Genomic DNA, 57671 nt, shown 5'->3' on the forward strand with positions numbered 1-57671 from the left:
CTTCCATGAAGGCTTCGAACAACGGCCCTACGACCGCTCCCGTTTTAATCGCACCCAACAATGCAAAATAAAGCTCCGGGGAGCGAGGCATGAAGATGAAAACACGATCTCCTTTTTCCACATTGGCAATGTTCTTGAACACATTGGCCGCTTGATTCGTATAATCTTTCATTTCCTTGAATGTATACTTTTCATTTCTTTTATCGTCTTTGTAATAAAGGGCCACTTTATTCTTTTTGTATGTTTCGACATGGCGGTCAATGGCTTCATACGCAAGATTCACTTTACCGGTTTCAGACCAGGAGAATTCCTTTTCGGTCTCAGACCAGTCAAACTTATTGTATTTTTCATCATAATTCTTTAAATTAAAATTACCTTCCACTACTGGCAACGCTTTCACATTCATACGACAAACTCCCCCTTCATTCGGCTCTATATTTTTATTATAGTATAAGAATCGAATTATCTCAATTTTTAAAATATTGAACACTTCCATATTAGGGAAATCCCTTCTTGGTGAATTTTGAAAGTTACTGGTATATGTTATGGTTAAAGTGAATCCATATGATGGCCGTGAAAGAAGAGGCACTGTAACAAAAGCGCCTTGAACTTTCTGAATTATGCCCCCCGTTTTCATGTATAATTTATGTAAGCTTTCCATTCGGTCAGTTTTTAAAAGCAATGCTTCTTATACTCCGGAATGCGAGAGTGTAAGATTACTATATAACAAAGGTGGTGAAAGAATGGAATATAGTAAGACCTTTTACACTAAGGAACTGCAGACATTAAGCGGAACGCTCATGATCGAGGGGCCGTTAAGCGGCGAAAAAATGTCCGCTTATGAGTTTCACGAAGACTTGGTCGCCTTTCGCCCGCCTGCTTTGCAGCATAAAGCGTTAATAGAGATTGCAGACTTGCCTGAGGGCAGGATCTTTATCGCCCGCGAAAATGAAACAATCGTGGGTTATGTAACTTACTTATACCCCGATCCCTTGGAGCGCTGGTCTGAAATCAAGATGGAGGACCTGATTGAGCTTGGTGCAATAGAGGTCATCCCTAAATACCGGGGTGCCTCCGTCGGGAAAAACCTAATCCGCCTTTCCATGGAAGACGATTCGGTTGAAGACTTCATCATCATCACCACTGAATACTATTGGCATTGGGATTTGAAAGGGACAGGTCTGAATATTTGGGACTATCGCAAGGTCATGGAAAAAATGATGAGTGCCGGTGGTTTGGTCTACTTTGCTACAGATGATCCTGAAATCAGTTCCCATCCGGCCAACTGCCTGATGGCACGTATTGGCAAAAGGGTCCCGCCGGAATCCATCCAGAAATTCGACCAATTGCGTTTTATGAATCGGTTTATGTATTAAAGAGGCGAGTAAGAGGAGGAAGGAAAATGATTGTTGAAACAATAATGAATGAGGATATTATCACCCTCACTCCAACGGATACAATCCATAGCGCTGTCTTGATCATCAAGGAGAAGCGAATTCGCCATATCCCCATTGTCGATGACAGCTTTCAACTTGTGGGATTAGTCAGCGACCGTGATATTCGGGATGCTGCCACTTCTATATTCCGTACCGAAGAATACAAAAATGATTTACAAAAACCACTATCAAGCATCATGAAAACGGAAATAATCACAGGGCACCCACTGGATTTCGTGGAAGAAATCGGGGCTGTTTTCTGTGATAACAATATCAGCTGCCTTCCAATCGTAAAGGGAAGGAAGTTAGTGGGCATCATAACCGGTTCTGATTTACTTCATTCATACGTTGAGTTGACTGGAGTCAATCAGCCCGGTTCCCAAATCGAAATCAGAATCCCCGATAAGGCAGGTTCCCTTCATGATATTGCCCATATTTTCAAAAGGCGCAATACGAATATCCTGAGCACCCTTGTTTATCCTGAAAAAAATGGAACCGACTATAAAATTCTTGTAATTCGTGTACAGACGATGAATCCATTTATGGTGGTGGAGGACTTGAAGAAAGAAGGCTATACCGTTTTATGGCCTAGTCTACCGGGGATTTCACATGAATGATACATCCCTTTTCGTTTATTCGGATGAACTCCTTACCTACAAATTCAACGATGAGCATCCATTCAATCAAAAACGGCTTAAACTCACACTTGATTTATTAAAAAAACACCATGCCATCAATGATGATCAAATTATCAAGCCCAGAATGGCAACCGATGCAGAATTGGAACTGATTCATGATCACCATTATGTAAACGCTGTCAGATTGGCAGGCCAGGGAAAGCTCCCCCCTGAAAAGGCTGTAAATTATGGGCTAGGAACGGAGGATACCCCTATCTTCCCCAAAATGCACGAAGCAAGTGCATTGCTTGTAGGCGGTACCTTGACGGCTGTGGATGCAGTCATGACCGGTCAGTCCCTGCACGCACTTAATCTTGGCGGTGGACTGCATCACGGTTTCCGCGGGAAAGCCTCGGGCTTTTGCATTTACAACGATAGTTCGGTCGCGATTAAATACCTGCAAAAAAAATATGGGGCGCGTGTCTTGTATGTCGATACCGATGCACATCATGGTGATGGAGTCCAATGGTCATTTTATGATGATCCGGATGTATGTACACTATCCATCCATGAAACGGGTCGCTACTTATTTCCCGGCACCGGCAATATTAACGAGCGGGGCCAAGGAAAAGGCTACGGCTATTCATTCAACATCCCGGTCGATGCGTTCACAGAAGATGAATCCTGGCTCGAATGCTACAGGGCTTCCTTTAAAGAGGTCATTGAATTCTTCAAACCGGATGTCATATTAACGCAAAACGGAGCAGACTCCCATTATTATGATCCGCTCACCCATTTATCAGCCACCATGAAGATTTATAGAGAAATACCAAAGCTGGCCCACGAAATGGCCCATAAGTATTGCGAAGGACGGTGGATTGCAGTGGGCGGCGGCGGATATGACATATGGCGCGTCGTCCCGAGGGCTTGGGCGAGGGTCTGGCTTGAAATGACGAATAATGATATATCAGGTCCCCTATCAAAGGAATGGCTCGATTGCTGGCAGCCTGAGTCCCCTGTTCCCCTGCCGAATGAATGGGATGACATGGAGGATATATACGAACCCATTCCGAGGAAGCCTGAAATTACCGAGAAGAATGCCCTGACGCTTGAAAAGGTCCTTTATCCCATCAGGTTTAATAGGCAAACAACGAAAAGCAATGAACAAAGTTAACAAAAAGATCGTTGAAAAACGATCTTTTTTGTTCGGGCAAACATTAGAGAAACAAAAAGAGAGTGCCCTCAGGACACTCTCCAAACCAGTTTATTTCGTTGATTGACGGTTTTCAATCCGATGCGGCAGGATCACTTTTTCAAGACCTTCCTCCACTTGTTCTTTATTCATCAACTTTGTAAGAAGCCTCATCGCAACCGCACCAATATCATATAAAGGTTGAACGATCGTCGTGATTTGCGGACGCACCATCAATGTCAATCTCGTGTTATCGAAGCTGATCACTTCAAAGTCTTCCGGTACATTATATCCTTTGTCCTGAGCGGCATGGACAATTCCAAGCGCCATTTCATCAGCACCGGCGATGAATGCTGTCGGTCTGTCTTCAGCTTCCAGGTACTTTTCAAAAGATTCAATTCCTGAATCATATGTATAATCACCTTCAACGACATAACTTTCATCAAATGAAAGCCCAGCTTCTTTCAATCCTCGTTTATAACCAGTCAATTTCATTTCATTAATCAGCGCGGAAGGGTTTCCGCTTACAAAAGCGATATGCTTGTGGCCTTTTTTAGCGAAGAAGGTCACTGCGTCGAATGCCGCCGCCTCATAATCAATATTGACCGATGGAACTTGTCCGCTTTCATCCACCGAACCTGCCAGAACGATTGGAACAGGTGAATTCTTAAACTCTTTGACATGCTCATCAGAAATGTTGCCGCCCATGAATACGATACCATCCACTTGTTTTCCAAGCATCGTATTCAGCAAATGGAATTCCTTATCTATATTCTCATCAGAACTGCTTAGAATGATATTGTATTTATACATGGTGGCTATATCTTCTATGCCCCGTGCCAATTCTGCAAAAAAGATGCTTGAGATATCCGGGATGATGACCCCGACTGTAGTCGTTTTCTTTGAGGCAAGTCCCCTTGCCACTGCATTGGGACGGTACCCTAACTTCTCAATTACATCTGAAACTTTCTTCCTTGTTGCAGGCTTTACATTTGGATTCCCGTTAACTACGCGGGAAACGGTGGCCATGGAAACATTCGCCTCACGCGCCACATCATAAATGGTTATATTATTCATTCATCCATTCCTCCATTTCTTTCATTTTCCCCATAAAAGACCCGAATTATTTCGGAAAATAATCTTTTATGCGTTTTTCTCTATAAGGAAGATTATTTTAGGAACGATCTGCCTAACAAAAAATGCAGTCCTACTCTCTTCTCAGTCAAATATTCAATACCCTATTCAAGTATAAAATTCACATAGATATCACTTTATGTATGACTCAATCTTCCGAACAGTTCTCATTCTTGTTATTTATCATACGATAGTCGAATCTTTCCTGCAATCCAATAGTGCTCATTTCGAAGCTTTTTCTGCAAAAACTAGTATTTTACCATTAAAAAAAGCCCTTGCCAAGTTGGTAAGGGCCGTAAATAGATCATTTAAAGAATTTCTTAGCTTATACAGTTACCCAGTTCAAACGTTTAATCTCTTCGTAGAATTCATCAAATTGTTTGAAGTCCATTTGCTGTGCAGAATCCGATAAAGCAACGGAAGGATCTGGATGCACTTCAGCCATAACACCGTCAGCACCGATTGCAAGAGCCGCCTTAGCCGTAGGAAGCAGAAGATCGCGACGTCCAGTTGAATGCGTTACATCAACCATGACCGGTAAATGAGTTTCTTGTTTTAAAATCGGTACAGCAGAGATATCAAGTGTATTTCTTGTTGCTTTTTCGTAAGTACGGATACCGCGCTCACAAAGGATGATGTTGCCATTGCCCTGCGACATGATGTATTCCGCTGCATGAATGAACTCTTCAATCGTTGCCGCCAGTCCACGTTTTAAAAGAACTGGTTTATTTACAGCACCTGCCGCTTTTAGCAAGTCGAAGTTTTGCATGTTGCGCGCCCCGATTTGGATGACATCGATATGATCGATTGCCGCTTCGATATCGTTGGCACTCACGATTTCACTGATTACAGCCAAGCCGTATTCATCAGCAACACGTTTAAGTATTTGTAATCCTTCCAAACCAAGCCCTTGGAAGTCATATGGAGATGTACGTGGCTTAAATGCACCGCCGCGCATCAATTTCAAACCTTTAGCTTTAATGACTTCCGCCACCGCAGCTGTCTGTTCATAAGATTCAACGGCACATGGTCCGAAAACGAAGCTAGGGATCCCGTTACCGACCAATTCACCCTTAATGTCGATGATCGTGTCTTCAGCCTTTTGTTTTCTCGATACAAGAAGCGTTTTCTTCTGATCATCTTTTTGCAGCTCCAAGCCCAATTTAAAGATTTCCTTGAAAATATGTTTAATCGAACCAAGATCAAGCGGTCCTTGATTATTGGCTTCGATAAGATCCAGCATTGTTCTTTCACGGACCGGATCGTAACGGTTTACACCTTGTTTTTCTTTAACGCGACCAATTTCCTGTACAAGTTCAGCACGTTGATTAATAAGATGTAATAACTGAAGGTTCACATCATCCAGTTGATTACGAAGTCCATCAAGCTCTTTGTTGCTCATTACAAATCCATCCCTTCGTTTTTTAAAATAGAAATCGGTTCAGCAGACTCAAACTTAAAATCCCATATGGATCCACCCCGATTGTTTTATCAATGAAAAATTTAGAATATTTCATGTATGATTAAATCAATTATAAATGAAGTGCCCATAAATGTCACTATATTTTTCTTTAATAATTAAACGCTTTTAAGCATTAAAGTTATAAATGCATAAAATCAGGTGTTACACATGCAGGAAAAACGATTTAGACTGAATATTGGAACAATCCGTTGTAGGAATTATATTGGAAATAGAACAAGAAAGCTATAATTTAATTGATATTTTATCTCAAAGAGCATTGGACCATGATCAAATCGTCTGCCACTTGAACAGGAAGGGCCTTTAAAGAAAAGGTTTCCCCTGGAGATCGTTTAAAATTCCAATTACCACCAAATCCAATAATAAAAGGCCGGACCCCTTGCCAAAGGGATCCGGCCTTCATGAATCATTCAGAGATGGCCTTGCTCAATGAATCATATGTAATACGCCAATGAGACTCATTCCAGGTCGGTTTTCCACTTTTAAAAAGGATGGCCTGAGGTGATTGATGTTTGACATCAAATGTTTCTGCCACATAATTGGATAGTGGACGAGCTTCCTGAACGGCTAAATAGGCCGTTTTAATTTGTGCGTTCTCTAAGATGTACCTCTCATATTGTTCAAATGCTTCAGCGCTGACCGGGCACGTTACGCTATGCTTGAAAAGCAGGAATGTATCCTCTTTTAGAAGCTGATTGAATTGTTCTTCTGTTTCGATTTTGCTCATGACCATAATACAGTCTCCTTTCCTTGTACATATAAATTTTACCATCAAAAAGGCGATGAAGCCATTGAAGCACTTCACCGCCTTATTCTTCGTCCCTTTATGCCTCTTCATCCCCATTAAAGGAATTCAAGGAATATTATTTCTTTAGATTATTCTCTGTTTCATCAAATGCCTTTTTCGCTTCATCTAGTTTTAATTTTGCCGCATTCTTGTTTCCGCTTGTAGGATCGGCAGGATTATTTGCCGAATCATTGCCGTTAGCAAAGTTCGTTTCGACGGATACGATAGGAGAATCGGAAGTTCCGGTTACATCTATATCCTTATTGCTCGAATTCGTCGTATCATCAGCTGCGTCGCCGTTTTCTTTACCCGTTTTTAGGCTTTTCACTTTATTGACGATATTTGAAGATTTATTGGAAACGATTTCCGTGACAGAGCTCGTTTTCTCTTTTGCTGTATCAGCAAGTACTGTACCTTTTTCCATCGCCGTTTGTCTTAATCTTTCCGTTTTCTCTGAAATGTTTCTAGCCTGTTCATTGAAGTCATTCCTTAATTCCTTGCCTGTTTTCGGAGCCATGAACAAAGCTGTAGCCGCTCCGATCATCCCGCCGATCAAGGCGCCAATCATAAAGTCCTTCGAATTGATCGAGTCGCGTTCGTCCTCATAAGATTTCTGATAGTCCTTTGCCGCAAATTCTTTTTGAGTCATAATACATTCCCCTTTCAATTTTAAGTTCATTTTTTTACCTTGATTTTAAGATCTAGATCGTAAAAACCTTTTTTTAGGCAGGTTATCTGTTTCCAGTGCTTCCCTTTCTAACTCCGCCCTTTCGGTTGGAGTCGGGGCAGCCTGTTTGCTTCTCGCCTTCCACTTGTCTCTGATCTCCATGGCAACATTGCTCCATTGTACAATTTGTGAGATTCGGTCTTGATTATTATCAATCTCAGCCTGCACTTTATGGGAAACCTTTTGGATGGAAGAATTGAAGCTAGAGATGGATGTTCCTACATCCTTCACCGCATCCACCACCGTGTTCAGGTTTTCTGACTTGTGCTGCAAATCTTCAGCCAACGTATTCGTTTTATGTAATAACTGAGTAGTTTCGAGCGTTATGCCCTGCATTTGGCTCTCTAGTCCTGTCAGCGTCCGGGCCACACTGTCCAGGGTAGTTTGAAGTGATGTCAGTACCTTTGTTAGGAAAATAACAAGTACCAAAAAAGCTATCGCTGCAACAGCAGCACTTACGTATAAAATAATCTCCATTGGAACACCTCCGAAAAAAATCGACTTATTTAATAGCTGTTAGATATTAATTACCCCTTCCCTAATATTATAAACGTATTTATTTTTTCAATATACCCTATCAAACCCTAATCTGGAAATATTGTTGTCTGCATCCAGTTCCTCCGTAAATTCATGGGTCACACTTATGGCAGGAAATCGGGTATGATAGAAAAGATAAGTCGAATTTAAACAATGGAGGTATTTTTTATGAAAGATCCCAGAATTGGTACATTGGCCAAAAACTTAATCAATTATTCCGTGAAGCTTCAAAAAGGTGAAAAAATCTTGATCGAAAACTTTGGATTGCAGCGTGAACTTGTTAACGCACTTGTGAATGAAGCCTATGCAGCAGGTGGTTACCCATTCGTCCTTTTAAAGGATCACCAAGTGGATCGTGCCTTGCTGATGGGTGCCAAAGAAGAACAGTACAAGCTGATGGGTGAGTTTGAAGCAAACGTAATGAACCAGATGGATGCTTATATCGGGCTTCGTGCCGGGGATAATATCAATGAACAATCCGATGTCCCTTCAGAGAAGATGGAGATTCATGGACAGACAGTCGGTAAAGTACATAGAAATATCCGCGTGCCAAAAACAAAATGGGTCGTACTTCGCTACCCGACAAATTCCATGGCCCAATTAGCCAAAATGAGCACAGAAGCGTTCGAAGACTTTTATTTCGAAGTCTGCAACCTCGACTATGGCAAAATGAGCGCAGCAATGGACAACCTTGTTGAATTGATGGATAAAACGGATAAGGTCCGCTTAACTGGGCCCGGTACGGACCTAACCTTCTCCATCAAAGACATTAAAGCCATCAAATGTGCGGGTGAGCTGAACATTCCTGACGGTGAAGTATATACGGCTCCGGTTAAGGATTCCATCAATGGAGTGATTTCGTATAATACTCCGTCCCCTTATCAGGGTTTTACTTTTGAAAACGTGAAGTTAACATTCAAGGATGGAAAAATCGTTGAAGCGGTTGCGAATGATACGGAACGCATCAACAAAATTTTTGATACTGATGAAGGCGCACGATATGTCGGTGAATTTGCAATTGGTGTAAATCCTTATATTCTACACCCGATGCAAGATATCCTCTTTGATGAAAAAATTGATGGAAGTTTTCATTTCACTCCCGGACAATGCTACGATGATGCCTTTAACGGAAACCATTCAGACATTCACTGGGACCTGGTCAATATTCAGCGACCTGAATATGGCGGCGGGGAAATCCATTTTGATGACGTCTTGATACGTAAGGACGGACGCTTCGTTTTACCGGAACTGGAAAATTTAAATCCAGAAAATTTAAAATAACGTAAAAACCAATAAAAAAACGACCGACCCTCTACAGCGGGTCGGTCGTTTTTTTATTTTACCTGCAGTGAATGCTCATAGGCTGCTTGGAACTTTTGAATGTCCCCTGCACCCATGAATAACACGACACTGTTTTCATGATTTTGCAATATTGATGTTGTATTCTCCGTAATCAGCTCGGCACCGGGAATCTTATCTTGAAGATCTTCAATCGATAACTTCCCTTGATGTTCACGAGCAGATCCAAAAATTTCACATAAGTATACTTTGTCGGCCAAATTCAAGCTGTCGGCGAATTCATCAAGGAATGCCTGAGTTCTCGAGAAAGTATGCGGCTGGAATACCGCAACAACTTCACGCTCTGGATATTTCTGACGAGCCGAGTCGACAGTTGCAAAGATCTCGGTCGGATGATGTGCATAATCATCAATGATGATCTGACTTCCGATTTCCTTTTCGGAGAACCGGCGTTTAACTCCGCCAAAAGTCCGCAATTGGGCTTTCACAGCTTCCGTATCCAAGTTTTCATATTTACAAAGTGCAATGACACCGAGTGCATTCAACACATTATGCTTTCCAAAAGTAGGAATAATGAATGTATCATAGTAATTGTTCCTTACATGCACATCAAAAGTCGTGCCATCCGGAGTGACGGAAACATTTTTCGCTTGAAAATCATTTCCTTCTGCAAATCCGTAAAAAATAACCGGTACTTTCGCCTGAATATGTGGTAAATGTTCATCATCCCCGCACGCAATGATGCCTTTGTTGACTTGAAGGGCCATCGTTTGGAAAGCCTCGAACACATCTTCGACATTGGCGAAATAATCAGGATGATCGAAATCGATATTCGTCATGATTGCATAATCCGGATAGTAGGAAAGGAAATGACGGCGATATTCACATGCTTCGAATACGAAGTAATCAGAATTCGCGATTCCTTTACCCGTTCCATCCCCAATCAAGAAGGATGTCGGTTTAGCGCCCCCCATCACATGGGCAAGTAAGCCGGTCGTCGATGTTTTACCATGCGCTCCCGTAACCGCCACGCTGATGAAGTTTTTCATGAAATCACCTAGGAAACGGTGATAACGGATGATCGGCAAATCAAGTTCTTTTGCCTTCACGATTTCCGGATGACTATCCGGAAACGCATTTCCTGCAATGATGGTCATTCCAGGTTGAATATTTTCCTCGTTGAAAGGAAGGATTTTAATCCCGGCTTTTTCTAATGCCAATTGTGTAAAAAATTCTTTTTCGTAATCGGAACCCTGCACTTCAATATTCATATCATGCAGTATTTGTGCAAGAGCACTCATACCCGATCCTTTAATTCCCACAAAATGGTAAGCAGTCATAAAGCGAACCTCCACCAATCGTCTACCTGTATGACAGTATATGACGTCATCTTTTATTTGTTTTTTCATTACGAGACTTGTTAGTAACGCAATTTCTTCATAGGTTTTTCAAGCTTATATTTTCAATCATTCATCAACAAAAAACTATTATATCACTTTTTTATTCATTCATCCATGTCAGGCAGATGCCAATTTATCAAATCATTGGCTTTTACCTTAATTAAGGTGATAAAAAAGGGTTTTCACCCTTTCACATTATATACAATTTCCTTTTATTAGGTTCTCTTAATTAACATGTAAAAATTCCAGTTCTTCTTCCGTAATCAATACATCCCTGGGCCTTGAGCCCCTGGATTCGGAAACTACTCCATGTTGCTCCATCATTTCGATTAGGCGCGCTGCACGGTTGTAACCGACACGGAAGCGCCTTTGGACACTAGATGCAGATGCAGCCTGCTGGCTCACGACAAATTCACATGCCTCGAAAAACAGTTCATCCGCTTCTTCCGTGACCTGGGCCCTGTTCAGCAAGTCTTCCTGCTCGAACAGGTATTTTGGCTGCTGCTCCAGTTTAACATGGTTGACGACTTGGTCGATTTCTTCATCACTCACAAAAGTCCCTTGCAGGCGCACCGTTTTTGAAGAGCCGTTTTCAGCGAATAACATATCTCCTCTTCCCAATAATTTTTCTGCACCGCCGCTATCGATGATCGTACGGGAGTCGACTTGTGAAGAAACCGAAAAAGCGATCCTTGTCGGGATATTTGCCTTGATCAATCCAGTTATGACATCGACTGAAGGTCTTTGAGTGGCTACAATCAAATGGATGCCGCAGGCACGGGCCTTTTGGGCAATCCGGCAAATCGCTTCCTCTACATCAGCCGGGGACATCATCATTAGATCCGCAAGCTCATCGATGATCACCAGGATATAAGGCAGCTTGCTTGAATATTGACCGGCTTTTTCCGCTTGGTCATTAAAGCGGGTGATATCACGGACACCGGCATGTACAAACAATTCATAACGCCGTTCCATCTCCTCTACAGCCCACTTCAACGCAGCCGTAGCGGCTTTTACATCGGTTATGACTGGACTGACCAAATGCGGGATCCGGTTATATGGGGCGAGCTCAACCATTTTCGGATCGATCAATAGCAATTTCAACTCCTGCGGCGTCGCTTTATAAAGCAAGCTTACCAGCATGGTGTTGATACAGACACTTTTCCCCGATCCCGTTTGCCCGGCTATCAAGCCATGCGGCATCTTTCTCAAATCCGTGATGATCGGCTGACCGGATATATCGAGTCCTAAAGCCACAGCAAGCGGTGATTCATGCTCTTGAAACTCAGTACTTTCCAAAACCTCCCGCAAAAATACCGGTTTGCTTTTCCTATTCGGAATCTCGATGCCAATTGTATGTTTACCCGGAATAGGCGCTTCCATCCGCATATCCTGAGCAGCTAGGCTTAATTTGATGTCATCCATCAGGTTCGTCACTTTATTCACCTTCACTCCCGGTTCCGGATGCACCTCGAAACGAGTTACTGCCGGTCCTTGAGTGACATTGACGACCTTTGCACGGACATTGAAATTTTTCAATGTCTCATCAAGTAATAAAGTCTGTTCCTCGAGCCACACATCATCATGCACAGCATAAGTGGGAGGTGTCAGCAATTCGATATTAGGAAACACATAGTATGGATTTTCATTTTCATCCGCTTCGACGGAGCCAAAAATTGCCGGGATTTCGCCCTTACTGCCTTCTGCCGCTGCCTCTGTATATACTGCTTCTTGATACCCGTGTCCAGAAATCGGGGATTCCTGTTCCAAGAGCGGCTTAGGGTTGGAACCGATGTTGGATTCGACTGTATTTTCAGGCACAGCAGCGACGGTTTCGGAACCAACCTTAGCGTCCGAAAAGGTAAGTGATATGGCCGGAGTCTGCTCTTTCGGAATAACTCTGCCTTCCTCCTGTTTCCGTTCAGGAATGGCGGTTGGTTTCGCTTGTCCTGCCTCTGTTTGGGCAGAATCATCCATTGGCCGCTTATCAGGTGATACTACTGCCCTTTCCGAATTAAGGCTTTTTTTTTCCGGCATCATTTTATTCATGAAGTCATTTTTTTTCCGATCTTGCTTAAGCATCATCACATTAAATGGGATATGTTTTTTCGGACGTTTGTGCTGCACTTCAGGTATTGCCTCAGATGGGTCTTCAGGCATTGTCCCTTGACTAACGGATGGTTGATTTGATTGTACAGCAATCTCCCCAGGAACCGATATCGCTTCAGGCGGTGTGTCGTCCGTCTGTTCCATGATGGATACAGCGACTTCGCGTCCAAATTCTACTTCGTCCTGTTCAATAGCCTCTTTTTCCACCGCAGGCTCAATTATGTTGGGCTCGATTACTGCTTGTTCTGGCAGTGTCTCAATGGAATTCCTGCGAAAGAAAGCGGGTATCTCTGAATCTTCCAGTTTTTCTTCCGCTTGTTCCGGTATAAGAACGGATGGTTCTGTCGTCAATTCCTCATGTGACACTTCTTTTGGAATTTCAGGAATCGATGCTGGAATCCCGATATCGGGTTCTTCCTTTTTTAGGACGGGCATTTTGCTTTCTAATTCATATTCGACAATTTCTTCAGAAACGACTGTTTTTTTTTCCGGACGACGGAACCCATAAATGGGTGAAGGGATTTCCGTCGGCCGGAATGGAGTATTTGAAGGGACTATTTTTGAGACTTCCTCCCGTTCGAAGTTTCTCCGTTTTGGTTCAGGATCCCTCACAGGCCTTCTTGTTTCTTTGGCCGCGCTCCCCTTTTTGGGTTCATGATCTTCCCTGTTTCTTTCCCTAGGCTTTCTTTTGCTCTGTTCACGATCTGGAATGAGCGGAAACTTGAACTGCCCTTTTGGATATTGAAACAGGATTTTCGTATCCGGGTCTGGCGTCTGCGACATTTTTTCCACTTTTTGATTGTAAACCTTTATTTCTTCTTCCTTTGACTTCGCAAGCTTTGAAAAATCCATTTTCCTTAATGTCTCTTCATCAAGCGGTTCATCTATAATAATCTCTTCAATTTCAATAATTTCCTCTGCTTGGAACCATTTTTTCATCTTATTTAGCCATTTCAAAACTATCACTCTTTCTACATCTGTAGTTATGTAACTAATTCTACCAGTTATTTTAAAAATATCGAGAAAATTTAAGCTAAATTGGGATTAGTATCTATTTTTTTATCGCACTCTTACTAACTTAACGTATTTCGCAGAACTCCTACCCTATTAAACCCCTTCTGGTATGAGTTTAAACCTGCACTTCGTGAAATAACATTAGCCCTTAGTCTACTATTTAAATAAAACACCGCTGTTAAATCGCGTTTACAAAGAGATTAAGTTTTCATGTGGCGCAAGAAGCAGACTGGTCAATTCATTGAAGCATCCTTCACGAAACCTCCGGTGGCATCCTGAAACCCATAAAACACCGTTCGTTAATACCGAACGGTGTTTTGTGGGTTTCTGCACTTTTTTGCAAACAAATTTACCAATGGAACTATTCCCATTCATAAAAATCGCATACAACTTGGGCCACTGATTTGGATGCGATCAAAAGGGCATCTTCATCAATGTCGAATTTAGGATGGTGATTGAAATATGCCTTCTCCACCCCTTTCGGTTTACAGCCAATGTAAAAGAAGCAGCCAGGAATCTTTTCTGCATAATACGAAAAATCCTCTGAACCTGAGAAAACCGGAAATTCCAAAACCTTCTTAATATCTTTGTCTTTCATGCTTTCCAGACTATTTTTCACGAATACAGTCAGTTCAGGGTCATTAAATAACGGAGGATAATCAGGCACATATGTTAGCTCGCACTGAACATCAAATTCCGTTTCTATCCCTTTGACGATCCGGTGGATTTCCTTATCGATCAGCTTTTGGGTTTCTGCTGTCATATAACGGACATCCCCTTCAATTTCTATACGATCTTTAATGACATTAAAGCTTCCTTTTCCATCGAAGGAGCCGATTGTGACCACGCCCATATCAAAAGGGTTCAAGCGGCGGCTGATTACCGTTTGTACGGCTGTCACGAAATGGGCGCCTGCCACAATGGCATCATTAGCCATATGCGGGGACGAACCATGGCCGCCTACACCCTTTATCGCCAACTTGAAATAGGTCCGTCCAGCCATCGAATAGCCGCCGTGATACCCGACAACTCCTGCTGGATGGGACGGAAATAAGTGGATTCCAAAAACGGCATCCAGTTCATCCAAAAACCCTGATTCCATCATGCTTTTTGCTCCACCTGGGGGTGTTTCTTCTGCATGTTGATGGATTATTTTTATCGTACCGGATAGGGAATCTTTAAGCTCATTGATGCAGTCTGCCAGAACCAATAAATAAGCGGTATGCCCATCATGTCCGCAGGCATGCATAACACCTTCATTTTTTGAACGGAACGGGACATCCGCTTCTTCTGTAATCGGCAATGCATCGAAATCTGCACGGAGACCTATCGTTTTCCCAGGTTTTCCGCCTTCGATCGTTACGATGATCCCTAATCCATTTCCTACATTCGTTTGAATCGACACATCCTTTCCCTTATAAAAATCAATGATATATTGTGCCGTTCTCTCTTCTTTGAAGGATAGTTCCGGATTCTCGTGTAAATGACGGCGGATTTGAACCATTTCCCCTTTACGGGCTTCCAGCATGTTCATTAATTTGCTTTTCACGTTCACAACTATTCTCCCCCTTATTTGTTGGTCAGGTATGCCTTTCGTGGCCCATGTATAGCATTTATACATCATGCTCTGTTAATTGTCATTGTGGATAAACAGCGTAATAGAAAAGGACCATGCTTGTAGGTCCTTACTTAGTTGCTTAACTAACGCACCGGATATTCTGGATATTACTAAAAAGGATTCTATTGGAATATTTGCTGTTCATATTTCCAATATAAGCTCTCGGAGCTATTCTTTTCTAAGAAGGTGACTATAAATTTAGTTTTATAATCTGGATCTGAAAATGAAACTTTATGATTGTATGTCCAACCTATTTTTCCTAATTTGCTGAAAAGATGCTGTTCATCGGTATCAGTTTCTCTCATAATCCGTTCTCTTCCGATGACTTCACCATTTCTCTTTTTGATTTCGAGAAACACATCTATATAAGAAACTTCTTGTTCACAGACAATACAGCAAGAATATTTTCTGTTAGGGCTGCTTTTCTTCGCATAAATCCACTTGTTCTCAAAGTCTAGGTTTATTATTTTTTGATGGATATCCTTAAAAAGGCTAATATCAAAATTAAGTTCCTTTGCTACTTGTTCTAAAGGTTTTTGCATAACTTCAAGTGTATATTCTTTTTTCCTTTGGTCCGTAGGCAATGAGAAAAACTCTTTCATATTAATCTCAGCAAAAACAGATTTATAATTAAACATAATAAACGAATCAGCGTCTAATTTATTTATTATGTCCAAGCCTGATACACAATTAATCAGTATTCCCTTATATTCATCCGTTTTGAATTCTGGAAGCAAACGACTGTATAAAGAAGCGATACATCTTGTTTCCCTATAAAAGATTAAATTTGCCTGTCTATCCTCTGGAAATAATAATTCAATATTTCTTATAATCGGCATAACTACCTCCGGAAAACCAATGAAAATATTTTTATAATGCCGGAACTAAGCAAAAGCCGCTACTGCTCAATTAAAAAAATTGCAACGGCCCCTATATTATATTGGACGATAAATAAGACAAAGAGTTTAGCTCCAAAGGATATTTTTGGAACTTGCTCCTTCCGGTGGCTCAATGCTTGCACTCTCCCACAACGTTCATCCGCTTGTTCTATCATTATATATTTTCAAAATATTCCAATTATATTATCACCGATTAAAAAATAAATATCAACTCTGAGTTATACACTCTATTAAACTTTAAAAGGACCGCTGCCAGATGCTGACACGGTCCTTTTGTGATTCAATATATTATTGTTCACGTTTTTTGTTTTTACCCATAATGAAGATGGGCTCCAACTCATTTTCTTCGTAAAGGAATGATAGAGCCGTTATCGGAACATGACCGCTGGCAAAGAAGCTCATCGCCATTTGCGCAAGAATATCATAGCCCGTATCATTCTTCACATCGGCAATGATGATGACATCCTGATGGGGAATGGCCACAGCCATGGTTCCCTCGATCCTGTCCTTCATTTCCCGAAGCCATGATTCATTTAGAATCCTGCTGGCATCATATCCATCATTCGTGTTCAAAAAATAAAATGCATTACCTGCAACGATATCCGACTTCATTTCAGTGGAGAGGGAACGGGCATTAAAAAGGGCAATTTCACGGATTCTGTCACCCTGCCAATTTTCCCGTTGAATCATCTTTTCATCTATAAGACGGTAGGTTTTTCCTAAATCAAGGGCATAAAAAACCCGGGTTTCAGCCGTATGTTCATCGAATAAAAATGGATTTCCTTCTTCCGATTCCATTGGAAAGGAGGTCGAGCGAATGACTGGGAAAATGAATTTCTCCTTGCCTTCCATACTGTGTTCTTCCCCCATCACATTCAGGGCCTCTTCTACGTAATAGGTAATTTCATCGATGGCCTTTTCCTGTACGTTTTCATAGTTAGCAAGCACAGGAGGCAACTCGATGGTGATCCCCTTCCCGGTCTTCACATTTTCCACCCGTAACGTATCTTGCTTGCTATCGAATTTGAATGTGCGATTCTCATCTTTTAAACGTTCCTTCAAGATATTCTTCAGCTTTGTGCTGTCCATTTTCATGTCTGACCCTCCTCTTCATTGAAAAATCCCCAGCGAGAAGGGGAAATTGATTATAATGATTGAATGAATTCCTCAATTTGTTCTTGCGTTTTGCGATCCTTGCTCACGAATCTGCCTAGCTCTTTGCCATTCTCATATGCGATGAAACTTGGTATACCGAATACATCATTAGCCGCACACACATCGATGAATTCATCACGGTCCACATAAATGAATGTAAAGTCAGGAAATTTCGTTTCAATCTCCGGCATTATCGGTTCGATTACACGGCAATCTCCACACCATGTTGCTGAAAAAAGAAAGATATGTTTGCCTTCATTTTTCAAAGCATCATATTGCTCAACTGTTTGTAAATTTTCCATTTGAATATTCCTCCTGCTCTAAATGAAACCTTAGTTTTTATAATCCCATCATACCAGAGTCTCCGCGAATCAACCATTAATACGGATCGGTTGAAAGGCAGGGGTCCTCTTATTTCTGGGGCACGGATGAAACGATTTCCATCATTTGTTTTGCATCGGTTTTTAATTGGTCTTTATCCGTTTCGGTTGTCAGCTTCGCCCCGCCGATCCCCACTGCAAGCTCATACTTTTCTTTCGGTATCTCTTTGATCGAAATAAAGCCGAATTTATCATCGGTTTGAAAAGAATGCAGCACTTCAAATTGATCCTCTTGATCCTTTATCGCCAAATATAACACGGAGCTGTCTTCTTTTTCATTTGGATTGACAAATAATATATAAATCTGATCACCTTTTTGTAAAATCAAATTATTATCATGTTCTTCCACTACTTTATAATCCTTTGGCAGATAGACCTGAATTAGCCCTGCCTCTTGATTGGGCTGTTTTTCATCGTCACGAAAAGCCACTTCCGCAGCCTTCATTGCCTTTTCGGTTTGTCTCTCGATACCTGAGCAGCCTACAATCAAACTGCTTATCAACAGGATAACAAGGAAATTCTTATTCGATAAAGCCATCGTCATTCCTCCAGCCGTCTCTTTTACTACCATATGGATAATATTATCCTTATTTACGGAATTCATCCATTTTCTAAAAAACATGGTACAATGAAAGCAATTTTATTATCGAGGAGGAAAACAATGAAGTTAATCGTGTATCTTGCTGGGGAGATCCATTCAAATTGGAGAAGCGAGTTGAGAGATAAGGCCGCTGCACTTAAGCTTCCTTTAGAATTCGTCAGCCCGATGGAAAATCATGAACGCTCCGATAATATCGGTGAAGATATCCTCGGGGGACAGCCGAATCCTATCCTGAAGGATGCGGCCGCTTCCCAAATCAATAATTTGCGGACAGGTCTTTTGATGAAAAAAGCCGATCTTGTCGTTGCTCTGTTTGGTGACAAATATAAACAGTGGAATACTGCCATGGACGCAAGTACCGCCGTTTCCCTGGGTAAACCGCTTATTTTGATTCGCCCGGAATCCCATCACCATGCCTTAAAGGAATTATCGGAAAAGGCGAGTGTCACGGTCGAATCCGTGAACCAAGCCATGAAGGTGCTTTCTTATATTTTTGAAGAAGGGCTGTAAATCTCCCTGTCCTTTAACCTTCCAGCTCAATGTATGAAAGACTGATCATTTTAAAGAAACGAATAAAAAGCTTGCAGGACCTCCCCTGCAAGCGAAAAACGAATATTTTACCTTATCCCTTTTTTAATGGGTATCCAAATTTCGGAGTAATAGTCAGGGTTTGAAGCGTCGTCGTTCGCGTATACTTCCAATTCAGGAGTGCCGGCATGTTCATGACCGCTGGTAGGGAACCATTCGGAAAAAATTCGCTTCCAAGCTTGTTGCATGCTATCAGGCATAGGTCCGTGAACTTCGAATACAACCCACTTGGAAGCCGGTATCGTAAGGGTCGAAAACTCTTCAGGCGCTTTTCCGGCATACTCTGCACCTATCCAATAATCCATCGTTTCATTTTTTTCAACAGCCCGCTTATCGACACATACACCAAGCAAGCCATCTATTTGGCCATTGTTCAATTTCGCTAACTTATCTCCTGTTCCATCCGAATTGACTTTCTCCCACAACTTTGGAATCCCGATCAAATTCTCTTCATTAACCAAGGAAAACTCTTGCTTGATTCCAATCAATTGAAAGGAATCCCTTTCAAGGATATTGTATTTCATCGGTTTTGCCCCTTTCAGAATGACCTGTATCATCAGGCGTTCATAGAATTTCAGCTTCCCCATGTACTTTCGGGCTTCGCTTGGAGAAACCCCATGCTGCCTTCGAAAAGCTTTTGAGAATGCCTCGGGGTTGTCATAGCCGTACTTGTAGGCTAAATCAATGACCTTGCCATTTGTGGATGAAATCTCCTGGGCCGCCAAGGTCAGTCTTCGACGCCGGATATATTCACCAATGGAAATATCCGTTAAAATGGTGAATGTCCGTTGAAAATGAAAAGCTGAAGCATTCGCCTGCCTGGAAATGCTCTCGATCGTCAGGTCCTCCAATAAATGCTCTTCGATATAGTCGATGGCCTTTTGGATTGATTCAACCCACCCCATATCCGCTCACCCCTTGTCACTATACTAGCAAGGCCGCTCTATAAAATCCTGTCTTATTCTGCTCTGTTTTGGCAGTGTTCGTTTCCATCATTCGAAACCCGCATTTCCATGACAGTGATTCAAAAATCCTACTTTTTCATTTTCAGCTTATACTCGTGTTGACCGGCTAGCATCTTCATGATATGAAGGAACATTTCGCCCCTGGTGATTCGCTCATTTGTAAATACGCCGATCGCTCCTTCCTTTTTGCTAATATTCTCTTGCTTTGTGAAGGCATCCATCACCGGGCCCAACTCTTCACCGTCCAGCAGCTTCTTGGCAACAATTCCCGGAACCGGGATTCTTGCTCCGCCAGCTACAAAGACCTCACCGTCCCTTGTTGCCATTGCACCCCAATTACACAGAAACAGGGCTTGTCCCATTTTCACGACACCGCCTTCAAGTCCGATACCCATTTCGGCATCACTGTGAATCAAGCAATTCCGGGCACGCGTCATTGCCCCCTCCATCGTTTCCTCGTCTGAAAATGGCTGTTCCGGAACCCCGCTCTCCACTTGAAGCGAAATGATTTCAGCATCTTCATATACACCAAGCACGGCACTTACTTTCGCCGGATTCTTACTGCCCACTGCTATTTTCAATATAATTACCTTCCTTCTATGTAAAAAAAAGCTGATGGAAAAGGATACATGAAGCATCCCTTTCCATTTCAGCTTCCTCCATCAACCGTTTTTTATCAAGGTCTCGAATGTCGTTTTATCACAGGAACGAACCAATTTCCCAATCAGTTCACGTGCAGCGGCATAATCATCAATATGAATCATGGATGCATGTGTATGAATATAGCGGGAACAAATGCCAATCACCCCGCTTGGAATGCCTTCGTTTGCAATATGGACTTGCCCTGCATCCGTGCCGCCTTGGGAAACGAAATATTGATACGGAATCTCATTCGACTCGGCCGTATCAAGGATGAATTCCCTCATGCCGCGATGCGTAACCATCGAACGATCGAAAATGCGGAGCAGAGCCCCTTTTCCAAGCTGGCCAAATTCACTTTTACTGCCGGACATATCGTTCGCCGGACTTGCATCCAAAGCGAAGAAAAGATCTGGTTTAATCATATGAGCTGCAGTTTGAGCGCCCCGTAATCCCACTTCCTCCTGGACAGTTGCCCCGGAATATAAGACATTTGGTAACGTTTCACCTTTTAAATCTTTTAACAATTCAATCGCAAGTCCGCAGCCGTAACGATTATCCCACGCTTTTGCGAGGATTTTCTTCTCATTGGCCATCGGCGTGAATGGACAAATCGGTACAATCTGCTGACCTGGTTTAATACCGATTCTCTTAACATCTTCCTTATCATCCGCCCCGATATCAATCAGCATATTTTTGATATCCATTGGTTTTGAGCGTTGCGACTCATCAAGCAAATGAGGCGGAATCGAACCGATGACACCAATGACCGGACCGTTATCAGTTATGATTTCCACTCTTTGGGCCAAAAGCACTTGACTCCACCAGCCTCCTAGGGTCTGAAAGCGAATCATTCCATTTTCCGTTACGGAGGTGACCATGAATCCCACTTCATCCATGTGCCCGGCAACTAATACAGTCGGACCATTCTCATTGCCTCTTTTTACGCCAAATATTCCGCCAAGGCGATCTTGGACAATTTCATCCGAATACTTTTCCAGCTCACTTTTCATGAAACTCCGAACTGCATGTTCATTTCCCGAGGCTCCCGGTAATTCCGTCAATGTTTTAAAAAGCTCCAAAGTCTCATGATTCATTTTTCTACCCCTAACCTATGTATTGTTTCTTACTATTTTACAGAACTTAGCATCGTGTTACACTAGAAAGTTCTAATTTATCAGTTAATGGGTAAAATTTCAAATTATTAGTCAAATAAAGCGTTCTTCTGTATACTGGAAGAAGTGATTTTAAAAAATGCAATGGAGGAGAAATCAATGAATTGGAAAACGTTTTTACTGGGTACTGCAGCAGGGTTTGCTGCGGGCTATGCGACAAAACAACTATTGGATCAATCAAGTAAACCTTCTCCCGATAAAGTCTTGGCCCAAGTGAAGGAAACAGTCAAAAAAGATGGAAATATATATGGCTCATGGATCTTGATGAAGCCGGAAAACTATACAAAAAATGATTTGGACTATGAAGTGTACAAAGGCGGGGTCACCAGAAACACAGAGGGTAAACGCGAGCAATTCGAATTTGTTGCAGATGCCTCAACAGGAACGATATTGGAGCTTAATGCGCAAAATGATTGAAACATAAAAGGAGGGGCGTCAAAATGACGTCCTCCTTTTGCTTTCCTTCTTAACGCTTCCGTTTCAATTCGTCCATTATCTCCTTACCCGTTACATCCCATTTGATGGCACAGTATTGGGCATCATGGTAAAAGCTGTACCAAGACCCATTTTCCAGTCCGGATTTCATCCACTTTTCCTTCGCTTCGATAGAAGTCATGGGATAATCATCATATGCGAGGACCCAGAGGACATTCGCATGGGCGTGCGTCGGCATGATATCTGCCATGTGAATCAATCTATCCCCGCCATCCTCAATGATGATGATCGCATGTCCATCACTATGTCCCCCAGTATGGATCATTTTAATACCGTCCGTAATTTCCAGCTCACCTTCAAAAGGACGTACAAGAGAAGCGACAGCCTCCCAGTTTTCTGCCCAATATGTACTTTTTGAACGAATATTCGGGTTTTTCATTTCATCCCATTCAGTTTGGGTCGTAATGATTTCTGCACGCTCGAAAACAGGCACCCAAGTTTCGCCTTCACGTTTCGTCAAACCGCAGGCATGGTCGAAATGTAGATGGGTCATTAAAATGTAATCGATATCATTTGGCTGAAGCCCAAGTCTGCCAAGATCTTCGACAAGATTGGATTCCTCCGTCACCCCAAAATTCCGTTTCTGCTTGTCATTCAGCTTTCCATTGCCAATACCGGAATCTATAAGCATGTTCAATCCATTAGCCTGCACCAAAATCGGATCCGTTCGTAGTTCGATTTGGTTATTTTCGTTAACAGGATACTTCTTGGACCAAAGCGGTTTCGGTACAACACCGAACATCGCACCGCCATCCAAGTGAGTCACACCGCCATTCAACCATGTTAATTTAATTTCCCCTATTTGCATCTTTTCCATTATACCCCTCCTCTTCCTATAGTTTAACACCCACTTCCAAATATTGAAATTGATAACGATCAAGTCGTCCTCGTGATAGAAATACACCCGCTTTAAACAGTAAAAAAACCAGATGCTGTGCACCTGGTTTCTGATCGGTGATTATGATTATTGGAACATTGCTTCCAATCTGTATATCCGGTTTCCTTTACTCGAGAACTTTTCTTCATATTCAGTCATGATATTGCCTTCAAAATTACTGTTATGCAGATCAAGGCTTACATATTTCAAGAGCATGCCGTATTCGGAAATACTCTTCAAGGAAGATTCGAATAACCCTTGGTTATCCGTCTTGAAGTGGATCTCGCCTTTGTCTGGCAGGATGCCTTCATATACTTCGAGGAAGGTCCTATAGGTTAACCGACGTTTTGCATGACGTGATTTCGGCCATGGATCAGAAAAGTTCAAGTAGACGCGATCCACGTCACCTTTTGCAAAATAGTCCCCCAAGTTCGCTGCGTCAACATTCAACAGCTTTAAATTTGGAACATCCGCTTCAATCAGCAAGTCCAATGCAGCTACAATGACACTTCCATATACTTCAATTCCAATGAAATTCACATCAGGATGGGCTTTTGCCATTTCTGTGATGAATCGGCCTTTGCCCGTACCCACTTCAATATATAACGGATTATCGTTTCCGAAAACTTCATGCCATTTACCTTTATGGCTCACTGGCTGCTGAATTACATATTGTGGAAAATCATTCAAACGGTCTTCAGCCCAAGGTTTATTTCTTAAACGCATGATGACACCCCTATTTATAATATAATCGTTCAAACCATACCACGAGTGGATGGATTCCTGCAAGTTGATTTTTTCAGGAAACACCCACTGATCAAATAAAAAAACTGCCGGCCATCCAGGCGACAGTCTCTGTAGTTTACATGTATAAAACTTTCAGCAAAACACACCATAAATAAGTGAAGGGCAGGCAAGAACCACCTGAGAATCCCTTGAATCCATATTTAAGAAAGGAGAGGTATTATATGCCGCTTTCCCATGAACATCAAATGTCACTATTGAAAGATATATTGACCAATCATCAATCAGACTGCTGCGGATCCGTTTCTGAATGTGAACAGGTTGAAAGGCTCGTCAAATCCTTAATGATCAATATGGATATTGACAGCAATGTGAAATCGATACTGACGGAGATTTACGAATACAGCCAGACAGGCATCGGTACCGCCGATTTAGATGCACATATTTCAACCCACCAGAACGACTTGTCCCAGTGGGTGGATGATATAGATCAATTCTGATCAGCCAACCATCAATAATGCTTCCAGTTTTTGCAGTAATTCATTTCTTTCCTCGTACCGCTTTCTGCGATGATGCCATTGGATGGAAAGCACAAGTTGTGAAACCGTGTGCCATTTCATCCTCATCTCCAGGCCTGCATCAAGCTTCTTGCCGTAACGGGCAAGCCATTGATTCCATTCTTCCCTTGGGACATATGAATACAGGAGTATGCCGAGGTCAATGGCCGGATCGCCTATGACCGCTCCGTCCCAATCAATCAGGAACAATCCGTCCGTTTCGGTCATGAGCCAATTATTGTGGTTCACATCACAATGACAGACGACTTTTTCGTCGCATTCAATCAACAGGAGATTGTTCTGTAAAAAATGGATGGCCTGCTTGATAATCGGAATGTCCATAACATCCGAAGATAACCCGGTTTCTATGTCTGTAAGTATACTTTCAGGTCGTAAAGGGGATTTCCCAAGCCTTTTGAGCATGCTTAACAAAGGATCGGATTGATGAATTTTTTGAAGCAGCTTTGCGACTCTTATATTGTTCATTTCCTGCTGAGATAGCTCCCTGCCTTCCATCCAATGCTGGGCCGTAATTACATCCCCATTTTCCAGGCGTTTTGTCCACATTAACTTTGGAACAATGCCCTCAGCTGAAAGAACAGCTAAAAATGGCGATGAATTTCGTTTAAGGAAGAGCTTCTGCCCCTCTTTCTCGGCAATAAAGGCTTCTCCCGTAGCTCCTCCAGCAGGGGATATATCCCACTCCTGACCTAATAAATGTTCCAACTGGTTCACCTTCGATTTCCTCGCTTAATCATACAAATGTGGGTACGTTCACCTAGTGTATGTATTACCACTACTTTGAGTCCATGTTTTATAAAAAATCCGCCTGCTGGCGAAGCTGCATATATACTTGCATCGGGATGATACCCGCAATTAAAAACATCCTCATTTTAGAGAAATAAAAAAATAGCTATTGAGCAATTAAACAATAGCCATAAATTAAATTTTAGTTGAAAAACGGTTTCTTCGTCAAGTACTATAAAACGATTATACGCATAAAACAAAAACAAATAAATCATTTCATATTTTTGTATGGGATATCACCCTTGAACATGACGCGCATTTTCTCTTTCAGAACCACTGCAGCAACTTCGTCCCTACCAACAATTTCTCCATCAGACTGGATTTTTACTGACCCTTGATTCTTCATTTTTATCATTTTACCAGAAAAAGAATCAACATTTTTAATGTTGAGGTGACCGCCCCATAAAACGGTGATGAAGACGGTCAATAATTTCAACAAAGTAATATCATGGACCGCAATCACGTTCAACCTTCCATCATCCACCTTCGATATCGGTGAAATTTTCATTCCACCTCCAAAGTAGGGCTGGTTCGCAATGACGATGAACCATACCTTTTTCAAAAGATGCCGATTTCCATCAATGATCAATTCCATGCAGCTGGGCTTGTAAGAAAATAACTTTTTTATAAAAATGAACAGATAAATTAATTTACCCGCTCTGACAAAATTAAACCATTTTTTCAGAGGGGAACGGTTTGCTTCATCGGAAATTTCAGCATCAATGCCCATTCCCAGGCTGTTCACGAAATAACCCACCTTGCCATTCGTCTCAAACTGTCCAATATCAATGGCATTAAAGGCATTATCCTGAAATAAAGAAAGGGCTTCTTCCATACTCTCAGTTTTTTGAATGCCCCTTACATAATCATTGCCGGACCCAGCCGCAAGGGAGCCGATGATTGCGTGAGGGAAACCAATGGCGCCATTTATCATTTCATTAATCGTGCCATCTCCCCCGACAGCAATCACCCGGGTATCCTGATTCGTCCCTGATAGAATTTCCTTCGTCAATCTTAGCGCATGCCCCTTTTCCCGTGTAAAAAACACCTCATGGGGAACAGCTTTTGATTTCAGTATTTCCTCGGCTTTTTTCCAAATCTTCAAACTCTCTTCATTTCCAGCCACTGGATTGACAATGAAATACACCGTTTCATTAAGGGGCGGCATGCTCATTTCCTTCTGTTTGGTTATATTCGGCTTCCCATTCAGGTCGCAGGCTGGATGTAGTTTGGCAATATTCAAGCAATGCCTGCGCCCCTTTTAACTGCTGTGCCTTAAGAGGAGACGATATTGCCCGCATCCTTTCAAACCATTCCGGGAAGGTCCGTTTATCCAATATCGTAATATCATAAGGGGCTTCGGGATAATCGACATATCCATTCCGGGATAAAATCACCTTTTTAATCGGCATGTTCACTTCATATAGCTCAAATAACTGGGTGACGATGTTCGTCATCCGATTTGCGCCCAACAAAGGATTGAGCACTTTTTTATCAGGATGCTTATGATGCCTGCGGACCCAGAACCGATCACTCGAACCGATGAATGCAGCGTCTTCTTCCGCTTCCAGAAAAGTGATGCACCAAGCCTCAACAGGGGTCAATAAAATGACTTCGACTTCAACAGGCGCATTTTTTAATAGAAAGATAGGTTTATATAATACGAGAAACGTATCCGGAAAACGCTGCAGAAAAAAGCGGAGCCTCTCATCCAAAAAGAATGATTGGTCCACAAATGACTTTTCACGAAGCGTCGAACTGCCCCATTTCATTTGAAAGCGGAGCAATTGATTTAAATAATTTTGCTTTAATTCATCCAGACTGGCCGGACGGAACGGAAATCTTAATGAAAAAACATTAGTGTCTTCAATCTGGCTCGGCATTGGCAGTTCTTCTGCTTCTGCCTCCTGTTTACCTGTCCGGTGGAAGATGCCTTTAACCTTTTTTAAAAGGCCCTTTGACTCTTCCTGAGGCGGATCGAATTTGACTTGTGTTTCAGTATGTTCGCTATACAACCGATCTAGCTCGCCCGCATTATAAGCAGCCTTCAATTTATCCCATTGCTGTTTTTTCAACCGTGCAAATTGTGTTGGATAACGATAAATATCCTGCTCATACCGGGAAATATAATCCTGCATCTTTATGAGCTGTGCCATTCGACCACCACCCATCTCTCTATTTTTAAAGGTTTATCGTAAAAATCTTCTCGTAAGAAGGGGAAGCTCCAAGATGTGTTTGATATAACGCAACCTGATCTGCTTCAAAATGCTTATCCTGCAAATTCGCTAGCTGGCGGACGCTCTCCAACGAAAAGGGACTATTCCCCTCGAATTTTCTTGCCAGCGTTATATGAGGCTTAAACGGCTTTTTATCAAGTTCAAAACCCGCTTCGATACAAGAATTATAGACTTTCCTTTGGATGGCAAAAAGCCTATCTTGCTGTTTGACGCCTGCCCAAAGAATCCTTGGACTGTCACTCTTGCCAAAACCGCCGATATCGCCGAGTTCCAAGCCGAATGAAGCCTCATTGGAAAGCTCGCTTTCCACACGCCCCATGGCTCCCTCTTTCAATGTATCGGGAGCATTGCCCAAAAATGCCATCGTAATATGATAATCGGCTGGATGCAGCCATTTCTTAAATGGAAATTCTGGCTTAAGCTGTTCCGTAACAGCATTTAAATAAGCCTTAATATCATCAGGCAATACTAAAGCAAAGAAAAAATGAGTATTCATGGTCACTTTCATTCCTTCCTATTTTCCCTTTAATTTTACCATAATTCCGATTGCATATACCTTTTCTTGGGCTTCCTAATAAATATTCCCTCCATCAGGAATATTCAAATCTAACTTACTATGAAAGCGGTCCAGGAGGGATTTTTTCGGGCTGGGTCGGATTATACACGAACTGGGTCGGATTATCTCCGCGCTAGGTCGGATTATCTCCGCGCTAGGTCGAATTTTCACCCCGCTAGGTCGAATTTTCACCGAACTAGGTCGGATTATACACGAACTGGGTCGGATTATCACCCTGCTAGGTCGAATTTTCACCGAACTGGGTCGGATTAACGAAACACACAGCAAAAATCCAAACAAAAAAGGACCAAAGATTGGTCCTTCCCTGCTTCTTTTAACTGAAAAGTGTTTCGTAAAGCAGGAACAAGTTCAGTCCAATGATAAGTACAGCTATAAGCCAAGCTACGCTCGAGGTGATTTTATGGTTGACCAGGCTGCCCATGATTTTTTTATTGCTTGTAAACATGATCAAGGGCACTAAGGCAAACGCGATGCCGAACGAGAGTACAACTTGGCTCATCACAAGTGCTTTGGATGGATTCACTCCCCATAATATTATGAGCAGGGGCGGGACGGTGGTAATGACCCTTCTTAAATAAATCGGTATATGTCTTTTAATGAATCCTTGCATGACAACATCACCTGTCATTACACCAACGGATGAGCTGGATAAACCGGCAAATAATAATCCTATTCCGAAGAACATCGCGACTGATGGTCCAAGCATGGCCCCGAATTGTTGGTAGGCAACATCCAAGTCCTCCACCAGTGCTCCATTATTATGAAATAGGGCAGCTGAAACTATGACCATGGCGGCATTGATCGCACCTGCAATCAACATGGCGATGACAATGTCAATGAGCTCAAAACGATAAATCCTTTTTCTCTCCATATCGTTTATTCCGACTATTCTTCTTTGCGTCAAAGAGGAATGAAGGTATATCGCATGTGGCATAACGGTGGCTCCGAGCATGCCGGCCGATAGTAAAATACTGTCCACACCCTCGAATTTTGGAGTGAAGAGTCCTAAAACAACGGCTGAAGTGTCAGGTTTTGCATAAAAAACTTGAGCGCCAAAAGCTATCACAACGACAAATATCATGACCGTAATCAGGGCTTCGAATGTTCGATATCCTCTGCGCTGGATTTCCAGAATGGCAAAGGAACCAATCGCTGCAATTATTGCCGAAGTGATTAGCGGTAAGTCAAATAGTAAATAAATCCCTAGTGCCGCTCCTATGAATTCAGCTAGGTCGGTTGCCATAATAACGGCTTCAGCCTGAATCCATAAGAAGAAAGATGTTTTTTTCGAAAATTTTTCCCTGCATAACTCTGGAAGGTTCTTTCCAGTGGCTATCCCCAATTTAGCTGATAGTGATTGGATTAGCACAGCCATTAAATTGGATGCGAAGATAACCCATAATAACGTATAGCCATATTTAGATCCGGCTGTAATATTGGTCGCATAATTCCCTGGATCAATATAGGCAACAGCTGCTATAAAGGCAGGCCCTAGATAGGGAAGCAGTTTTTTTATTCCTCTCGAAGGAGATTGATGCAACACATCGGACATATCTATTTCTACTCCTTTTTAAACGCAACTCAAATTGTTGCAACAGGTAAACTTTTTAGGTTATTAGCAAGTATATTCCTGGTTTTTGAAAATGTCAAAAAAGGAGGCTTGCATATGGATTGATTAACGTGATTGGGGATTCGGGGAAGGCCTTCTCGCTTCCGACTACACAGATAAAAAACCCCCTTGCCAAAAGTGGCAAAGGGGCATCTATCTATTTAATGGAACCGCATTGCTTCTCGATTTCCTCGGAAAACAGCTTCTGCAGTCTTTGAGTTATCGGACCGGGTTCCCCGGCTGCTATCGATTGGCCATCGATATTAATAATTGGTGTCACTTCGACGCTAGTGCTTGTATAAAGGACTTCGTCGGCTGCCATCATGTCCTCGACCGTGAAGGCTTCTTCGACATAGGGAATCCCATGATCCGCGCAAAGTTTCAGCATCACCTGACGGGTAATTCCATTCAGGATCAAGTTTGTGGCCGGATGCGTTTTAAGTTGCCCATCCACCACGATTGAGACATTTGACGAACTACCCTCCGTCACCGTACCATCACGATGCTGGATCGCTTCATCACAGCCGGCTTCGGCCGCTTGCTGTTTAGCCATTATATTACCAAGTAGATTTAAACTCTTGATATTACAGCGCAGCCAGCGTATATCGTCAGTGGTAACAGCCTTGACCCCTGGCTTCATTTTTCCTGTATAAGGCATTTCCTTGGTATAGGCAACAAAGACCGGTTCCACCTCTGCAGTTGGAAAAGAGTGTGTACGCGGAGATACTCCCCTTGTCAGCTGCATATAGACGATACCGTCCCTCAGATGATCTTCAGCGATCAGGTCTTTCATGCGGGTTTTGATTTCCGCTGCTGTAAAAGGAACTTTCATCTGAATCAACTTCGCACTGTCCATCAGCCGGTTCAGATGCATATCCCCCGCAAATAACTCGCCATTATAAACCCGAATGACTTCATAGACGCCGTCACCGAATTGGTATCCCCGGTCTTCAATATCTACCTTTACTTCGGACCTGCTTTTAAGGTCGCCTTTAAAAATGATTTTTCCCATGTCTTTCTCCCTCTTTGCCTCTTATTTAGCCAATTCATGAATGGCACGTGCATAAATGGACGTTGCCTTAAGCATATCTTCAATATCAATATATTCATCTTTCTGATGCGCAATGTCTTCGCTTCCAGGGAAAAGCGGGCCGAATGCTACGCCTTCTTTCAATGAACGGGCGTAGGTGCCGCCCCCAATCGAAAGGAGTTCTGCTTTGTCACCTGTCTCCGCTTCATAAACTTCCTGCAAGGTCTTAATCAAGAAGCTTTCACTGTCCACAAAATGTGGAGTCGAATGCGAATTGGTCTTCACTTTCAAATTATATGCCGCAAGTCTTTCTTCCAATGCCGCCTTTTGCTGTTCCCACTCAAACGTCACTGGATATCGCATACTGAAACCGATCGAGCTGTCCCCTTGTTTTGAATAATTGAAAACGCCAGCATTGAGCGTCAGTTCACCTGTTTGTTCATCCGAATAAGCCACACCTAAATTATTTCCGCGGGAATCTTCAAACAAACGACCCTTAATGAAAGTGAAGTAGGCTTTCGCATGCGGATCAAGAGTAAGATCAGCTAAAAATGCTGCTAAATAGAGACCTGCATTTCTTCCATTTTTCGGTTCCATTGCGTGTGCCGAAACACCATTCATTTCAAGCAGCACTTGATTTTTTTGCGGAACGGCTTGGCCTCTCAATGAGTATTTTTGCAAATAATCCTGATAGTTTGCCGCCACTTCAGCAGGGTTGGCCGCTTCCACAATGGCCGTAGCAAAATCCGGTACCATATTCGTCCTTCGACCTGAAGAAAATTCGATGACATTCACGTCTGAGTTCGTGCCATTTCCTGCATCGGCAGGGTGTATAACCGAGAAATCCCAGATTCCTTTTTCCGCACTGATGATCGGGAAATCAGCATCTGGTGCGAAGCCGATCGAGGGCATTTCCTCCACTTCAAAGTACCGGTCAACGCAGCGCCAGTTCGATTCTTCATCGGTTCCAATGATCATCCTCACACGTTTGTTCAAAGGTTCTCCTAGCTCCCGGACCAGCTTCATCGCATGATAAGCAGCCATCGTCGGCCCTTTATCATCGATTGCCCCGCGAGCATATATGCGGCCATTACGGATTTCAGCGCCGAACGGATCCGAACTCCAGCCATCTCCCTCAGGTACCACGTCCACATGGCATAATATCCCAATTAACTCCTCACCTTCACCCATTTCAATATGACCAGCGACATTATCGACATTTTTCACAGTAAAACCGTCTTTTTCTCCTAATTGAAGCATGAATTCCAGTGCTTCCTTCACCCCTTTACCGAATGGGGCCTCCTCTGTAGGATGTTCCTCATCCAGTACACTTTTTATTTTCAATAAGTTTTGAGTATCCAGTAATAAGTCCATTTTCCGTTTTTCAACTTCTTCTCGCCAATTCAATTCACTCAAAATACGACAACTCCTCTTTTATATATATTTTTCATTTTATCACTTTTACTACCTGATTCGCCAAGCGTTGCTACCTATTCTTCGTATTCCCGTATTATCGCTACCGTCAAACTAACGATAAAACCCTTACATAAATAAAAAGCACCCCGTTGATTTCCTCCCCAGGCACTCGCTTTCCTCGGGATTCTCGCACCTTTCATTCCATCAACTAAAATTTAGATAGACTCCCTTTTGTCTACAAAAAAACACCCTCTTTTATTAAAAAGAGGATGATTTCATTAAACTATCGGCATCCATAAGCTTTGTTACTTTTCGGTTTAGCCTCGGGATGTATAATGCTAAAAACACGGAACGTCCTAAACTGAAAGCCAGGAATGCTAGCCATAATCCATGATTGCCATGATTGCTGACCGCTGAGAATTGGACAATCAAAAAAGCCAATAGTGCAAGAAGCATCGAGTTCCTTACTGGAACGGCTTCAGTCGCACCGGTGAACACTCCATAAAAAATGAGTCCGATAAAGGCACTGAATGGGAATAACACTATCCAAAGTCCATATTCATGGGCCAGTTCGATGACACCGGGAATATCCGTGAAAAGGAGAATGACCTCATCGCTGAATAGATAGTAAGATGCGGCAAGTATGACCGAAGCATATAAGCCCCACCGCGCCGATAGTGAGAGTGTTTTCTTATAAAGGTTTATATCTCTCGAACCAATCGCCTTCCCGACCAGAAGACTTGATGCATTCGCGAAGCCATCAAAGCAATAGGCCATCAGGTAATGGATTTGAATAAGTACGGCATTTGCCGCCAGTGTCTCTGTCCCGAAAGTGGCTCCCTTGGCCGTAAAAAGATTGAAAACCGTAATCAGGCAAATGGTCCTGATGAATAAATCCCTGTTGACCACCATCATTTTTTTCAGGGAAGCCCGATCGAACCCCTCCCGTAATGAAAATGAATCCGGTACGTTGACCGCTTTCCGGATCACCCACAAGCCCAGGAAAAACGCGGCAATCTCTGATATCAATGAAGCGGCAGCAACCCCTGATACAGACCATGAAAAGCCATTTACAAAAACGAGGCATAAGACTATATTGATCACGTTCATGAAAACTTGGATGAACAAAGATGTTTTTATCCTGGATTTCCCGATTAACCAGCCTAAGATGACATAGTTCAATAATGCAAAAGGTGCACCCCATATCCGGATGCCGAAATAGTCTGCGGCAAAGGCGGAAACGTCCGATTCAGGACCGATTGCACCTAACGAAACATTCAAAATGGGCTTTTGGATCACGATAAAAAGAAGACCGATGATCGCTGCTATCAAAAAAGGCCGAACCAAGGCCATCAGGCTTTGCTTTTCATCCCTTGCCCCCTCCGCTTGTGCAGCGAAGGCAGATGTACTGACCCGAAGAAAACCAAAAAGCCAATACATCGTATTAAAAATAATGGTTCCGACAGCCACCCCGCCAATATAGGCGGGATCGCTCAACTTTCCAACCACAGCCGTATCGACCGCACCGAGCAAGGGCGTACTCATCGTCGAAATCGTAAGCGGGATGGCCAAGGAAAGATACATTCTGTTATTCATATATGATGACCTCCAATGTACATAAAAGTTCTAAAAAATCAAATTTGGAATGACGTTATAAAAATTTGTATTCAAAGTACAAAAAGATTGCAGTATTTCATTTTAATCACTAGAATTGAACATATGGTGCTCCCCAAGATCATACGATGCCTCTACAAGATTACTTGTGAATCGGTTCAAATAGAACGGATTAAGCTATTTTAGATATTGATGATATACGGTATCAAATTTGTAGATTAAAAGATTGATAACGCTCTCAACGTTTTCCACAAATATTTTTTATCCAGCAAGAAAAAGTAAATTCGCAAGCAGAAAAATAAAATGCTTGACGGATTCTTGAAGGAGTTATAGTATTGCTCGTTGATAATATAACTTTTGAACTATGCTTGAACATACATTCATCGTTACAACAACAATTAGGAGTGATCATGATGGGAAGATTGACTGATAAAGTAGCCATTATCACAGGCGGAGCATCTGGTATGGGAAGGGAAATGGTTGACCTATTCACAAAAGAAGGAGCACAAGTCATTGCTGCTGATATCAATGAAAAAGCTGTAGCTGTTGTGAATGAATTGGATAACGTCCATGGAGCTGTACTTGATGTATCTTCAGACGAAAGCTGGAAAAAAATGACGGATGAAGTTATCGCTAAATTTGGCAAGATCGACATTTTGATTAACAATGCCGGTATATCAACGGAAAAAGGCATTAACGATACGTCATTGGCCGATTGGCAGCTAATGTTAAGCATCAATGGATTTGGACCATTCCTTGGAATGAAACACGTTGTTCCTTACATGGCTAAAGAAGGTAAAGGCGCAGTCGTGAACATTTCTTCCTTTACTGCTCAAATCGGAATGGGCTTAAACTCTTATTCTGCTTCAAAAGGTGCCGTTCGTGCTATTTCCAAGGCTGCCGCAACGCAATATGGCCGCATGGGTGTCCGTGTCAATGCCGTATTCCCTGGTATCATCGAAACACCGATGACTCAAAAATTAGAAGAGTCAAAAGAGTTAGTGAACCAAATGATCAAGGCAACTCCATTACAACGCTTGGGTCAGCCGGCGGATATTGCAAATGCCGTGCTTTATCTAGCATCCGATGACGCTTCATACGTAACTGGTGCCGAGCTTGTCATCGACGGTGGATACTCAGCTCAATAAATATAGGCAGAAATGGAAAAACCCGTTTCTGGAATCCAGAAACGGGTTTTTCTGATTCAATAAAGAAATTTTGAAGTTGAAATGATTTAAGTTAACACTCCAATGAAATAGCCAAAAGTCGTAAATACCAAACACCAGCTGAAAGCCCCTGCTCCGGCAAAGATAAAGTACTTTCGTTTCCCCATTCCATTCATACCGGAAATGTAACTGGCGAAGTGACGGACTCCTGGGATGAAATAGGCTATGATAATGGTCCAAGGACCGTATTTATTGAACCATTTCTCCAATTTTTCCAACCTTGCAGGGGTCATTTTGATCCACTTACCATACTTCCTCAAAAAAGGCTTCCCTACCTTTTTCCCGATGAAATAACTGAAAAGCATCCCGGTTATCGATCCAAGGAAACTGACAAGGAATGCTCCCTGGACATTCAAAACGGAAATGGATGACAAATAGCCGACAAAAGTCATCATGAACTCATCAGGAACCGGCAAGCCAATAATCCCAATGGCCAACAGCCCATATATCGCGAAATAACCATAGTTTGATATTAAATCCTTTACCATATCCATCTATAGTACTCCATCTCAGCACCCTTTTTTAAAGTAATCCAATTTCTAATGCGGGCCTGGGTAACGTGATTACTTCTTTTTAATAGGATAACCTAATTTAACCCAAATGAGTTGATTTTCATAAAAAAAGATAAAAAAAAGTAGAATTGACACGTTTTTTGTTGAAAAACCTGTATGACAATGAAATGAAAAACGCAACAATAAAGCGGACTCTAAACCTGAGTCCGCTTCTTCTTATTTCACAATCTTTATTTCATTGATCGGCCAATACACTAGATTCGCCTTGCCTACAATTTCATCGACGGATATCGTGCCGATTTCACGGCTATCCAAACTATTTTGGCGATTGTCCCCCATAAGGAACAGCTGACCTTCCGGCACAGTCATGCTGCCTGTAATGTCTTCGAGCTTGAAGGATTCAGTCAGCGGCACCCCTGCCATCTGATTCTTATATTTGTCCAAGTATGGTTCTTCATAAGCTTTCCCATTAATATAAAGCGTATCATCTTTATATTCAATATGGTCACCTGGCAGACCGATAACCCTTTTTATATAATCTTTATCTACCGTTGCATGAAAAACGACAATATCAAACCGGTCGATATTATCGATATTCGTTCCAAACTTGGTAAGAACAATTCTCTCGTGGTCTTGCAGAGTCGGCATCATTGACTCACCGTCCACGACAATCGGTGCAAAAATATACGTTCGAATTAAAAAAGCTAGAATGACTGCAATCAATATCGCTTTTATCCATGAAAAAACTTCTTTTCTATTTTCCAATCGAAGTCCCTCTCTCTGTTTTTTATTCATGCCATTATATCATAATCCTTTAATGATCACGTCATACAAATACCCACATTTTACACATTATCAATTACTTCCATTTTTCATATTGGATATCGATGCTTTCCAACTCTATTTCCCTGCGCTGCATTTTGGCTGGACAAATCGCATTATATGTACGGACTTTCTCATTTATTTCATCAATTCGTTTCATTATTTCAGATTCAGGTCCATTCATTTTTTTCAATTATCCGGATAGCTCTTCCCGAATTTCTTTTTGCCATTTTATCCAAAGCGGAAGGTAGCCGGCATCCTTGGCCTTTGTCAAGAAATTGTCATATATATTTCCCGATAACGCCGACTCCGGAAGGGGTTTTCCAAAGCCAGGATTATTCTTCAACCCGCCGTCACGTTCATATTCCTTAAAAATCTGATCCATCCAGTTTACATGCCCGTGTTCTTTGCCCATAAACAATCCCCCTTCAGATCACTTTCTGTTACATCTATTTACAATTATAACATTTTTATCAATATCCACTCCACCCTGAAGGACACTTTCTACTATTATATATGCATATCTTTCAGCCAATCACATTCAGACATCAAAAAAAGGATTCCCTATGACGGGAATCCTACAGATTGTAGACAAACTCGATGAAAATCAAGTTTATCTACAGTTTTTATGAGGATTTGTAAAATCTTGGACGTCGATGAAACGTAGGGCACTCGCTTTCCGCGGGCGGTCCGGTAGCCTCCTCGGCGTTTTTGCGCCTGTGGGGTCTACCCTCGACTCGCTTTTCCCGCAGGAGTCTCGCACACCCGCTCCAATCAACTTTGTTTTAAAATTTAGATAAAACCTTGCCTACAAACTCAAGGATTCCCCTATTGCGGGAATCCTTTTTGCCTTCTATTTAACTGTGATTTTCCTTTTTACTTCTGCCTTGTTCTTCGATTTATCCGTAACTGTGTAAGTCAATGTATAGGTACCTTTTTTCTTCGTATTCACCGTACCTGTTATTTTGATCTTACTTGTTAAACTTCCATCAAGATTATCTTTCGCAGATACACCTGATTTAGGATTGAATGTCGAGTTATAGGCAATGGTTTTGCTTTTGGCACCGGAAATGACCGGCTTGGTGCCGTCTACCGTAATCTTTCTTGTGACTGTCGCAGTATTTTTCGATGAATCAGTGATTGTATACTTTAATGTATACGTTCCCTTTTTCTTCGTATTCACCGTACCTGTCACTTTGATTTTACTTGTCATGTTGCCATCCAGGTTATCTTTTGCAGAAACACCTGATTTAGGGTTGAATGTCGAATAATAGCCAACGGTTTTACTATTGGCTCCCGAGATGACTGGCTTGGTGCCATCTATCGTGATCTTCCTTGTGACTGTCGCTGCATTTTTCGATGAATCGGTGACCGTATACTTCAATGTATAGGTCCCCTTTTTCTTCGTATTGACTGTACCCGTCACTTTGATTTTACTAGTCAAGTTGCCATCGGCATTATCCTTGGCACTCACGTTCGTTTTTGGATGGAATGAAGAATTAAGTTTGATGGTTTTATTCCCGGCACCTGAAATCACTGGCTTGACTTGATCATAAACGGTTATTTTCCTTGTGACCTTGGCAACATTCCCAGCCTTGTCAGCTACCGTATAAGTCAAATTATAGGCGCCCACTTTCTTGGTATCCACCTTACCTTCAACACGTATGGCACTCGTTAAGTCACCATCTTTATCATCCTTCGCCTTTATGCCGGTTTTAGGATTGAAGGTTGAGTTGAATGGAATCGATTTACCGGCAGCCCCTGAAATCACAGGCTTATTTGTATCCTTGACAATCGATGGCCTATTGGAGATGTAAGCCGATGAAACATACCCCTTAATACTTTTGTCTTCCGTTTGTACGGGGTAAAAGACAAATTTATTTCCCTTAGATTCGTGATATTCAAAATTCCCTGTAATGATCAAGCTTGTATTGGGTGGCACACGTACTGCGCCTTCCGTATTGCTTATTTCTTTCCTGATATTCGCGCTTGATGATGTCACCACTTTGTCACCTGCCTTGAACCAATAAACAGAGTCATGCGTTTGATCTGTCAGCGTGTATTCAAGATTTTTAAAGATGATATTTTCAGTGCTAGTCCGATCATATTGAAAGTCCGAAGTTTTGAATGGATATTTTGCCAGTTTTGTATCAGTTAAATAACTTTGTTTTTCTATCTCAGCAAAAACTTCCTCTTGGTAGGCATTTGCATTTCTTTCCCCGTTTTCCTGGTAAAGAGGACTGTTCTCCGGTTTTGTCCCATTGTAAGCCATGACAGGGAAATACCAATTTTCGATGACCCTGCGTCCTGCACCTTTGATCTTAGGCAAATCCCTTCTTGAATACATGCCATTCAGGACCTCGACTCCTGCCTCGATATTGTAGACTATATCATTTTCCAGCTTTTTCTGGTCATATCCAGTTTTATTGGTAAGCTGCATTAGACCGATGCCGCCATCGTCGGATTTAATCGGTTTACCGTCCTCATTAAATTGCCTCCAATCCCCGTTTTCCTGCGTAGCCACCGCTTTTACCACTTCAGGGGGGATTTCAGCCTCTATTGCCGCATTCGTCAGTAAGCAGTTGATCTGCTTATGGGAAGGATTTTCATTGGATTGAATCTCACCGAATGATGAACACGCATTGGTTATTCCAGACTCCGCTAAAGCCTGTCCATTGAACAAACCAAGTGTTAAACAGGTCAGTGCTCCAATCTTCATTAAAGGTATCTTCATCGATCGAACTCCAGTCTATTTATATTTAAATCTATAATAATAGTAACATGATAGACTGGTGATTGCAGGTATAATAAGGTATTTACTCCTAAAATATCCTTACAGCATAAAAGGAGCTTACCCGCATTATCGGGAAAGCTCCTTTGTTTTCAAATCACAAAACTATGTATGATGCCGGATCATTCAATCACTTCCACCGTTTCCCTCGGCTTCCTTACAAGGCACATGATACCCGGTACGATGAAGAAGATAAGCGGCCAAACATGAAAGATCGTCACAATGCCCGTAATGATCAATAAGATTCCGGCTCCCTTCACTTTGCCGCCTTTTAATAGAAAGATAGCGATCAAACCGCCTGACAAGGCAATGAACAGCGATATGATCCCAGCCCATAATAAGCCCATGAAAAATTTGACTGACATATCTATCTCAGATGAAGAAAACTCCTGAGAATCTGACATTAATGAGTAGTCCACCATTTCTTTCAAATCGATACTGTTGAGATAAACGGCTGTTATGATCGTCACGATTAAAAAAATTGCAGCCATGCTCACGCCTATGATACTTAATACGTATTCCCATGTCCGTTTCATTTGCTTCGCCTCCCTGGAAAAGTCACTTATATATAATACCCAATCTGGGAAGGAATAAAAGACTTTTATTCTTTACTCCTCAAAATCTTACGAGCGTCCATTTGGCAAGGCTAATCCAATCTATCCCTGCCATAACTCGCAAACAGGAAACCGACCCCGGAGATACGGCCGTCACTCATCCTTCTTTTTCAATCGTTCATTTAATTCATCTCTTTTATTTTCAAGGTTATTCATTTTTGTCATATGTTTTATAAAGAAACGGATCGACTTCACAACCATTACGAATAGCAGAACTAGTAGGGCAAGGTAGAATAATTGCCATAAAATATCAACAATATTAAACATTAAGTCACCGCCTGTCTTTGAATGGTAAACATCAATTCTGGCCAATAAAAGCAGTAAGTGAGGCCTTTTCAAACTTTCCGCATTTTCCAGTTATGTCCCGTAATTAAATGATAACATGATTGGACTTAACACTGAACGCCAACAATATTAATAGAAGTTGAATAACGAAGCCCTCCAAAGGAAATAGACTCTGTTATTATCAGAGCCTAAAAAACATTCCTATTCACGATCAACTCCACCAATTGTTCGACAGACGGTTCATTGGGCATCATATCCAATGTAAATCCATAGTCTTTAAGTCTATTGCCGGTACTTTCCCCGATTACCCCGATGGAGGCTTGATTTAGAAGCCCTTCAACATCCACGTCTGCCTTGTTCCCATATTGCATCAGCATATCAACTGAATGCCGATTCGAAAAAAGTACCGTCCCAACAGCTTTCCCCTCCAGCATTCTCGGAAGGATTTCAAGGAATCTTTCATCGACAAATTTATCGATTGATTGAAAATAGTCTCCGTCCCCATGTGCCGGATCTCTTTGATCTCTGTTTCGATCTCCAACAACCAATAGTGTTCCGGCTTCCGCCATCTCGGATTTGAGCTCTGCCATCAGTCCCCGTTGCTGTAAAGCCTTTTTCGATTTTCTTGATAACACATAAAGTTTCGAAGAAATCTGGCGGAAATCAATTGCATGTTCTGTGAGTGAATCCAAGAATCCATGGACACTTTCGGGCGAAGTGAAGAGTATTTGATCATACGAAAGAAAAGAGAGCAGCTGACTTTGTTCTATTTTCACTTTTGCCGCATTCCATTTAGGAAACTCGATGACTTCGCCGCCAAGTTCATGCAGGGCTTCTGCCAAGGAACTCTTTGCCGTTCCGGTCCGGGCCACTAAAAACCGCTGTCCATATAGTGGCTTCTTTTCGAACCATTGCAGTTTTCCCCTTAGTGAAATGATATCCCCGACCAAGGTGATCGCAGGATTGCCAAGCGATCTTTCACTTACCCTTTCGACGATATCATCCAATGTCCCCTCGACACTTTCCTGTCTTCCATATGTCCCCCATTGAATGACGAGTGCCGGCGTGTTCCCCGGCTTTCCATGATTGATCAAATTTTCACGGATATAAGGAAGATTGGCCACACCCATATAAAAAGCGACCGTATCTATACTTTTCACAAGCCCGTTCCAATCTATATCCTTCTTCGTTCGGTCATGGCCCGTCACCATCGCAAAGGAACGTCCGTAATCCCGATGTGTGACGGGAACTCCTGCGTACATGGATGCGGCAATGCTGGACGTAACCCCCGGAATGACTTCGAATGGGATTCCCTCATCCTTCAACGATTCCGCTTCCTCCCCGACTCTTCCAAAAACGGCAGGGTCACCGCCTTTCAAACGGACGACCCGCTGCCCTGCCTGTGCTTTGGAAACAAGCAGCTCATTGATTTCCCCTTGACTGATGCCAGTAGTATAAGGTGTCTTGCCACAATATATCAATTCACAATCGAGAGTGGCAGCCTCCAACAGTTTGGGATTTAGCAATCTGTCATACAAAATGACGTCCGCTTTTTCAATTTCTTTTTGACCCTTTACGGTAATCAGGCCCATATCACCCGGACCTGCACCCACAAAATAAACCTTGCCCTTGGTCATGCTGCACTCACCCCTATCTGCTTGCTATTCCCTGATAATATTTCACCAGTTCCACCATTGCACTGCCCATCCGTTGATCTTCAGGATAAATGACCCGCTCGATCCCTTCATCGATTACCACCTGCGCCGTTACCTTTCCGACCGCAAGAGCAATTACATCTGATGCAAACAGGTCGAATATCTTATCCTCCACACCTTGTTCACAGACAAATCTCATTAAATTTCGCGGCTGCGGTGCACTCGTGAACACAACCGAATCGATTTTGCCTTCAAGGAGTTCTTGGATCAGCTGCTGCATCGTTTCTTTTTCGGGCGGTATATGTTCATATGGCAGAATTTCTTTATGCTCCACTTTTTGTTCATCCAACCAGTTCATCAAAAGTGGGGCCGGATCGCCGTGAAGCTGCAAAGCGACCTTTACACCTCCTGGCAGATGACCTTCCAGATTGCGAACAAGACCTGCCGTACTGCCATCATCATCACGGATTAATGGCTGCAGGCCAAGCTTTTTCAGCATATTCACCGTTTTATAACCCCTGGCTGCAATTTTCATAGACTTCAAGGCTTCTACGAAACGATCTCCCGCTTCCATCTTCACTGCCGTTTTATATAATAATTCCGTCCCCACTCCCGTCGTGAGGATGATCCAATCGAACTCCCCTTCCATCAAACGGGTGACATCCTCTTCCAAATGGGAATCATCAAGGAATACCGTCCCCTGTGCCGGGCGAACGAGCGGGACTCCCCCAAGATTTTGAACGATTTTACTAAGTTCTTCCGTCTTCCTTGCTCCCAATAAAGCAACGGTCCTGCCATTAAGCTTACTCATCCATGCCCCTCCTATATGTACATTCAATTAAATCCATCTCACTCATTATACAAATTTTCAGTCTTTGAAACTATAAAAAACGGATTCCGTATCAAAAACAACGCTTTTTCTTTCTTTTATCCTATATGAAATCAATCGAAAGATGAATTAGCAGCACTTTGCTTTTTATAAGTCCCACCCTCGTGAGTTTTGGACTTTTACTCATGAGTTTAGAGCAAATACTCTTTAGTTTTGGGATTTTACTCGTGAGTTTCGAGTAAATACTCGTGAATTTTGGGCTTTTACTCGTGAGTTTGGAGTAAATACTCGTGAGTTTCCAAAAAAGCATAACATGGCCTGCTTCAATTCCCTCATCTTATCTTTTCCAGCCAGTAAAAAAAGCTGCCATCAGGACAGCGATTTTCAACGATCTAACTTTTGTTAATTCTTGTTTAGTGCCCTTTGGGCAAGATGCTCCTGTTCTTTTTTTACAAAAACATCATATTGAGTGGTTTCATGGCGATTCTGAATTCTTTCGGAACCTAAATTCATAGGCGTTTTCGTTTTGAATGGTATCCCTTCCCTTTCCAATTTCGCAACCGCCTTAAAATAATTTTCATTCCCGAATGCTGTATAAATACATGTCCAATATTTATAGGAAATTAGTTTGGCAATTACTGCACATGCAATCACGGAGACTAGTATTCCAATCATTATATACATCTTTTAACTCCCTTTCATTTCGGACTTTTGTGAAATGCCTTCCTGTACACTATATTCTTTGCCATATATAACATTTCCTTTTTAAGTAAAAAGAGGAGACCCAGTTTCGGGTCTCCTTCTTCATATCTTCATTATTTTTCCGGCACGTTACAAGAACCGTCCGTACAAGCGTCGCCTGTTGCTGGATCATTCACGATCGTAAGCGGATTTTCCTCAGCCCATACTTTTTTTAGCGTATCGAGGAATGCTTCCGTTGGCTGGGCGCCGGAGATTCCATATTTGCGATTAATGACGAAGAATGGGACACCTGTAATTCCAAGCAGGCTTCCTTCTTGCTCATTCCCCCTAACCTCAGCCGTGAATGCCGTTCCTGCCAGCATGGCCTCCGTCTCGGACTTTTCAAGGCCAACCTCTTCAGCCAAACTAGCCAATGTAGCGTGATCGCCAATATGTTTGCCTTCCGTAAAGTAAGCTTTAAATAAGCGTTCATTCATTTCATTCTCTTTACCTTTTGATTCAGCAAAATGCATCAAGCGGTGGGCATCGAACGAATTCGTTAAGACCACTTTGTCCAAATGATAATCGAGTCCCAATTCTTTAGCCTGTTGAGTCAGGTTTTGGCTGTTCGCTTCCACCTGCGCTTGAGACATGCCGTATTTCTTGGCCAGCATTTCATTTTGAGTCATATTGATATCCCGCTCAGCCTCTGGGTTCAACTCAAAACTGCGAAATGAGACCTCTACCTGATCTTTATTTTCAAACTGCTTTAAAGCCTCTTCGAATCGACGCTTACCTATATAACAGAACGGACATTGATAATCCGACCAAATTTCCACCTTCATGTAAATACCTCCTCATTTTAAATGCAATCGCATTAAGCACATTATATAATCCTGGGTATCCTCTTGCAAGGATATTAGCCCAGACACTCATTTTCAAAATTGGTGAAGTCGACTTTTTTCATGAATTCTTCCAATGTATAGCCCTTTAGCAGGCGCAATGTTTCCTTTTCGGCTTCGTTCATTATTTCCTCCAAAGCCGTATCCAGCTGCTTCCCGACCTCACCGCATTCGCTCGTTTCCATACAAACAAGACATTCCGGCCGTACCGCTTGATACACATCCGCCAAAGTCAGCTGAGAGGCAGGCACCTTCAAACTATATCCGCCTTCCCGTCCTTCCTTTGTTTCGACGATTCCCGCAGCTGCAAGCTGTGCCATCACCCTTCTTAAAAAAGTGGCGTGTGACTTCACCTTTAAGGCGATTGCCGAACTTGTCAGGAGCTTTTCGCTTTGTGCGAGCCAAACCAAAGAGTGAATGGCAATGGCAAACCGCGGCGGTCCAATTTGATTGTTTCGATTACTTGAAGACAAGATTATCCCCCCTTACACTCTTATCCATGGTAAGGCCATTATACTATGTTACGTTCTCCCGAACAAATGGCGCCATTTCTGGATTTTTCCGACCTTGGCTCACGATGTTCAGCCGTTTCCGGATTACGGCAAAATTTCGGCACCAAAACCCGGCAAACATCCTTTTTGCCGGGTTTTCCAATCCTACTGAATGATTTGTACATTTTCATATAAATAAGCTTCTTCGGGTGCCTTTATTTTCTTCGACTCTTTTAAATCGATCACCGGTACGGGTTCCCCTTTATAGCTTCCTTTTTTTAATGTCCCTGTAATCGTATACCAATCATTCGTCTTCATTCCTTCCACGTTCCCGTTGACCATATATCCGTATAACGTCGCATCGACCACACAGCAGGACATGGAGAGGCGGGAGATGGCCATTTGTTTTTTCGTAAATGTATCCTCACGGTATATGAACCCCGAAATCTCTATTTCCTTCCCCTCGATCGTATCGAGGTTGTTCAGTAAATCATCCAGTACTTCAAAATAATTATCATCGGTTACGGAGATTTTCTCCCCATTCGCATGTTTCCCTGAATCATATGAACTTACCATCTGTGCCTGCTGCTTCGCCATCCCCCTTTTCGCCAGCACTTCCCCGCTTAATGTAAAATCTGTCAGGATGAAGCCCAGAAGAATCGGAATGAAGAACAAACTATATTTCAGGACCAGTGCAGAGGAGGAAGACTCCCCATTCGATCCGCAATCACAATGTTGTTCACCCTGTTTTTGTTTTTTCATTCGGAGAAGGCTGATCACTAAAAAAGCAAAAAGTGCCGCCAATGCATATGGAACCATCTTGGGTGCAATCAATTTCGTTAAATATCCTGAAACATACAATTTAAAGATCATGAGGCCCAATCCAAGCAGCAGCAATCCTTCAAGTCTTTGGATAAAAAAACGTTTCATCAGAAGCCCCCCTTACTGATCAATCCGCCTGCAATCAGGCAGAGGCTGAAGACGACTGCGAAAATAAGCAGGACATACGTGACGACGAAGCTCCGTTTAAAACAGGACATCATGATCAAAACATTTTTCAGATCCAGCATGGGACCAAATACAAGGAATCCCAGTATGGAGCCTGGCAGAAAACTATGGGAAAAGGAGGCCGCTACGAATGCATCAGCTGATGAACAGAGTGAAAGCACAAACGCAATTCCCATCATCAACGCCGTGCCTTTTATTGGCGCCTGACCAATATCGGCCATTACGGACCGATCCATGAACACCTGAAATACACTGGCAAACAAGGCCCCGATGATAAAGTATCTGCCGACCATAAAAAACTCCTGCGAAGTATGATCAATAAAGCTTGTCCATTTACTGGACTGAATATCATGCTCATGCCCTTGTACCAGTTCCACCTTGTCCTCTTTCACCACATCTTTTGTGCTGAATATATGAATGAATAAACCTGCGATTATGGCCGTCAGGACACAAACAATGATTCTTCCATATAGAATGGCGGGATTATTTTGGAACGCATAATAAGTTGAGCCGAACACGATGACATTCAATATTGGGGCAGTTACGAGCAAGACCACACCCGCATGGACCGGGACACCCTTTTGAATCAATCTCCGGACGACCGGGATGATTGCACATTCACAAACCGGAATGATCAGCGCCGCCACTATCGCAGCAAAAATGGCTGTCAGTGGTCTTTTTGGTATCATTCGCTGAATGATTTCTTCACTGATGAACAACTGGATGAATGATGAAGCAATGGCCCCGAGGAACAGGAAAGGAATCGATTCTAAAAACAATCCCAAAAACACGACGAACACAGAGTGAAGCATCGGGTAGTCCGAGAAATCAATCGCTTTGGGAATGAACACATCGCCTAGAAAAAAGAATGCCAGCAGCAAAAACAGCAGAATCAATAACAGCAAATTTCCCGTGTAGCGTTTCAAAAGCATATTTAACCACCTCACAAATCATAATTATTACGATTTAAGTTTGGATTCGGTCTAGTATATGCTTTTGATAGGGTGAACAGAACAGAAAAAAAAGAGAATGGAAGACATTCCCCACCCTCATTTATTCCTTCGATATAGATCCCTGCTCTTATAACCTTCTCCTAAAATCGTTTTCATTTCCTGGCGCCGTTTCACTTGTGTCGCCTCTTGTTTTGCACTATACACGTAACGGGCCCAATCCTTGCGATACCCTGGCGTAAGTGATTGATAGAACGCAAGCAAATCAGGGGAATCCTGCAAATCTTTCTCAATTTCAGAAATCTTTCCGATATAATCATCTACTGATTGGCTTGCTTTGGTAGATGGACGGTTTCTATTTTTCGAATCTTCTTTCAGTCCGACTACCGTAAAGACATCATCCAACCCAACCATACGTGCAAACTTCAGGTCACTCGAGCCAACATAACCTTCAACATCCGCACCAAGGCCTTGCATCAGATCATCACGATGAATATATGTAGCATATTCTTTATTCCCCTTCTTGGGGTACGCCAAATAAATATAGCCGTTTTTACTCAAATGATTCTTCTCGATTACCTTATCCACGATTCCTTTTAAAGAATCCATATCCAATACAAAGGCAAATATAAGATCATAGGCACTTTGATTAAGTTCCGCATCGTAATCCGGCAACTCTGCTAAATAATCCGCCCCGGCTGGCAGATTCAAGACTGCCACCCGTTCATATTTATGTAAATTCAGTTTTTCGACTATTGTTTTAGCCATTGGCATTCACCATCCTAGTTCATTTTGTCTATCTTCAGTTTATAAGCTGCCCATTGCGTTATCAACTTTTCTCTTGGTAGTCTATCCACTATTATAAGCAAACAGACGATGCGGAAACCTTCCATCTTTTTTCATATAACCATTTCTAGGAAAATATTAACTATGCTATAATTCAGATATCATCAATTTCAATGCCCACTTCTTAGAGTTTTTCCCCTTTAACATGATAGCAATCTCATAGAGTACGGATGTATAGCTAAGATAAATACCCATATCCCGGTAGAGCGACTGTTAACCCAATTACAGCAGATGCATAGATTTCACTGTATTTTTTATTGCAACAAAGCAGTCCTAATGTAATGATAAATGCAATGTGAACAATTTTGAAATTCCGGAATGGGCTAATTCTTCATTTTCCGGTGCAAAAGATGAAGCCCTAGACGTCGCATTCTTGTTTTTGAAGCCTAACATACTGAGTGCAGACATAAACTTAACTATTGTGCATAGGCATTAGGGTATCAAAGCTTCAAAAACAACAATGCAGTCCCTAGAAAACGTTTAAAAGCCGATCTTAGACCATGGTCTTTCCGAAATCATATTCCAATCATCATGAATCCACTTTAAATCAGATGTTTTTTTTCCGTAGTTTTTATGCATTCTTTATGCAATCAGATATCCCTTTGTTTTTTCCTATATCAAAAAATTCAGTGATGCTTTCATATGAGGTGTCACAAAAGGGGAGTTCTCATGAATTTTATCGAGTATGATTTGCTATTTGAATCAAGAAAACAGTTAATAGAGGAAATTACGGAGTTGGATGAAAAAATGCTCCACCATAGGCCTGTGCCTGAAGTATGGAACATCGCCCAAATTTGCCATCATTTATATCTTACGGAACAGGTTTTTACAGAAGTTATAACAAATGGCATTCGGGAAAGGGATTTTAATAATATCATTCAAAAAAACATTTACTTCGTTACTGATAGAACAAGGAAATTCTCATCCCCTGAGGTCATTTCACCCTCTTCAACCCCATTTCAATTATCGAGCCTTATGGATTTGCTGGCAGAATCAAGGGACCGATTATTACAGGTTCTTTATGATATGGATTCAGATATCTTGTTAAATAGAAAGAAAGCCAAGCATCCCCTTTTCGGGGACCTCTCATTGGATCAATGGATTGAGTTATTATCCTTACATGAACAAAGGCATATCAAACAGATACAAGAAATAAAGTCCTCCCTTATATAAGCCTTTCATGACAATGACACCATTAGAGAATAAGCCGGAGACAACGAATTTCAAACAAATAAAGAGACCACGTTATTTTGTGGTCTTCTTTCATGCATGCTCTGAAACGAACGTGTCTGTCGAGGGCTGCACCAAGTTGATAGATTGGCAGAGCTCATATTTCCCTAGCCTCAAACTAAATTCAAGATGATACTTTTAGTTTCCTTTTGATTTGTGTTGCGAAGATTTCAAGACAGATTGCAATTATCAGGATAAAATAAGTGATTGCTCCAATTTCACTCAAGTCAAAGTAAAATCCACTTGCCATGAACATATCGAAGCCGATTCCTCCTGCGCCTGCCGCTGCTCCCATTGCGACTGCCACTGCAAAATTGATTTCAAAGCGCATGAAGGTCCACGAAATGATATAAGTGATCGAAGATGGAATGATGACTTGGAACACGATCTGCCACCAATTCGCTCCGCTTGCTTGCAGCGCCTCTATAGCTCCTTTATCAATTTCCTCGAAGGATTCCGAGTAGGCCTTCACAAGGTAACTTATGGAGTGAAACGTCATCCCTATAACGGCCGCTACACTGCCCAGCCCTGCTGCGACTGCAAAAATGAGGACCCACAACACGGTAGGAACGGCTCTGATCAGGGCAACCGATCCCTTTATGATAATCGATAATGGCTTGGACGAGATATTTCCAGCCGCTAAAAGCCCCAACATCAGGGCAATGATCGCACCAAATATTGTTGTCAAGAAGGCTAAACCTAGTGTAATCGACACCGGATAAAGCGCTTGTGAAAAGGTAAAGTGCTTCAGATGCGGTACAAAAAACATGGTCTTCAAATTGTCGACGGTCAATGATAGCGCGTCCCACAGTTTAACATCCTTATAATCAAAACTGGCAAAAGCGTATATGGTCAAAACCGCCAGTACCAGCATACTCAACCTAATCGCGATTGAAGATTTCGAGAAGGGCTTTTTCGATAGTCGTTCAAGTAGCATTTTATCCAAATCCTGTCCAGTAGGAGAAGGAAATGATTTGATTGGACCCTCTGCCTGCATTATAAAATCACCCTCCTCACATAATTTGAGATCAATTCAATAGATAATATCGAAATGATGATCGTAATGACGACAAGACTGGCAATGTCATAACTCAAGTTTTTATAGTACAGATTAAACGTAAAACCAATGCCCGATCCTGTAAGCAGCCCGACCAATGTTGCATTCCTGATATTCGTTTCAATCATAAAAAGTACCCAGCTGATCATTTGCGGAATTGTTGAAGGAATCACAGACTGCGAAATGACGGTTAGATAACTTGCCCCGGTTGTCTGCAAAGCTTCTACGGAACTTGAACTCACTTCATCGATCGTTTCAATAAAAGCTCTTGTTAAAAAACCGAAAGATCCGAAAAACAAGGCAAAATAACCGGTCAAGGAACTTTGTCCAAATGAAAATAACAGTACTAACGCCCATATTGAGACATCAATATTTCTAAATAAAACGGCTATCCCTCGGCTAAAACCTCCGAAAAAGGCATTCACCCTTGTCGTATTGGAACCCAATATCGCAAATGCAAAGGCCAATATTCCCGCGAGTGTGGTGGCTGCAACGGATATTAAAAGTGTTTCTTTCAGCTTTATCAAAATGTCTGGCAGTTTGGTAAGGGAATCCTTTGTTGGATAAAAATTCGATAACGACCATTGTATGGCCTTAGGAACCGAAGTAACCCCTTTTGCGATGCTGAATTCTGTAATGATGATGGAAACAGCCGTCGCAGCCCCAATAAGCAAAAACACTAGTAGTGAATTTCTTCTTTTTCTTGCAAAAACATCAGCCGACATGGGAACCTCCCAAATCAAAAATGAACTTTCCTTCATCCGATCCATATATCTGATGGATATCATTTGAGGTTATATTTTGAGTTGTGCCATTGAAAACAACCTTGCCACCATTCACACCGATGATTCGATCCGAATATTTCAGGGCCACATCGACTTGATGCAGGTTGACAACAACTGTGATTCCCATGGAAGTGCAGATATTCCTTAAATGATCCATGATCACCTTGGAAGAATTCGGGTCAAGAGAGGCAATCGGTTCATCGCATAATAGCAATTTAGGATTTTGGATAAGTGCCCGCGCAATGCCAACCCGTTGCTTCTGTCCTCCGCTCAACTGATCGGACCTTTTATAGATTAGATCTTCCAGACCTAGAATTTGGAGCACTTTAGCAGCCTGAAGTTTCTCCTCTTCACTATAAAGCCCAAGGATTCCAGCCAGTGTAGATTTATAGCCTAATCGTCCATGGAGGGTATTTTCAATCACACTTAATCTATTTACAAGATTATAATGTTGAAAAACCATCCCTATTTTCCTGCGTACTTTCTTTAACTCCCTTTTATTCACCTTGTATACATGATCATTATCAAAAATGATTTCTCCGCTAGAAGCATCGATCATCCTGTTGATGCATCGAAGAAGAGTTGATTTCCCTGCTCCGGATGGCCCTATGATCGAAACGAACTCTCCTTCTTTCACAGTGAAGTCAATATTGGATAACGCCTTTGTACCATTTCCAAAATGTTTTGAGACATTTTTCACTTCCAATAATGTTTTCATGTATGATCCTCCTACATATTACTGCCGTTATTTAGATAATTCACGAATTGGATTGAACCAGTCATCCTCGACTTCTACCAATCTTTCTTTTCCGCTCACCCGTTTAAATAGCCCTGATAACTTAGAATCTTCCGGTACAAAAACTTTATCGTTATTTGCTATTTCATCAGACATCAACGTTTCAAGAATTTTTTCACGTGTTTCTTCACTGACTAATTCGGTGTTAACAACGAAAGGTGCATTCAAGACTGGAGTCACTGAAATGAGTGAGAATGTCTTACCCACAACTGTGTTGAAGGGTTCAGCTGCATCCTTCTTTACCTTATACACGGCACCTGCTTTATTCTCTTCCCCATCGGCCAGCTCCACATAATTATTGACACATGTGTCACAAAAAGCAGCCACTTCCGCTTTCCCTGTCAAAAGATTTACAGCCGAACCTTGGTGTGAACCGCCGTAAAGCACTTCACTGAAGAATTTATCTTTCCCGCCTTCCAATAAATCCTCGGCTTTTAATTCCTTAAACTTATCTTGCTGCGAGAAATAATCAACGATTCCTGTGGAAGGAACTTTGAAGCCTGATGTAGAGCTATTTGATACGAAAGAGAACTTTTTCCCTTGGATACCGTCTATCTTATATTCGCCGTTATTTTTATAGTCATCCGCATTTTGAACAGCCAGCCAGCTATTATAGACTGCATCATCCAACGTACCTGATTCACCGCTTGGAACAACCAGAGGTTGAACACTATCGTTTTTGTTGTTTGCTTCAATATATCCTTGTGCTCCCAGGAATGCTAAATCTGCGTTTCCATTAGCAATGGCCTCGATTGCAATGTTATAATCCGTAGTGGTCTTATGTTCGACTTTCTTTCCTGTGGCATCTTCTAAGATCTTCCCGATTTCATCGCGGGCTTCCCCTAAATCTTCCCCTGATTCATTTGGCAGCCATGCTACGGTCAATGTATCATCTTCATTTGCACCTGTTGAACTACTAGAAGAACAGCCTGTAAACACAAGTAAAATAACTAACATCAATATGGACATCATCGATTTTTTCACGTTAAATCTCCCCTCCAATTTAAAAGATCTTTTCTCATTTCAGTCACTTCACATATAACAATACCGGTACAATACTAACCTGTCGTTAAGGGGGCTGAATATTCAGTAAAATTTGTGTGAATTCATCATTAAATTTTTTGAATAGCTTGAGTAAAACATCCATTCTGCATGCTATATTCCTTTGTTACTAACCGATTCATGAACTCCAAGTCATGAAAAATGCCCAGCATTGTCGTTCCTTCGTTCATTAGCTGTTCAAGCAGGGTTTTCACCTTCACTTTAGAATCGTGGTCCAAACTTGCAGTCGGTTCATCCAACAGAAGGAGCCGCGGCCTTTTCACCATTGCTCTTGCAATATTTAACCTTAGCTTCTCTCCTCCTGAAAAAGTAGCAGGGTAACTGTCCCATAGCCCTTTTCCTATTTCAAAGTGATCGAGGATTTTTTCTGTTTCAATATTGGCCATTTCCCTGGTTTGTCCCATTTCAAGGATGGCCCCGGTAACGAGCTGCCTTGCTGTAGTTCTTGGCATGACATTTAAAAATTGGGATACATAGCCTATCTCATGCTTACGCAGGTAAATCATTTCCCTTTCTGTAGCTCTCGCTAGATTAATCGCACCATAGTGGGAAGAATCATACCAGATGTCTCCTTCTTGAACCCGATAGGTACCATAAATCGATTTTAGGATCGTTGATTTTCCGCTGCCGCTCTTGCCTGTAATGCCAATAAATTCGCCTTTTTTCACTGTGATCGTAATATTGCTGACCGCATGGATATTCTTGCGTTGATTATGTAAAATAAAAGACTTGGATAAATCATTGATCTCCAATATGTTCTCCACTTTGCCACCCGCTTTCTAAAATTTATATCCTGTAATTCGTTTTTTGAATCAATTTTCCATCTACAATCACAGTTGTTATTACAGGGAAATCACCAGAAATTTTTTCAATAATAAGTATGTCAGCCTTTTTCCCTTCACGAATCGATCCAATTTCGTCCTCCATCTTAACTGCCTTTGCGGGATTAATCGTAACTAGCTTGAACATATCGACAAGATCCATCCCATGGTTTTCGACTAATTCAAACATTGAATGCAGAAGGGCCGCAGGGTAATAATCACTGCATAATATGTCAATGCTTCCATCCTGAATGGCTTCAGAGGCACTTAAGTTCCCACTGTGAGAACCTCCTAAAAGCACATTTGGTGCACCGGCTATAGTATACATCCCCATATCATGGGCCTTGCGGGCAATCTCAAGTGTGATTGGAAATTCACTAATACTCGTTCCAAAGCTGTTAACCAATTCAAGCTTCTCTATTGAATCATCATCATGTGAGGCAACGGCAATATTGTTTTCCCTTGCCAGCAGTGCGATTTCCTTCATTCTTTCAATCGTCAGCTTTTCTTTCACTTGATGAGTCCGGATCATGACATCAATGGCTTCATCACTATAATCGTTATACCCTCGTAAAGTGTTTCGATAAATCTCTAGATGCCGATACTGCCCTTGTCCTGGAGTGTGGTCCATGAATGAGACCAGATGCACTTTCTTTTCCGAAACATATTCTCTTAGACTATCAATATCCTCCAAATTATCGATTTCATAACGGGCATGAAACCGATGACGTACTAGGTGCTTCATCTTATGTGTTTGATCAATCAAGTCAATAAGCTTCCTAACATTCTCCGGCTCCCGAATTGGCTTATATGCGTATTCAGTGGATTTATAGAGCGATAAAGAGTGGAACATGGTCGTGATTCCGTGCGTAATCAGTTCCTTTTCCGTTTCTCTTAAGCTCAAATTAAAATTCATTAAAGAAGTCGGGCGCGGCGCAGTCATATGTTCAATATAATCAGAATGGAGATCAATGAAACCAGGTGAAACATATCCGCCCATAGCATCCAGCACTTCCATCTCAGGACTTCTTTCGATTTCTCCCACAGGTGCAATCCGGCAAATTCTATCATCCTTAATTAAGAGATCATGGTCCATCAGGATCGAGTCTTCCGTTATTATTTTTCCATTTTTAATCAGCAACAATGTCTCTTCCCCCATTTTCGGTTTAGTTTCTTTTACAGCAGCGAGTGTACCAATTGCTGGGTATAAGGATGCTGTGGATCTTCGAGTATTTGATCTGTTAAACCTCGCTCGATTATTTTACCCTCCAGCATAACGAGCGTACGGTCTGCAAGCATTCGGATTACGCCCAAATCATGGGATACCAATACAATGCTAATATTCAAATCTCTTTGAAGACCTTTAATTAAATCCAATACACTTGCTTGAACTGATAAATCTAAACCCGTGGTGACCTCATCCAAAAGCAGTATGGGAGGATTGTTGGACAATGCTTTGGCTATCTGGACCCGTTGCTGCATTCCCCCTGAGAAATTCCTCGGGTCTTCTTTCATTCGATGAATGGGAATATTGACTGCCTCAAGGAGCTCGGCGCCTCTTGTTTCCATGCTGCCAACATGTCTGTTCCCAGCTGAAATCAACTTCTCGGCAATATTGCCTATCGAGGAGAAATCCATTTTCAACCCTAGAATCGGGTTTTGATAAACCTTCCCCATCAAGTGGTTTCGAACGAATCTTTTTTTCTGGGCAGACTCGAGGAATAAATTCTTTTTTCCATCCTCAAAGCCAGCCACAAACAGTTCTCCATCTGTTACTTCTTCGTCAAAATACAAACTTTTCATTAAAGTGGATTTACCGCTGCCGCTTTCCCCTACAATTCCGAGAACTTCACCGTGATACAAATCGAACGTCACATCTCTGCAGGCATATATCGTCCCGCATTCGTGGCAATAGTTTTTCGTCACTTTTCCTGATTTCATTTGCTTGCATGCCGAACATCCGTCACCATACTGTTTGTTCATTTGTTTAACCGATAATACGGGAACCTCAAGCACAGACATTTAATTCACTCCCAATGATTGTTTTTGATTGACCATTTCAAGGCAATTGCTTGTATCATTGCATTGGAAATACGTTTCACCTGATTCCTCATCAACAAGTTCATCCAAAAACACATCATTGGACCCGCAGAGAATGCAAGCATGATTTGCAAAGGACTCGATTTCAAATTCATAATCATCAAATGCCAAAGATGATACATTTGTATATGGGGGTACTGCATATACCTTTTTCTCTCTGCCTGCACCTAACAAAATGAGAGCTTCATTACCGTCCAGCTTGGCATTATCGAATCTTGGTATTGGACTTGGTGCCATGACATACCTGTCGTGAACCATCACCGGATGGTCTGCATCCGTCGCCATTATTCCGTACTTCATAATTTGTTCAAATAACATAAGCCATGCTCCGCTATACTCTCTCTCAGCATGCAGCTTTTTCGTTTCATGTTCGCTCGGCTCAAAATTCCTTAAAGGTTCCGGTAACGGAACTTGAAGAATTAAAATCTGGTCTCGTTGCAGTGGCACTTCCGGCACCCTATGTCTTGACTGGATTAAAGAGGCTTCTTTTGTGCTATCTGTTGTCCTTACCCCAGTGGTATCAGATACGAGTTTTTTTATGTTAACGGCATTAACGGATTCATCCGAGCCTTGGTCGATCACCTTAAGGACGTCATCCTTTCCGATCAATGACAATGTCAACTGCAAGCCGCCCGTGCCCCAACCTCTTCCAATCGGCATTTCCCTTGAAGCGAATGGGACTTGATAACCGGGAATGGCAATCGCCTTCAGTGTTGCCCTTCTTATTTCCCGTTTCGACCCTTCATCAAAGAATGCAAAATTATAAGTCTTATTCATGCAATCCAACCTCCTGCTCTGTGGTCTTATCTTTTGACTTCCGAATGCTATCAAGCTTGGATTGGAACGTAACGTAATGAGGCATCTTCAAATGGGAAATGAAACCCGTTGATTCCACTGAATCTATATGATAAAGAACGAATTCCTCGTTGTGACTTGGAAACTCCTTGTTTGGTTTTTCCAGGCAATTATCCAAGATGCCCATTGCGATTGCTTTCGTTTCATTTTGTCCCATGCACATGCCATAGCCAACTTCAAACTCTATTTCTTTTTTGCCTTGTTCTTTCTCTACCGTAAGCGGAATGAGCATCTCTACCTCGGTTGCTGTGAAGTCCCCAATATAATAGCTATCTTCCTCTTGCCCTTCGTCCAGCAGCGGGTGATCGAGATGGATGGGCAGCTGTCCTACGCGCAGCTCCCCTACTGTCGGGTGCAGTGCACCATATCCACGGATGACTGCATAAGCAAGTGATGTCACTGCACCGGTTTGGCCTCTTGTTAAAATTTGCAGGCGTTCACTCCGCATTGAAGGAAACTCCAGACTTTTCCTTGTCACATCCCCAGGCTGCAAATCATTGTTTTCACAGCTTGCTAATAAGCCTTCACTTCTTAAGTAGTCCAAAACTTTAGGCAGGGAGTTTAAATCAGCCATATCGTTCTGATATTCTGTTGAATGATCTTGCTCTTGAAAAGCCCGTAACCAATCTTGAATGCTTATATCCGATTCATTTTCCAGCTCCGAATCTAGTAACCGATGCGTATAATCGGTCGTGGCACCTAAAATCTGTCCGCCAGGTACATCCTTAAAACTCGCTGAAATCCGCCGTTCCACTTTCATATTTTCAGAACTGATCACCCGTGAAACATGTTTTCGCGGCAATGTGGATCGATAGGCTCTCAAGAGGAAAACAGCTTCTTCCGGATTGCCTTCAGCCTGTTTAATGGCAAGTGCAGCCAGTGATTGATCATACAAACTGCTTTCTGACATAACCTGATCAATCAATCCTCTCATCCCGGCTTCTATCTTATGCAGCTCTATAGCCGTCCCTTTTTTGACCCGTTCATACTTTAAGCGTTTGATGGATTCCTCAATCGCCTTTGTTCCGCCCTTCACTGCAACATATCCCATATAATCTCACCCCCATTTTCTTTGATTTGAGTCGTTCTCGGTAAAGCTATTAAACGATCTTGTTGATCAACAAAATACATATCGATTCCTAACGGGAATTCTATGTTTTTTTCGTTCCTTGCACCAAGCCAGGCGGAGACATTCGGGAGGCTTATGAAAGATTCCTCTTGAATTCCCGGTCCAGAAAGGATCATTGAGTCCCCTTTCGTCACATCCGATACTTCTAGAATGATCATCGCCGATTCATGAGGGTTCAATAGATTTCCTACCTTTGCTTTATTCAGTGCTTCCTTCATTTGCTCGTCGGAGGCATCATGTAAAATAAAGATAAAATCCGCTTCCGGCAAATCGACAGGCTTTGAATAAGTAAGCTGATTAATCATTCTTGACACCGCCTCCTCCTCCTTTGCAATGACCTTAAAAGTCACTTCAGGGTCAAGTACAGTAAGTGCAAGCAGGATAGTAGAAGATAAGCATTCCATTTGAACATCCAATGTCTTGGCTTCCCTATCCAAAACCATTAAAGTTCCAGGTCTTGAAGTCGCCGTTACAAGCTTTCTATAAACAGTTTGTATATCATGAACTAC

General features: G+C 42.1%; 60 protein-coding genes (2 of these 60 only partly in view). 9 read left to right on the forward strand and 51 right to left on the reverse strand.

Annotation, left to right across the window (positions count from 1 at the left end):
* Positions 1–406, reverse strand: the 5' portion of a protein-coding gene (acsA, locus tag ABC374_RS18120; RefSeq protein WP_101223490.1) for an acetate--CoA ligase. The gene continues 1313 nt to the left of window position 1, outside the view; the window shows 406 of its 1719 coding nt (coding positions 1–406); its start codon is at positions 404–406; its stop codon lies beyond the left edge, outside the window.
* Between the two features lie 337 nt (positions 407–743).
* Between acsA and ABC374_RS18125 the strand changes: the two genes are divergently transcribed.
* The 3 genes from ABC374_RS18125 to ABC374_RS18135 are packed head-to-tail and all read left to right on the forward strand — an operon-like array spanning position 744 to position 3227.
* Complete coding sequence (locus ABC374_RS18125; RefSeq protein ID WP_413019285.1) at positions 744–1376, forward strand: GNAT family N-acetyltransferase; 633 nt, start codon at positions 744–746, stop codon at positions 1374–1376.
* Positions 1377–1402: 26 nt separating this feature from the next.
* On the forward strand, positions 1403–2053 hold the full coding sequence (locus ABC374_RS18130) for an acetoin utilization AcuB family protein (RefSeq protein ID WP_413019287.1): 651 nt from the start codon (positions 1403–1405) through the stop codon (positions 2051–2053).
* Positions 2046–3227, forward strand: coding sequence for an acetoin utilization protein AcuC (locus ABC374_RS18135; RefSeq protein ID WP_413019289.1), 1182 nt, complete (start codon positions 2046–2048; stop codon positions 3225–3227). The genes ABC374_RS18130 and ABC374_RS18135 overlap by 8 nt, the downstream gene beginning before the upstream one ends.
* Positions 3228–3317: 90 nt before the next feature.
* Here the strand turns inward: ABC374_RS18135 and ccpA are convergent, their stop codons facing one another.
* From ccpA to ABC374_RS18160, 5 genes are all read right to left on the reverse strand, one after another.
* Complete coding sequence (gene ccpA, locus ABC374_RS18140; protein ID WP_413019291.1) at positions 3318–4322, reverse strand: catabolite control protein A; 1005 nt, start codon at positions 4320–4322, stop codon at positions 3318–3320.
* Positions 4323–4704: 382 nt separating this feature from the next.
* The gene (locus tag ABC374_RS18145; protein ID WP_101222960.1) at positions 4705–5781 is read right to left on the reverse strand and encodes a bifunctional 3-deoxy-7-phosphoheptulonate synthase/chorismate mutase; all 1077 of its coding nucleotides are present in this window, start codon (positions 5779–5781) and stop codon (positions 4705–4707) included.
* A gap of 484 nt (positions 5782–6265) precedes the next feature.
* Positions 6266–6592, reverse strand: coding sequence for a bacillithiol system redox-active protein YtxJ (gene ytxJ, locus ABC374_RS18150; protein ID WP_350299733.1), 327 nt, complete (start codon positions 6590–6592; stop codon positions 6266–6268).
* A gap of 130 nt (positions 6593–6722) precedes the next feature.
* Positions 6723–7295 carry a YtxH domain-containing protein gene (locus ABC374_RS18155; RefSeq protein WP_350299734.1) on the reverse strand — a complete coding sequence of 191 codons (573 nt, stop codon included), beginning with the start codon at positions 7293–7295 and terminating at the stop codon, positions 6723–6725.
* Between the two features lie 45 nt (positions 7296–7340).
* Complete coding sequence (locus ABC374_RS18160; RefSeq protein WP_101222962.1) at positions 7341–7850, reverse strand: DUF948 domain-containing protein; 510 nt, start codon at positions 7848–7850, stop codon at positions 7341–7343.
* Between the two features lie 228 nt (positions 7851–8078).
* Here ABC374_RS18160 and ABC374_RS18165 point away from each other — a divergent pair, with 228 nt between their 5' ends.
* Positions 8079–9191: an aminopeptidase gene (locus ABC374_RS18165; RefSeq protein ID WP_413019295.1), complete on the forward strand. Its 1113-nt coding sequence runs from the start codon at positions 8079–8081 to the stop codon at positions 9189–9191.
* Between the two features lie 53 nt (positions 9192–9244).
* Here ABC374_RS18165 and murC read toward each other — a convergent pair whose 3' ends face one another.
* From murC to ABC374_RS18200, 7 genes are all read right to left on the reverse strand, one after another.
* Positions 9245–10549 carry a UDP-N-acetylmuramate--L-alanine ligase gene (murC, locus tag ABC374_RS18170; protein ID WP_350299736.1) on the reverse strand — a complete coding sequence of 435 codons (1305 nt, stop codon included), beginning with the start codon at positions 10547–10549 and terminating at the stop codon, positions 9245–9247.
* 285 nt (positions 10550–10834) lie between these two features.
* Positions 10835–13675: a DNA translocase FtsK gene (locus tag ABC374_RS18175; protein ID WP_413019297.1), complete on the reverse strand. Its 2841-nt coding sequence runs from the start codon at positions 13673–13675 to the stop codon at positions 10835–10837.
* A gap of 418 nt (positions 13676–14093) precedes the next feature.
* A complete protein-coding gene (locus ABC374_RS18180; protein ID WP_413020390.1) occupies positions 14094–15281 on the reverse strand; it encodes an amidohydrolase in 1188 nt (395 codons plus the stop codon).
* Between the two features lie 191 nt (positions 15282–15472).
* Entirely contained in the window at positions 15473–16189 is a 717-nt protein-coding gene (locus tag ABC374_RS18185; protein ID WP_413019299.1) for a hypothetical protein, read from the reverse strand.
* A gap of 348 nt (positions 16190–16537) precedes the next feature.
* Positions 16538–17344 carry a DUF1444 domain-containing protein gene (locus ABC374_RS18190; RefSeq protein ID WP_350299738.1) on the reverse strand — a complete coding sequence of 269 codons (807 nt, stop codon included), beginning with the start codon at positions 17342–17344 and terminating at the stop codon, positions 16538–16540.
* A gap of 50 nt (positions 17345–17394) precedes the next feature.
* Positions 17395–17706: a thioredoxin family protein gene (locus tag ABC374_RS18195; RefSeq protein WP_413019301.1), complete on the reverse strand. Its 312-nt coding sequence runs from the start codon at positions 17704–17706 to the stop codon at positions 17395–17397.
* Between the two features lie 109 nt (positions 17707–17815).
* Positions 17816–18355 (reverse strand): hypothetical protein, encoded by a 540-nt coding sequence (locus ABC374_RS18200; RefSeq protein ID WP_413019303.1) that lies wholly within the window; start codon positions 18353–18355, stop codon positions 17816–17818.
* Between the two features lie 90 nt (positions 18356–18445).
* Here ABC374_RS18200 and ABC374_RS18205 point away from each other — a divergent pair, with 90 nt between their 5' ends.
* Positions 18446–18895 (forward strand): YtoQ family protein, encoded by a 450-nt coding sequence (locus tag ABC374_RS18205; RefSeq protein WP_413019305.1) that lies wholly within the window; start codon positions 18446–18448, stop codon positions 18893–18895.
* Between the two features lie 107 nt (positions 18896–19002).
* On the opposite strand, the gene ABC374_RS18210 is transcribed toward ABC374_RS18205, so the two are convergent.
* The 3 genes from ABC374_RS18210 to ABC374_RS18220 all read right to left on the reverse strand — a co-directional run bounded on the left by ABC374_RS18210 (position 19003) and on the right by ABC374_RS18220 (position 21674).
* A complete protein-coding gene (locus tag ABC374_RS18210; RefSeq protein WP_413019307.1) occupies positions 19003–19878 on the reverse strand; it encodes an AraC family transcriptional regulator in 876 nt (291 codons plus the stop codon).
* Positions 19879–20006: 128 nt separating this feature from the next.
* The gene (locus ABC374_RS18215; protein WP_413019309.1) at positions 20007–20519 is read right to left on the reverse strand and encodes a DUF84 family protein; all 513 of its coding nucleotides are present in this window, start codon (positions 20517–20519) and stop codon (positions 20007–20009) included.
* A gap of 81 nt (positions 20520–20600) precedes the next feature.
* Positions 20601–21674, reverse strand: coding sequence for a M42 family metallopeptidase (locus ABC374_RS18220; protein WP_413019311.1), 1074 nt, complete (start codon positions 21672–21674; stop codon positions 20601–20603).
* A 177-nt stretch (positions 21675–21851) separates the two neighbouring features.
* Here ABC374_RS18220 and ABC374_RS18225 point away from each other — a divergent pair, with 177 nt between their 5' ends.
* The gene (locus tag ABC374_RS18225) at positions 21852–22169 is read left to right on the forward strand and encodes a hypothetical protein (protein ID WP_350299743.1); all 318 of its coding nucleotides are present in this window, start codon (positions 21852–21854) and stop codon (positions 22167–22169) included.
* Between the two features lie 49 nt (positions 22170–22218).
* On the opposite strand, the gene ABC374_RS18230 is transcribed toward ABC374_RS18225, so the two are convergent.
* Positions 22219–23064, reverse strand: a complete 846-nt coding sequence (locus ABC374_RS18230) for a YtnP family quorum-quenching lactonase (RefSeq protein WP_350299744.1) — start codon at positions 23062–23064, stop codon at positions 22219–22221.
* A gap of 147 nt (positions 23065–23211) precedes the next feature.
* Entirely contained in the window at positions 23212–23850 is a 639-nt protein-coding gene (trmB, locus tag ABC374_RS18235; protein ID WP_350299745.1) for a tRNA (guanosine(46)-N7)-methyltransferase TrmB, read from the reverse strand.
* Positions 23851–24092: 242 nt separating this feature from the next.
* Between trmB and ABC374_RS18240 the strand changes: the two genes are divergently transcribed.
* Positions 24093–24368 (forward strand): YtzH-like family protein, encoded by a 276-nt coding sequence (locus ABC374_RS18240; RefSeq protein WP_350299746.1) that lies wholly within the window; start codon positions 24093–24095, stop codon positions 24366–24368.
* Here ABC374_RS18240 and ABC374_RS18245 read toward each other — a convergent pair whose 3' ends face one another.
* The 8 genes from ABC374_RS18245 to ABC374_RS18280 all read right to left on the reverse strand — a co-directional run bounded on the left by ABC374_RS18245 (position 24369) and on the right by ABC374_RS18280 (position 33697).
* Complete coding sequence (locus tag ABC374_RS18245) at positions 24369–25151, reverse strand: phosphotransferase (protein WP_413019314.1); 783 nt, start codon at positions 25149–25151, stop codon at positions 24369–24371.
* Between the two features lie 292 nt (positions 25152–25443).
* Positions 25444–26475, reverse strand: a complete 1032-nt coding sequence (locus tag ABC374_RS18250) for a diacylglycerol/lipid kinase family protein (protein WP_413019316.1) — start codon at positions 26473–26475, stop codon at positions 25444–25446.
* A complete protein-coding gene (locus ABC374_RS18255) occupies positions 26387–27388 on the reverse strand; it encodes an NERD domain-containing protein (RefSeq protein ID WP_350299748.1) in 1002 nt (333 codons plus the stop codon). Before ABC374_RS18255 ends, ABC374_RS18250 begins: the two co-directional genes overlap by 89 nt.
* Positions 27389–27413: 25 nt before the next feature.
* Positions 27414–27965, reverse strand: coding sequence for an RNA 2',3'-cyclic phosphodiesterase (gene thpR, locus ABC374_RS18260; RefSeq protein ID WP_350302920.1), 552 nt, complete (start codon positions 27963–27965; stop codon positions 27414–27416).
* A 394-nt stretch (positions 27966–28359) separates the two neighbouring features.
* Complete coding sequence (locus ABC374_RS18265) at positions 28360–29598, reverse strand: Nramp family divalent metal transporter (RefSeq protein ID WP_350299749.1); 1239 nt, start codon at positions 29596–29598, stop codon at positions 28360–28362.
* Positions 29599–29812: 214 nt separating this feature from the next.
* Positions 29813–30667: a D-amino-acid transaminase gene (gene dat, locus ABC374_RS18270; protein WP_413019318.1), complete on the reverse strand. Its 855-nt coding sequence runs from the start codon at positions 30665–30667 to the stop codon at positions 29813–29815.
* A gap of 21 nt (positions 30668–30688) precedes the next feature.
* Positions 30689–32101, reverse strand: coding sequence for a dipeptidase PepV (gene pepV, locus ABC374_RS18275; RefSeq protein ID WP_350299751.1), 1413 nt, complete (start codon positions 32099–32101; stop codon positions 30689–30691).
* Positions 32102–32359: 258 nt separating this feature from the next.
* Positions 32360–33697: an MATE family efflux transporter gene (locus ABC374_RS18280; RefSeq protein ID WP_413019320.1), complete on the reverse strand. Its 1338-nt coding sequence runs from the start codon at positions 33695–33697 to the stop codon at positions 32360–32362.
* A 431-nt stretch (positions 33698–34128) separates the two neighbouring features.
* Here ABC374_RS18280 and ABC374_RS18285 point away from each other — a divergent pair, with 431 nt between their 5' ends.
* A complete protein-coding gene (locus ABC374_RS18285) occupies positions 34129–34863 on the forward strand; it encodes an SDR family NAD(P)-dependent oxidoreductase (protein WP_350302921.1) in 735 nt (244 codons plus the stop codon).
* An 86-nt stretch (positions 34864–34949) separates the two neighbouring features.
* On the opposite strand, the gene ABC374_RS18290 is transcribed toward ABC374_RS18285, so the two are convergent.
* The 15 genes from ABC374_RS18290 to ABC374_RS18360 all read right to left on the reverse strand — a co-directional run bounded on the left by ABC374_RS18290 (position 34950) and on the right by ABC374_RS18360 (position 47249).
* Entirely contained in the window at positions 34950–35435 is a 486-nt protein-coding gene (locus tag ABC374_RS18290) for a DedA family protein (protein ID WP_350299753.1), read from the reverse strand.
* Between the two features lie 234 nt (positions 35436–35669).
* Positions 35670–36218 carry a signal peptidase I gene (lepB, locus tag ABC374_RS18295; protein ID WP_241592588.1) on the reverse strand — a complete coding sequence of 183 codons (549 nt, stop codon included), beginning with the start codon at positions 36216–36218 and terminating at the stop codon, positions 35670–35672.
* Between the two features lie 94 nt (positions 36219–36312).
* Entirely contained in the window at positions 36313–36468 is a 156-nt protein-coding gene (locus tag ABC374_RS18300) for a hypothetical protein (protein WP_413019323.1), read from the reverse strand.
* Complete coding sequence (locus ABC374_RS18305) at positions 36469–36690, reverse strand: DnaJ family domain-containing protein (protein WP_413019325.1); 222 nt, start codon at positions 36688–36690, stop codon at positions 36469–36471.
* A 438-nt stretch (positions 36691–37128) separates the two neighbouring features.
* Positions 37129–39009 carry an immunoglobulin-like domain-containing protein gene (locus tag ABC374_RS18310; protein WP_413019327.1) on the reverse strand — a complete coding sequence of 627 codons (1881 nt, stop codon included), beginning with the start codon at positions 39007–39009 and terminating at the stop codon, positions 37129–37131.
* A 179-nt stretch (positions 39010–39188) separates the two neighbouring features.
* Complete coding sequence (locus tag ABC374_RS18315; RefSeq protein WP_413019329.1) at positions 39189–39602, reverse strand: DUF4064 domain-containing protein; 414 nt, start codon at positions 39600–39602, stop codon at positions 39189–39191.
* A gap of 171 nt (positions 39603–39773) precedes the next feature.
* Positions 39774–39947: a hypothetical protein gene (locus ABC374_RS18320; RefSeq protein ID WP_157831021.1), complete on the reverse strand. Its 174-nt coding sequence runs from the start codon at positions 39945–39947 to the stop codon at positions 39774–39776.
* A 206-nt stretch (positions 39948–40153) separates the two neighbouring features.
* A complete protein-coding gene (cobA, locus tag ABC374_RS18325) occupies positions 40154–41602 on the reverse strand; it encodes a uroporphyrinogen-III C-methyltransferase (protein ID WP_413019331.1) in 1449 nt (482 codons plus the stop codon).
* Positions 41603–41615: 13 nt separating this feature from the next.
* Positions 41616–42431, reverse strand: coding sequence for a uroporphyrinogen-III synthase (locus tag ABC374_RS18330; RefSeq protein WP_413019333.1), 816 nt, complete (start codon positions 42429–42431; stop codon positions 41616–41618).
* 420 nt (positions 42432–42851) lie between these two features.
* Entirely contained in the window at positions 42852–43133 is a 282-nt protein-coding gene (locus ABC374_RS18335; protein WP_413019335.1) for a hypothetical protein, read from the reverse strand.
* A gap of 131 nt (positions 43134–43264) precedes the next feature.
* Positions 43265–43975 carry a DsbA family oxidoreductase gene (locus ABC374_RS18340; RefSeq protein WP_413019337.1) on the reverse strand — a complete coding sequence of 237 codons (711 nt, stop codon included), beginning with the start codon at positions 43973–43975 and terminating at the stop codon, positions 43265–43267.
* A gap of 74 nt (positions 43976–44049) precedes the next feature.
* Complete coding sequence (locus ABC374_RS18345; RefSeq protein WP_252267385.1) at positions 44050–44505, reverse strand: RrF2 family transcriptional regulator; 456 nt, start codon at positions 44503–44505, stop codon at positions 44050–44052.
* A gap of 183 nt (positions 44506–44688) precedes the next feature.
* On the reverse strand, positions 44689–45453 hold the full coding sequence (locus tag ABC374_RS18350; protein ID WP_413019340.1) for a TIGR03943 family putative permease subunit: 765 nt from the start codon (positions 45451–45453) through the stop codon (positions 44689–44691).
* Positions 45453–46463 (reverse strand): permease, encoded by a 1011-nt coding sequence (locus tag ABC374_RS18355; RefSeq protein ID WP_413019342.1) that lies wholly within the window; start codon positions 46461–46463, stop codon positions 45453–45455. Before ABC374_RS18355 ends, ABC374_RS18350 begins: the two co-directional genes overlap by 1 nt.
* 117 nt (positions 46464–46580) lie before the next feature.
* Positions 46581–47249 (reverse strand): YdeI/OmpD-associated family protein, encoded by a 669-nt coding sequence (locus ABC374_RS18360; protein ID WP_413019344.1) that lies wholly within the window; start codon positions 47247–47249, stop codon positions 46581–46583.
* Between the two features lie 747 nt (positions 47250–47996).
* On the opposite strand from ABC374_RS18360, the gene ABC374_RS18365 reads away from it, so the two are divergent.
* Positions 47997–48500: a DinB family protein gene (locus tag ABC374_RS18365; protein WP_350299764.1), complete on the forward strand. Its 504-nt coding sequence runs from the start codon at positions 47997–47999 to the stop codon at positions 48498–48500.
* 181 nt (positions 48501–48681) lie between these two features.
* Here the strand turns inward: ABC374_RS18365 and ABC374_RS18370 are convergent, their stop codons facing one another.
* From ABC374_RS18370 to phnH, 10 genes are all read right to left on the reverse strand, one after another.
* Positions 48682–49494 (reverse strand): PhnE/PtxC family ABC transporter permease, encoded by an 813-nt coding sequence (locus ABC374_RS18370; protein WP_413020392.1) that lies wholly within the window; start codon positions 49492–49494, stop codon positions 48682–48684.
* Between the two features lie 59 nt (positions 49495–49553).
* Positions 49554–50339 (reverse strand): PhnE/PtxC family ABC transporter permease, encoded by a 786-nt coding sequence (locus ABC374_RS18375; RefSeq protein WP_413019346.1) that lies wholly within the window; start codon positions 50337–50339, stop codon positions 49554–49556.
* Positions 50329–51117: a phosphonate ABC transporter ATP-binding protein gene (gene phnC, locus ABC374_RS18380; RefSeq protein WP_413019348.1), complete on the reverse strand. Its 789-nt coding sequence runs from the start codon at positions 51115–51117 to the stop codon at positions 50329–50331. The genes ABC374_RS18375 and phnC overlap by 11 nt, the downstream gene beginning before the upstream one ends.
* 27 nt (positions 51118–51144) lie before the next feature.
* Positions 51145–52179 carry a phosphate/phosphite/phosphonate ABC transporter substrate-binding protein gene (gene phnD, locus ABC374_RS18385; protein ID WP_413019349.1) on the reverse strand — a complete coding sequence of 345 codons (1035 nt, stop codon included), beginning with the start codon at positions 52177–52179 and terminating at the stop codon, positions 51145–51147.
* A 128-nt stretch (positions 52180–52307) separates the two neighbouring features.
* The gene (locus tag ABC374_RS18390) at positions 52308–53021 is read right to left on the reverse strand and encodes a phosphonate C-P lyase system protein PhnL (protein ID WP_413019351.1); all 714 of its coding nucleotides are present in this window, start codon (positions 53019–53021) and stop codon (positions 52308–52310) included.
* Positions 53022–53043: 22 nt separating this feature from the next.
* On the reverse strand, positions 53044–54222 hold the full coding sequence (phnM, locus tag ABC374_RS18395; protein WP_350299769.1) for a phosphonate metabolism protein PhnM: 1179 nt from the start codon (positions 54220–54222) through the stop codon (positions 53044–53046).
* Positions 54223–54254: 32 nt separating this feature from the next.
* Positions 54255–55100 carry an ATP-binding cassette domain-containing protein gene (locus tag ABC374_RS18400; RefSeq protein WP_350299770.1) on the reverse strand — a complete coding sequence of 282 codons (846 nt, stop codon included), beginning with the start codon at positions 55098–55100 and terminating at the stop codon, positions 54255–54257.
* Positions 55101–55955: an alpha-D-ribose 1-methylphosphonate 5-phosphate C-P-lyase PhnJ gene (locus ABC374_RS18405; protein WP_413019353.1), complete on the reverse strand. Its 855-nt coding sequence runs from the start codon at positions 55953–55955 to the stop codon at positions 55101–55103.
* The gene (locus ABC374_RS18410; protein WP_413019354.1) at positions 55948–57084 is read right to left on the reverse strand and encodes a carbon-phosphorus lyase complex subunit PhnI; all 1137 of its coding nucleotides are present in this window, start codon (positions 57082–57084) and stop codon (positions 55948–55950) included. The genes ABC374_RS18405 and ABC374_RS18410 overlap by 8 nt, the downstream gene beginning before the upstream one ends.
* Positions 57066–57671: the 3' portion of a phosphonate C-P lyase system protein PhnH gene (phnH, locus tag ABC374_RS18415; RefSeq protein ID WP_413019355.1), read on the reverse strand. The gene runs 12 nt beyond the window's last position; 606 of the gene's 618 nt are visible here — the last part of the coding sequence; its start codon lies off the right edge, out of view; the stop codon is at positions 57066–57068. Before phnH ends, ABC374_RS18410 begins: the two co-directional genes overlap by 19 nt.

The organism is Peribacillus phoenicis (assembly GCF_047238085.1).
In the GTDB taxonomy this organism is placed as follows: domain Bacteria; phylum Bacillota; class Bacilli; order Bacillales; family DSM-1321; genus Peribacillus.

Excerpts from the sequence above, each read along its gene's own strand:
- ABC374_RS18230 (WP_350299744.1), bottom strand. The coding sequence starts at position 23,064 with ATGGAAAAGATGCAAATAGGGGAAATTAAATTAACATGGTTGAATGGC.
- ABC374_RS18285 (WP_350302921.1), top strand. The coding sequence starts at position 34,129 with ATGGGAAGATTGACTGATAAAGTAGCCATTATCACAGGCGGAGCATCT.
- ABC374_RS18195 (WP_413019301.1), bottom strand. The coding sequence starts at position 17,706 with ATGGAAAATTTACAAACAGTTGAGCAATATGATGCTTTGAAAAATGAA.
- ABC374_RS18310 (WP_413019327.1), bottom strand. The coding sequence starts at position 39,009 with ATGAAGATACCTTTAATGAAGATTGGAGCACTGACCTGTTTAACACTT.
- ABC374_RS18145 (WP_101222960.1), bottom strand. The coding sequence starts at position 5,781 with ATGAGCAACAAAGAGCTTGATGGACTTCGTAATCAACTGGATGATGTG.
- phnC (WP_413019348.1), bottom strand. The coding sequence starts at position 51,117 with ATGAAAACATTATTGGAAGTGAAAAATGTCTCAAAACATTTTGGAAAT.
- ABC374_RS18405 (WP_413019353.1), bottom strand. The coding sequence starts at position 55,955 with ATGAATAAGACTTATAATTTTGCATTCTTTGATGAAGGGTCGAAACGG.
- ABC374_RS18200 (WP_413019303.1), bottom strand. The coding sequence starts at position 18,355 with ATGGTAGTAAAAGAGACGGCTGGAGGAATGACGATGGCTTTATCGAAT.
- ABC374_RS18205 (WP_413019305.1), top strand. The coding sequence starts at position 18,446 with ATGAAGTTAATCGTGTATCTTGCTGGGGAGATCCATTCAAATTGGAGA.
- trmB (WP_350299745.1), bottom strand. The coding sequence starts at position 23,850 with ATGCGTTTAAGAAATAAACCTTGGGCTGAAGACCGTTTGAATGATTTT.
- murC (WP_350299736.1), bottom strand. The coding sequence starts at position 10,549 with ATGACTGCTTACCATTTTGTGGGAATTAAAGGATCGGGTATGAGTGCT.
- ABC374_RS18400 (WP_350299770.1), bottom strand. The coding sequence starts at position 55,100 with ATGTCTGTGCTTGAGGTTCCCGTATTATCGGTTAAACAAATGAACAAA.
- ABC374_RS18210 (WP_413019307.1), bottom strand. The coding sequence starts at position 19,878 with ATGGGGTGGGTTGAATCAATCCAAAAGGCCATCGACTATATCGAAGAG.
- ABC374_RS18135 (WP_413019289.1), top strand. The coding sequence starts at position 2,046 with ATGAATGATACATCCCTTTTCGTTTATTCGGATGAACTCCTTACCTAC.
- ytxJ (WP_350299733.1), bottom strand. The coding sequence starts at position 6,592 with ATGGTCATGAGCAAAATCGAAACAGAAGAACAATTCAATCAGCTTCTA.
- ABC374_RS18330 (WP_413019333.1), bottom strand. The coding sequence starts at position 42,431 with ATGAGTAAGCTTAATGGCAGGACCGTTGCTTTATTGGGAGCAAGGAAG.
- ABC374_RS18130 (WP_413019287.1), top strand. The coding sequence starts at position 1,403 with ATGATTGTTGAAACAATAATGAATGAGGATATTATCACCCTCACTCCA.
- ABC374_RS18185 (WP_413019299.1), bottom strand. The coding sequence starts at position 16,189 with ATGCCGATTATAAGAAATATTGAATTATTATTTCCAGAGGATAGACAG.
- ABC374_RS18340 (WP_413019337.1), bottom strand. The coding sequence starts at position 43,975 with ATGAAGGTGGAAATTTGGTCGGATTATCAATGTCCGTTCTGTTATATA.
- ccpA (WP_413019291.1), bottom strand. The coding sequence starts at position 4,322 with ATGAATAATATAACCATTTATGATGTGGCGCGTGAGGCGAATGTTTCC.
- ABC374_RS18220 (WP_413019311.1), bottom strand. The coding sequence starts at position 21,674 with ATGAATCATGAGACTTTGGAGCTTTTTAAAACATTGACGGAATTACCG.
- ABC374_RS18265 (WP_350299749.1), bottom strand. The coding sequence starts at position 29,598 with ATGTCCGATGTGTTGCATCAATCTCCTTCGAGAGGAATAAAAAAACTG.
- ABC374_RS18155 (WP_350299734.1), bottom strand. The coding sequence starts at position 7,295 with ATGACTCAAAAAGAATTTGCGGCAAAGGACTATCAGAAATCTTATGAG.
- ABC374_RS18290 (WP_350299753.1), bottom strand. The coding sequence starts at position 35,435 with ATGGATATGGTAAAGGATTTAATATCAAACTATGGTTATTTCGCGATA.
- ABC374_RS18360 (WP_413019344.1), bottom strand. The coding sequence starts at position 47,249 with ATGGCTAAAACAATAGTCGAAAAACTGAATTTACATAAATATGAACGG.
- thpR (WP_350302920.1), bottom strand. The coding sequence starts at position 27,965 with ATGAATACTCATTTTTTCTTTGCTTTAGTATTGCCTGATGATATTAAG.
- ABC374_RS18255 (WP_350299748.1), bottom strand. The coding sequence starts at position 27,388 with ATGGCACAGCTCATAAAGATGCAGGATTATATTTCCCGGTATGAGCAG.
- ABC374_RS18320 (WP_157831021.1), bottom strand. The coding sequence starts at position 39,947 with ATGTTTAATATTGTTGATATTTTATGGCAATTATTCTACCTTGCCCTA.
- ABC374_RS18240 (WP_350299746.1), top strand. The coding sequence starts at position 24,093 with ATGCCGCTTTCCCATGAACATCAAATGTCACTATTGAAAGATATATTG.
- ABC374_RS18225 (WP_350299743.1), top strand. The coding sequence starts at position 21,852 with ATGAATTGGAAAACGTTTTTACTGGGTACTGCAGCAGGGTTTGCTGCG.
- ABC374_RS18190 (WP_350299738.1), bottom strand. The coding sequence starts at position 17,344 with ATGAAAATGGACAGCACAAAGCTGAAGAATATCTTGAAGGAACGTTTA.
- ABC374_RS18370 (WP_413020392.1), bottom strand. The coding sequence starts at position 49,494 with ATGCTACTTGAACGACTATCGAAAAAGCCCTTCTCGAAATCTTCAATC.
- ABC374_RS18355 (WP_413019342.1), bottom strand. The coding sequence starts at position 46,463 with ATGCTTTTGAAACGCTACACGGGAAATTTGCTGTTATTGATTCTGCTG.
- cobA (WP_413019331.1), bottom strand. The coding sequence starts at position 41,602 with ATGACCAAGGGCAAGGTTTATTTTGTGGGTGCAGGTCCGGGTGATATG.
- ABC374_RS18335 (WP_413019335.1), bottom strand. The coding sequence starts at position 43,133 with ATGTATATAATGATTGGAATACTAGTCTCCGTGATTGCATGTGCAGTA.
- ABC374_RS18165 (WP_413019295.1), top strand. The coding sequence starts at position 8,079 with ATGAAAGATCCCAGAATTGGTACATTGGCCAAAAACTTAATCAATTAT.
- ABC374_RS18125 (WP_413019285.1), top strand. The coding sequence starts at position 744 with ATGGAATATAGTAAGACCTTTTACACTAAGGAACTGCAGACATTAAGC.
- ABC374_RS18365 (WP_350299764.1), top strand. The coding sequence starts at position 47,997 with ATGAATTTTATCGAGTATGATTTGCTATTTGAATCAAGAAAACAGTTA.
- ABC374_RS18375 (WP_413019346.1), bottom strand. The coding sequence starts at position 50,339 with ATGTCGGCTGATGTTTTTGCAAGAAAAAGAAGAAATTCACTACTAGTG.
- ABC374_RS18350 (WP_413019340.1), bottom strand. The coding sequence starts at position 45,453 with ATGAAACGTTTTTTTATCCAAAGACTTGAAGGATTGCTGCTGCTTGGA.
- ABC374_RS18315 (WP_413019329.1), bottom strand. The coding sequence starts at position 39,602 with ATGAAACGGACATGGGAATACGTATTAAGTATCATAGGCGTGAGCATG.
- dat (WP_413019318.1), bottom strand. The coding sequence starts at position 30,667 with ATGGGAAAAATCATTTTTAAAGGCGACCTTAAAAGCAGGTCCGAAGTA.
- ABC374_RS18305 (WP_413019325.1), bottom strand. The coding sequence starts at position 36,690 with ATGGGCAAAGAACACGGGCATGTAAACTGGATGGATCAGATTTTTAAG.
- ABC374_RS18410 (WP_413019354.1), bottom strand. The coding sequence starts at position 57,084 with ATGGGATATGTTGCAGTGAAGGGCGGAACAAAGGCGATTGAGGAATCC.
- ABC374_RS18160 (WP_101222962.1), bottom strand. The coding sequence starts at position 7,850 with ATGGAGATTATTTTATACGTAAGTGCTGCTGTTGCAGCGATAGCTTTT.
- ABC374_RS18280 (WP_413019320.1), bottom strand. The coding sequence starts at position 33,697 with ATGAATAACAGAATGTATCTTTCCTTGGCCATCCCGCTTACGATTTCG.